The organism is Acinetobacter sp. WCHA39, from assembly GCF_002165385.1.
Taxonomy (GTDB): Bacteria; Pseudomonadota; Gammaproteobacteria; order Pseudomonadales; family Moraxellaceae; genus Acinetobacter.
Genome location: NZ_NHRP01000003.1, coordinates 1 through 57671, shown reverse-complemented (window position 1 = coordinate 57671; position 57671 = coordinate 1). Strand labels below are relative to the sequence as shown.

The following is a 57671-nucleotide window of genomic DNA, read 5'->3' as shown; positions in this document are numbered from 1 at the left end:
TTATGAGACTTTATGGCGGGCAGAGCCTGAACGGATGAAGCGTTTGGATGCAACACAAAATGCGGATGTTGTATTTGAAGATGCTTTGCAATATTTGAAATAGGTAAGTCCTCATGAATAAAGATCATGATAGCTTTTATCTTGATAAGGCAATTGATGCGATATCAAATCCTACTGAACTCGCTATTTTTATTAAGAAACTACGTCAGAATCTTATAGATAATCCAAACAGTTGGGAGAATATTAATCTGTCTGATTTTCTTGATGCTTTAGCTTCATGGACTGAAGATATGGATGGATATTATAAAAATACAGATCAGGTTGAGCGTTTAGATCAGCCTGATTGGAAAACCTTTGCAGAAATGCTCATGGCTGCTCGAATTTATGAATAATTTTAGTGGCTAAAGATAAAGAAGTATCTTTAGCCTTGATTTTATTACTGATTCACTAACGGCTGTTCCACTTTAAAATTCGGTGGTGTTAACACCGTTTTGCGAATTTCATTAGAAAGCTCAGGATAATCCAACGTGTAATGCAAACCACGTGATTCCTTACGTTCCATCGCACAACGTACAATCATTTCGGAAACTAAAACGAGGTTACGCAATTCGATCAGGTTTTTACTGACGCGGTAATCTTGGTAGTATTCATTGATTTCACGTTTTAACATTTCAATACGATGTAAAGCACGTTGCAAACGTTTAGTGGTGCGAACAATACCCACATAGTTCCACATGGTTGAACGCAATTCATCCCAGTTTTGTAAGATCACAACATCTTCATCGGCATCAGTCACTTGGGATTCATCCCAAGACGGTACATCTGGAAATTCAAAGCTAATATTATGTTTGCTTTGAATATCTTTCGCTGCACTCATGCCATAAACGAAACATTCAAGCAGTGAGTTACTTGCCATACGGTTAGCGCCGTGTAAACCAGTATATGAAGTTTCGCCAATCGCATATAAACCATCTAAGTCAGTTTGGCTATGCTCATCTACAACGACACCACCACAGGTATAGTGCGCTGCTGGAACAACAGGAATCATATCTTTGGTAATATCAATACCAAGTTCGAGCAAGCGTGCGTAAAGCGTAGGGAAGTGCTCAGTGATAAATTCAGGTGATTTATGCGTAATGTCCAACCAAACGTGACGAATACCTAGTCGTTTGATTTCATAATCAATCGCACGTGCAACAATATCGCGTGGCGCAAGTTCAGCACGTTCGTCAAGACGCAACATAAAACGTTCACCATCAGGCAAACGTAAATAAGCACCTTCACCACGCATGGCTTCAGTAATAAGGAAAGAACGCGCTTTCGGGTGATACAAACACGTTGGATGGAATTGGTTAAATTCCATATTGGCAACACGACAACCAGCTCGATAAGCCATCGCGATACCATCACCTGTTGCAATGTCTGGGTTAGAGGTATAGAGATAAGCTTTCATTGCGCCACCACAAGCCAAAGCTGTGAAAGGGGCTAAGAATGTATGAACTTGTTCTGTTTTTTCATTTAATGCATATAAACCAATCGCACGATTATTTTTGTCTTGATGACCAAGTTTATGTAATGTGATGAGGTCAATCGCAATATAATTTTCAAAAATTGTAATATTTTTACGTTCTTTAGCACGTTCAACAAGCGTGGTCGAAATTGCCTTACCTGTCGCATCAGCAGAATGAATGATACGGCGTTGTGAATGGCCACCTTCACGAGTGAGGTGTAATTGCTCATCATCATCTAAAGTGAATTGAACACCTTGCTTCAATAAGAAATCAACAGAAGGCTTGCCACCTTCGACTGTATGTTTCACGGCGTCCAACTCACAAAGATGTCCGCCTGCAATCATAGTGTCATTAATATGTTGTTGAATTGAATCAGTCTCGTCTAAGACCGCAGCAACACCACCTTGAGCATAAAAAGTACTGGCTTCTGTGAGCTCAGCTTTTGCTAAAATGGCAATGTTGTAATGACTCGGTAAAGAGAGTGCAAGACTTAAACCTGCACCGCCACTGCCCACAATTATCACGTCGAAATGGTGAATTGTTTTTAAATCAGGCATGTCGATCTGCTTCAGTTTTAAACGTTCACTAATGACAACGCTTTTTAACAAAAAAGGCAAGTGCCAATCTGCCTAGAATTGAACGATTTTTTAGCGAATGTAAACAATTTTTACTGATATGAATTGTCAATCACCTTAAAGTCTAATAAGGATAATTATTCAATACATCATTTTAATCTAATATTAAGCTGCCCACGATAAAAAGTTAATAAGCTTATAAATCATGGAGACTTTCTCCATAATTTATTCACATTTCAATATGCTACATCGTTGTATGCATTGAAAATATCAACATATTTTTACGAAAATTACAGTTGGGTTATGATACAAACATAATCTTAATATTCTATAGATCATTAGTACGTAGGTTCTCACTTCATGAAAAGTCGCTATTTACAACAAGGAATGTATGCTGCGGTATTTACGGTTGCTGCAGTACAGGTTAATGCTGCTTCACCAGTAGATTTTTCAAACCTCGTTGAGCAGGTGAGTCCTGCAGTTGTCAGTGTTAATGTTGTAAAAAAGATGACTCAGGAAGAGTTGTTACAGCAACAAGTGCCTGAAATTTTACGACGTTTTTTTGGGAATCAAGTCATTATACCTCAGCAACAAGGGCCACAAGAAAAAACGGCATACGGTAGTGCGTTTTTTATTAGTAAAGATGGTTATCTCGTTACAAACCACCATGTGGTTGAAAATGCGTCTCGTATCAGTATTACTTTAAACGATCGACGTGAACTTGATGCAACTTTGGTGGGGAGTGATGAGCGCACTGATGTTGCTGTGCTTAAAGTAAATGGTGCAAATTTCCCAGAATTAAAAATTGGTAATGTAAACCAGTTAAAAGTTGGTGAGCCTGTTTTAGCAATTGGTTCACCTTTTGGCTTTGACTATTCTGCTTCAGCAGGGATTGTGAGTGCTAAATCTCGAAATATGAGTGGTGAAACGTCAGTTCCATTCATTCAAACAGATGCTGCATTAAACCCTGGTAACTCTGGTGGTCCGTTATTTAACCAACATGGTGAGGTGGTTGGTGTTAACTCGCGTATCTTTAGTGGTACTGGCGGTTATATGGGTTTGTCATTCTCCATTCCTATTGATGTCGCGATGGATGTAGTTCAACAGCTTAAAACCAATGGTAAAGTAACTCGTTCATACCTTGGCGTGATGTTGCAAGATATTGATCGTAACCTTGCAGAAGCATACAAATTACCAAAACCAGAAGGCTCGTTGATTAATCAAGTTACACCGAAGTCACCGGCTGAAAAAGCAGGTTTAAAGTCTGGGGATGTGATTTTAAAAATTAATGGTTCTTCTATTTCCCGTACTAGCGATTTGTTAAATGTATTAAATCGCGTAGCACCTAGTCAGACTGTTCAATTAGAAGTATTACGTGACGATAAAGTCCGCACTATTTCAGCAACTTTAGGTACTGCACCAGATGATACGCCAGCCGCTGAGGATAAAAACAATCCAACCAGTGGTCTTGGAATGAGCATTCGTAATTTAACGCCTGAAGAGCAAGCAAAATTGGATGTCCGTGGTGGGATATTGGTGCAGGATGTTAAACGCGGTAGCTTAGCATCATTGTCAAATATTGTTGCAGGTGATGTTATCCTTCAAGTGAATGGTACACCTATTTTAAATAGTCAAATGTTTGTAAAAACAATGGCGGCTCTACCAAAAAATAGTGTTGCTCGAGTAGCTATTATTCGCCAAGGTCAGCGTGCAATTTTAGGTTTACGTTTGCCTTAAGCTATTGTTAGTTTTTTTAAAACCACCCTGAAATAGGGTGGTTTTTATTTTGTAATGTATAAGTGTTTAGATTAGTGTATGCGACTGAGCTTGGATTGACGAAATAAGTAAGTTTATGAGTACTATTTTTGATTTGAGAATAACTGTACAGCCTGAACATATTGATGTTTTAGGTCATGTCAATAACGTCATGTATATTCAGTGGATGCAAGATGTCGCAGCAGCGCATATTGAAAAATTAGGTTTAGGTCTAGCTCAATATTTAGAACTCAAACATGCAATGGTGGCGGTAGAGCATCATGTTCAATATCGGAAAGCAGCACTTGAAGGTGAAGAAATCATCTTACGGACATGGTTAGATGATATTAATGCGCTCTATTCCTTTCGTCAGTACGCATTTTACCGTCCAAAGGATCAAAGTATTTTATTCGTAGGGAATACCAAATGGGCGTGTATTGAAATTACAACAGGTCGGCCAAAGCGTATGTCACCGAGTTTTACTCATGCCTACCAACCGATTGGGTTGGATTTAAATCCGATGGATTTTTCAACTTTATATGAGTAAATCGAAGGACTGAAATCACCATCTAGAGACTTTGATGGGATAATTATTTTGAATACTTTGAAATGCTGTTCTGCTATAATCCCCGACAATTTTGTTAAACCGCTTTGGCTCATGACTTGTTATAAGTTTAGAGCATTCTATTTTGTTAAGGTAACCCATGGCGCAAGCTAAAAAATCCGTAGATATCAAAAATATACGTAATTTCTCGATTATTGCTCACATTGACCATGGTAAATCAACCTTGGCAGATCGATTCATTCAAATGTGTGGTGGTTTACAAGATCGCGAGATGCAAGCTCAAGTATTAGACTCTATGGAGCTTGAGCGTGAGCGTGGGATTACCATTAAGGCTGCATCGGTAACCTTGTATTACACCCATCCAAATGGTCAAGAGTATCAATTAAACTTTATTGATACACCAGGGCACGTCGACTTTTCTTATGAAGTGTCACGCTCTTTGGCCGCATGTGAAGGTGCGCTTTTAGTCGTCGATGCTGCGCAAGGTGTTGAGGCACAGTCAGTAGCAAACTGCTATACGGCAATTGAGCAAGGGTTAGAAGTTTTACCCATCTTAAATAAGATTGATTTACCTCAAGCTGAACCTGAGCGTGTCATTCACGAAATTGAAGAAATTATCGGGATTGAAGCAACAGATGCACCGACGTGTTCAGCAAAAACTGGTTTGGGGGTTGAAGGTGTTTTAGAGCGCCTAGTTGATGTGATTCCAGCACCACAAGGTGATCGCGATGCACCTTTACAAGCATTAATTATCGACTCATGGTTTGATAACTATTTAGGAGTTGTTTCTCTCGTTCGAATCAAACAAGGTCGTATCCGCAAGGGCGACAAAATGTTGGTGAAATCAACGGGGCAAACTCATCCAGTTACATCTGTTGGCGTATTCAATCCTAAACATACTGAAACAGATATTCTCGAAGCGGGTGAAGTTGGCTTCGTGATCGCTGGTATTAAAGATATTTTTGGTGCGCCTGTGGGCGATACAATTACTTTGTCGAACACACCAGATGTTGCTATTTTACCAGGTTTTAAAAAGGTTAAACCGCAGGTCTATGCGGGTCTTTTCCCAATTGATGCTAGTGACTTTGAACCATTCCGTGAAGCGCTACAAAAATTACAAATTAATGACTCAGCGCTGTTCTTTGAACCAGAAAGTTCAGATGCTTTAGGTTTTGGTTTCCGTTGTGGCTTCCTAGGCATGCTTCATATGGAAATTGTACAAGAGCGTTTAGAGCGTGAATACGATCTTGATCTAATCAGTTCTGCGCCGACAGTAATTTATGAAGCATTGACTAAAAAAGGCGATATTATTTATATCGACAGCCCATCAAAAATGCCTGATGGTTCAACAGTTGAAGATTTGCGTGAGCCGATCGCAGAGTGTCATATTCTTGTGCCACAAGAATATTTAGGTAATGTCATGACCTTGTGTATTGAACGTCGCGGTGTTCAAAAAGATATGAAATTCTTAGGTAATCAAGTTTCAATCACTTTTGAAATTCCTATGGCAGAAGTGGTCATGGATTTCTTTGATAAGTTGAAATCTTGTTCACGTGGTTTTGCATCTTTAGATTACAACTTCGTGCGTTTTGAGAGTTCAGCTTTAGTTAAGGTTGACGTGTTAATTAATAGCGAAAAGGTGGATGCTCTGGCAATGATTTGCCACCGTCAAGATGCGCGTCATCGCGGTATTGCGTTGGTTGAGAAGATGAAAGATTTGATTCCACGCCAAATGTATGATGTTGCAATTCAAGCGGCAATTGGTGCACAAATCATTGCACGCTCTACCGTAAAAGCCATGCGTAAGAATGTATTGGCAAAATGTTATGGTGGTGACGTTTCACGTAAGAAGAAACTTCTTGCGAAACAAAAGGAAGGTAAGAAACGTATGAAACAAGTAGGAAGTGTTGAAATTCCTCAAGAAGCGTTCTTAGCCGTATTGAAAGTGGATAGATAAAGAAAAGATGAGCGAGGTGGTTTTTCAAACCTCGCTACAAGACGAGCAGCTGTGCTGTGAGAGAGGGTGTGTGGATTTTGATTTTAATTTGATTCTGGTACCAGTTACACTAATTTTTTTTCTAGTGTGGCTACTCGATAAATTTGTACTAAAGCAGCGTGCAAATAAAGGGCGTGATCAGGAAAATTTTGTTATAACGTGGGCGTATGATTTTTGGCCCGTGTTAGCAGTAGTCTTAATCCTTCGTTCTTTCTTATATGAACCATTTAATATCCCATCTGATTCTATGGTGCCTACCTTAGAAACAGGTGATTTTATTTTAGTAAATAAATTTGATTATGGTGTGCGTTTACCGATTGTAAATGCAAAAGTAATTGATGTAGGTGAGCCAAAACGTGGTGAAGTCATCGTATTTCGTTATCCACCACAACCAACCATTAGCTATATTAAGCGTGTGGTGGGTTTGCCAGGCGACCATATTCAGTTTAAAGCTGGACAATTAATTATTAACGGAAAGCAAATTGCTAAAGTCGCAACTGAATTTAAACGTGATAAAGATCAATTAGAAACTCCTACAGTTTATTACTTTAAAGAAACATTAGGTGAACACCAGCATTTAATTCGTTATTTAGATGGTCGTAATCCTTTAGCAGAACAATTTCAATTTGCAAAGTTACGTGGAGCTGACGCACTCGTTCCATTTGTTGCCAAAGAAAATAATGTTTTTATTCAAAGTAATGGGCAGGATTGGGAAGTAACTGTGCCGAAAGGACAGTATTTTGCAATGGGTGATAATAGAGATCAAAGCGCTGATAGCCGTTTTTGGGGTTTTGTGCCAGAAGCAAACTTAACAGGCCGTGCTTTTTATGTATGGATGCATAAAGAACCTGGTTTCAATCTTCCAAGTTTCGGCCGAAATGGTAAGATTGACTAATAAATAAAACGTATAGGACATACTAAAGATGCGTAAATCTCAGCAAGGGGCTTCGTATATTGCAATTTTATTTGGAGTGGTTTTATTTGCGATTGCTGTAAAGGCATCGATCGCAATCTGGCCAGCATATTGGGATGATCGAATTATAGATTCTCAAATTGAAGGTCTATTAAAGGATAGTCCTGAGAATACTACACCAACTAAGTTCGCAGCTCAGATGGATCAGCGTCTGGAGATGAATGGGGTTCGGGATCTTCATTTCAAGGATGTTGCACAGGTTACTTATAAAGATGATTTAATTGTTAAGAAAAAGTATGAAGTGCGTAAGCCTTTTATGCTGAATATTAGTTTAGTGATGAATTTTGAGAAAACCTTTGACCAAAAATCTGCCAAACAAGCTCAATGATACCCGTTTACAGGGGCGAATTGGTCACCAGTTTAAACAGCTTGATTTGTTGAAACTGGCATTGACCCATCGTTCTGTGAGTCAAAAGCACAATTATGAACGCCTAGAATTTCTAGGCGATTCATTATTAGGGATGATTGTTGCCAATTATCTTTACCATACCTACCCACTTGAAAATGAAGGGCGTTTAACGCGTATGCGTGCGACCTTGGTTCGTCAGGAAGCATTGGGGAAAATTGCAAATGACTTACAATTGAGTCGGTCATTAATTTTAAGCACAGGCGAGTTAAAATCGGGTGGACATCACCGAGAGTCAATTCTGGCGGATACCGTTGAAGCAATCATTGGTGCTATTTATTTAGACAGTAATGATCTCAACTTGCTCGAACGCATTGTGTTAAAATGGTATGAACCATATCTTGATCATATCGAACCGACCGATCAGCTGAAAGACCCTAAATCACGTTTGCAAGAGTATTTACAAGCACGTAAAAAACCTCTCCCAGTTTACGAGGTTGTAGATATTCAGGGTGATGCCCCGAATCAACATTTCAAAGTGGAATGTGATGTAGCGGGATTGCCAAAAATTATAGGCGAGGGCTCAAGTCGTCGTTTTGCCGAACAAACGGCAGCGGCAGAGATTTTAAAATTATTGGAGCAATAACCTGATGTCTCATTCAGAAGAAAATAAGCCAGAAGCAACTGAACAGCAAGATGGCAATAATCTAGTTGATCAATTTTTTAGTTCTCAAGGAACGACCATTCCTTCAGATTTCAAAAGCGGTTTTGTTGCAATCGTTGGGCGTCCAAACGTGGGCAAGTCAACTTTGATGAACCATATCTTGGGTCAAAAACTATCTATTACTTCACGTAAGCCACAAACCACACGCCATAAGATTGTGGGTATTGACTCGCGTGAGAAATCACAGGCTGTATTCGTAGATACGCCTGGGATGCATAAGAAAGAAGTACGTGCCATCAATAAGATGATGAACCGCGCTGCACATTCAGCATTGCGTGATGTGAACTTGGTTTTATTTGTAGTTGATGCACAAAAGTGGACGCAAAACGATGAATTAGTTTTGGAAAAACTTAAAAATGCCGATATGCCAGTGATCCTCGTGATCAATAAGCTCGATACATTTGAAAATAAAAATGAGGCTTTACCGCTGATTCGAGAGCGTGCCAAGCTCATGAATTTTGCTGAAATTGTTCCGGTTTCAGCATTGCGTGGTGCAAATCTAGATCATTTGCGTGACACGATTGAAAAATATTTGCCTTATCAACCACCATTGTATTCATTAGATCAAATTACTGATCGTTCTGAGCGTTTCCTTGCGAGTGAGATCATTCGCGAGAAAATCATGCGTCAGCTGGGTGAAGAGCTTCCATATGATTTGACTGTACAAATCGAATCATTTAAAACTGAGGAAGCAGCAGTAAATGAAAAAACAGGTCGTTTAAAGCCACCTTGTACGTATATTGATGCGACCATTTTTGTGGAACGCCAAGGCCAAAAAGCTATTGTGATTGGTGATAAAGGTGCGAAGCTGAAAAGCATCGGCATGGATGCACGTGCAGACATGGAAAAAATGTTTGAGCAAAAAATTATGCTAACGCTTTGGGTAAAAGTTAAAGGTGGTTGGTCTGATGATGAGCGTGCGTTAAAAAGCTTGGGTTATAGCGATATTTAACAGGTTTTAAGACAATGGAAACAGGTGTGAAAACAACAATTCGTATACTCGCGATTGTGACATGTGTATTCATGTTGCAAGGCTGTGTTCATAAGCTTGTGACCGTACCTGTTAAAGTTGCTTATAAGACCACTAAAGGTGTTGTTAAAGGAACTGGTGCGGTTGTTGGCGCAGTGATTCCCGATGGCGATGATGAAGAAAAGGATGAGAAAAAGAAGGACTAGTCTCGTACTATGATGCGCAATGAAGTCCTACATGGTTATTTGATTCATCATCGTAAATATCGTGAAAAAAGTCATATTGTGCATTTATTTACACAAGAATATGGTCGGGTGGATGGGATTCTAAGACAGACCCCACCGCCGCAATATCAGCCTATTCGTCTGCAAGCCACGGGCAAATCTGAACTAAAAAACTTCACAAAACTGGAAATTCTGAATCAACCTGTATTCTTTTATGGTGATGCATTTTTTGCTGGTTTTTATTTAAATGAAATTCTATTGCGACTATGCCCCTTAGAAGAGATGATGCCGCAAACATTTGAACAATATCAGTTAATTTTAGTGTTGTTACAGCAATTGGCGACACACGAACAAGCTGCTGTATTTCTTAGGCAGATTTTGCGTCAATTTGAGCATGTACTATTGGTGGAGCTTGGCTACGCCATTGATTTCTCAATAGATGCGAGTCAACAAGACATTCAGGTCAACCAGCATTATCAATTTCAACTCAATGATGGTTTTTTACCAGTTTCACAAGCCTCGCGTTCAACACTTGATGGTGCATTGATTACATCCATGCAAAGTTATGAAGATGGGCAGGATTTTTCTCACGAACAATTGCAATTATTGGGTAAACTATACCGTCAAATGATTAGCGCCTTGTTGGGTGATCGACCGCTGAAAAGCCGTCAACTTTGGATTCAAAGTACACAAACTTGATATTCCTGATGTATTGAAAATAATGATTCAGGGCTAAACCGATAGGATAATTTTTATGGCTGCAATCTTAGGTGTAAACATTGATCATGTTGCGACATTAAGACAAGCACGTGGTACAACTTACCCTGATCCAGTTCAGGCTGCTTTGTTGTGTGAACAGGCTGGTGCGGAGGGGATTACTTTACATTTGCGTGAAGATCGCCGTCATATACAAGATGATGATGTACGTCGTATGCGTCCATTATTAAAAACACGTATGAATTTGGAATTGGCGGTAACTGATGAAATGGTTGCGTTTGCCAAAGAGATTCAACCCCAGCATGTGTGTTTCGTGCCTGAACGCCGTCAAGAAGTGACCACCGAAGGTGGATTGGACGTGGTTGGGCATTTTGAAAAAGTGAAGGCGGCAACTGAAGCACTGAAAGCGATTGGCAGTGATGTGTCTTTGTTTATCGATGCAGATTTTGCACAAATTGACGCAGCTGTCGCATGTGGTGCACCAACCATTGAAATCCATACGGGTGCTTATGCTGATGCCGAGACAGATGAGCAGCAACAAGCTGAATTAGCTCGTATTATCAAAGGTGCTGAATATGCAGCAGCTAAAGGTTTAGTTGTGAATGCCGGGCATGGTTTGAATTTGGATAATGTGGTAGCAATTGCAGCAATTCCACAAATTTATGAACTCAACATTGGTCATTCGATTATTGCCGATAGTGTATTCGTTGGTTTGACTCAAGCAGTAACAGATATGAAAGCAGCGATTCAGGCTGCTGCGAGATAAGTTGATGAGTAGTGTAAATTATGATGAGTTAATGCAACCTGTCATTGCATTTTTAGGTTGTACCACTCCTCAGGCGTGGCTAGATGAAGCGGTGAATAACCTTGACATCTTAATACAAGATCATGCTAACTGTGAGAAAAAAGCGGCCAGTACAGCGATGAACCTGATGTTCCGCTATAGCTTTTTTACAGATCTGCAAGTGAAATTGGCGCAATTGGTACGTGAAGAAATGCTGCATTATGAGCAGGTTTTGGAGTTCATGAACAAACGTGGTCAAGAGTGGAAGGGTTTGAGTGCAGGGCGCTATGCGGGTGGATTACGTAAAGAGATCCGTACTTATGAACCTGAAGCATTGATTGATGTGATGATTATTGGCGCATTTGTGGAAGCACGCTCGTGTGAACGTTTTTATGCGCTGGCACCTGTTGTAGACGATGAACTTGGACGTTACTATCGTTACTTGCTTAAATCGGAATCTCGTCATTTTGAGGATTATCTGGCACTGGCCTTGGATGTTGCAAAAACTGCCAAACTTAAAGATCCAGAAGAAAATATTCAGCAGCGGATTGAACATATCCGTGAAGTGGAAAAGAATCTAATTTTAACGCCAGATGATACGTTCCGTTTCCATAGCGGTGTGCCTAGTCGCTAAACACACCATTTTTGCATAAATCAATTAAACACGAGGTGTTGTAGACTACTTAGGGTTCTGATCAGCATTTAAAAATTTATAAATATTTTCAAATGGAATGTGGTCGCTAGCATCAGAACCGTAATATGTTTCAATAATATAACCTTGCTCATCAATTAAAAAATCTGCTGGCATAATATCACTTGGATTTTGTAGATTCTTTTTTAAACCCTCAGCCCCAATTATTTTGATGCCTAAAACCCATGAGACGAAATGTCGAAAAACGCTATAAGCAGAGCGTGCCATTGATCGTTCAATACCATAAGCTTTATAGGCGATATTTTCAGGATCGGCGACGATCGTAAAAGGGCGAGGGCGTTTTCTTACAAATTCATTGACTTCTTCATGTGTTGATGAAAAAAATGCAATGATTTCTAAGCCTTCATCCGAAAGTTTTTTATAATGTTGTGTTAATTGGAAAATTCTAAAATTACAAAAAGGACAGTTTGTATCACGAAAAAATGCAAGTAAAGTGCGTTTACCTGAGTCTAGTCGAACTACTTTGCCATGGCTATCTATAAGTTGAAATTTTGGTGCAGTTTCTGGCGATATAAGACGCATTATGATAAGACCATATATTTTTAAAGGTATGCATTGTACTTAATATAAAAAAAGCCCCGATTATTGATCAGGGCTTTTGAGAATTTTGGCTCTCCCACCTGGGCTCGAACCAGGGACCTGCGGATTAACAGTCCGTCGCTCTACCGACTGAGCTATGGAAGAATGGTAGATTGGCTCTCCAACCTGGGCTCGAACCAGGGACCTGCGGATTAACAGTCCGTCGCTCTACCGACTGAGCTATTGGAGAATCTGATGCGCATTTTAGGGATGAATTTCAGATGCGTCAATAAGAATAATAAATAAAATGAATCGTTTGCTTGATAAATATGCTTTTTAATTTTTAATTATAAAAAAACTGCCCGAAGTGGGCAGTTTTTATTCAAGAAATAAAAATTATTTCTCAACACCTGCTGGTTGACCAGCAAGTTTTGCATTTGCATAGTCCCAGTTCACTAGGCTTTCTAGGAAAGTTGCGATGTATTTTGGACGTAAGTTACGGAAGTCGATGTAGTAAGCATGTTCCCAAACGTCGATTGTTAATACTGCGATTTGACCGTGAGCAAGTGGAGTATCTGCATTTGCAGTTTTAGTAATTGATAATTTACCATTTACTTCGTCAGCAACTAACCAAGCCCAACCTGAACCGAATTGAGTCGTTGCAGCAGCAGTGAATTCTTCTGCAAATTTTTCATAGCTACCAAAAGCTTCTTCGATTTTAGCTGCGATTGCGCCAGTTGGTTTACCACCACCGTTTGGCTTCATGCTGTTCCAGTAGAATGTGTGGTTCCATACTTGTGCAGCATTGTTAAAGATACCTGCTTTAGAAGCGTCACCAGCAGATGCTTTGATGATTTCTTCTAAAGTTTTACCTTCAAGGTCAGTACCTTTGATTAGGTTGTTTAAGTTAACAACATAAGTATTGTGATGTTTATCGTGATGGTATTCTAAAGTTTCGCGAGTAATGTGCGGAGCTAAGTCATCATAGCCATATGGAAGTGCAGGTAAAGTAATGGTTGTCATGTTCCAATCCTTGCAATTGCTGGGTTTTAAGTTAAGTGGCTCTATTGTAAATGATTCCAAACATAATAGGGCAGTCTTTTAAAGAACGATATACAATAAAGGTTCAATTAAAAACGATAAATAAAATCGGATTCGTCAATTCTATTAAATTGGATTATTTAGTTCAAAATAGATCGTTTCTACAGCAAACTGATTTTTAATTGCTTGAGCAAGACGTTGTACGCCATATCGTTCAGTTGCATGATGACCACAGGCAAAATAATGAACCCCTATTTCTTTAGCTTCATAAAAAGTACGCTCACTGACTTCGCCAGAAATATAAGCATCACAATCTTTTTCTGCTGCTTTATTAATAAAATCTTGAGCGCCGCCTGTACAAAATCCTACTTTTTGGATTTGAGTTTTCTCGCTCGGCAAATGAATCACATTAAAATCAAAAATAGCCTGTAAATTTGTTTTAAATTGCTCTGGGCTTAATGGACTTTCCAAATAGCCTATATTTCCAATCGGATGCTTTTCGAATGGATCTAAAGCTTCTAGTTTTTGTAAACCGATTAAATCTGCAATTGCGGCATTATTGCCAAGTGTGGGATGTGAGTCTAAAGGCAAATGGTAGGCGATCAAAGAGATGTTGTTCTGAATTAATTTTTTGATTCGATTACCACGCATACCTGTAATAGGGTAGGCTTCACCTTTCCAAAAGTAACCATGATGGACAAGTAAGGCATCTGCTTGCTGCACAATAGCTGCATTAATTGCATCTTCTGAGGCTGTAACAGCACAGACTATTTTATTTACATCAGGCGTGCCTTCAATTTGTAAGCCATTGGGTGCGTAATCTTTAAACTCACTAACTTTTAAAGTTTGATTACACCATTGCACAATATCATGCAAATTTGCCATGCGATTCCTCAACTGAATGACATTTATAGATTCAGCTTAATAAAAGCATATTTTTAAATGTAACTAAAGCTAGACAAAACTTTTTTAACTTTTGCAGTGATTTTAGGTAATTTACTTTACAATAGTGGAAAATTCCTGTTCTTCAATATATTAACTCCATTGTTCGCCTAGAGGATAATAAACGTGCGCCGTGCATTTACATGGTTACCTTGGGTATTACTCATTCTTGTTATCATTAGTTTCCTAAGCTGGCAAAAATTGCATCAGCCGAAGCCAACAGTCGCTGCCGATGGCGTTAAAATGCCTGCTGAAAAGGTTGAGCCTCTGATTGATACAACTCGAACAGGTGGTGTTGTTTCGTATAGTGCTGCCGTAAAAGTTGCTGCGCCTGCTGTGGTGAATATCTTTACCACTCAGAAAGTGAAACAGATGAATCATCCTTTATTGAATGATCCTGTATTTCGTGAGTTTTTTGGTAATCAAGCCCCTCAACAGCCTCAAAATGAAAATAGTTTAGGTTCAGGTGTTATCGTTCGTGCAGATGGTTATATTCTAACGAATAATCATGTGATAGCTCAGGCAGAGCATATTGTGGTGGCATTGCATGATGGTCGTCGTGCTGAAGCGAAAGTCATTGGTACAGATCCTGATACTGATTTAGCTGTGATTAAAATTGAGTTAGACAAACTTCCTGTCCTACCGTTTAAACTCAGTGGCAATGAAGTTGGCGATGTTGTACTTGCAATCGGTAATCCATTTGGCGTGGGACAAACAGTTACGCAAGGGATTATTTCGGCGACAGGTCGTTCAGATTTAGGTATCAATACCTATGAAGACTTTATTCAAACTGATGCGGCGATCAATCCAGGTAATTCAGGTGGTGCATTAATTGACGTTGCGGGGAATTTAATCGGCGTAAACACTGCGATTTTCTCTCAATCAGGCGGTTCGTTAGGGATTGGTTTTGCAATTCCAGCGAAAATTTGTCAGCAAGTATTAAATTCAATTTTGAAAGATGGTCGTGTTGTTCGTGGTTGGTTAGGTATTAGCTTAATTCCTAATACCATGGATGAGGACGTATTGGCTGCGAAACCTGTTGGAGTCGTTGTTGCTGATGTCTTGCGTGATGGTCCAGCAGATGCTGCAGGTGTAAAACGCGGCGATAAAATTATTCAAGTCAATAATGAGCAAATTACTTCAGCTTCACATTTAATCAACTATGTTGCATTGCAAGCCCCTGCAAGTGTGATTGATGTGGTGGTTGAACGTGATGGCAAGCAGCAAACCTTGCAGGTCAAAGTAGGCGAGCGTAAAGTGCAGCAAAATGCCCAGTCGCAATATATCCCATTGCCTAAGCCTCAAGACTAATATGATCTTATGATTTAATTTGAATATGAAAGGCTACTGAGGTAGCCTTTTTATTTATGAAAAGAAAAAAGCTTGCTGATAAAGGTCGATCAGCAAGCTTTTTGCAAATTTTGGAGTTTTTTATTTTTTATTACACCATCGAAATTTGATGATTTGATGACAGTTTTTTTATAATTAGATTACAACGACTCAATATCAGTATTTATAATCCATTTGCAACCATAACTTTTGAGTATCTACAGAAAACTCTTCCGCTTGATAATCTGAGAGTTTTGCTAGGGCAGACAAACCTTTAATAGGCAAAGCATGAGAATAAGAAATAGAGAATTCTTGACCATAATCCATATTTTTTTCATCACTACGATATTGATGTAGTTCAGTGCCTAATTTACCTTTACTAAATACATTAAAACTTGATGAAATGTACAAGTCAGTTAAACCATTCACGGGCGTTGTCAAGAATAAGTCAGCCCATCCGTTAAACTTATGTTTAGTCGCCAATGGGGTTTGAAATGCAATTTTTCCATCATCACTACCAAGCACTTCATAGCCAAGTGTGATTTCACCCAGTGCTGAACCTTTATCCGTGATGCTATAACCTAATTCTAATGCATAATAATCAGCATCATAATTTATAGGTTGCTCAGCATATTCACTTTGTTTGGCATATTCAGCAACGTATCTAAAATTGTTTTTCTTACCTGTTAAGCGTAAGCCATAGGTTTGATTTGACCAAGCACTTAAATCCTCGAAATCCATCAAATACCCATATAATGTTGCGTTCAACAATGGGTTGTAATTCATTTTAGCTTGAATTAAGTGAATTTGACTGTTTTGTTTACCATCTTGGGCTGCTACAAATTTAGGTTTTACATCTTCACTACCAAAAATAGTATTGACTTGATCAATATAGGCATAATACAAACCAAACTCTTTGCAAGGTTTAATATTTAAACTAATCGCATCAAAGGTTTGATCATTTTGACGCCAAGCTACGGAGCCTACAAAGCGCTGATTATCTAAATTAATAGCTTGACGACCAATACTTAAATCAAACTTTGGACTATAAGCATATTTTAAATAAGCTTGATTCAATTGTAGGTTTTTAGGATCAGGGACTGTACTGTAGTTTGTTTCAGCATTACGTGTGCTATTGAAATGATCATTAATTTCGACAGTTCCTTCTCCTTGCACAAATGCGCTTAAGCCATGCCAAGAGCCAGTTTCCAGTGAAGGGCGTAGTCTCAAAGTCCAAGCATCAGCATTTTTTAGTTGGTTATCTTGGTCAACTAATTCGTAACGTAGGCGACTATCGAGAGAAAATTGAGTTTGACTTAAAAAGTTATCTGCGGCAAACGTCGTAGTTGTTAAAACACTGAGCATAGCAAAGCTAAGAAGATTCAATTTCATATTGAGACCCCTGAGAGATTATAATTTCTGGATTTAATTTTGATTGTGCAGGGGAAAGGTAAGTTTCCCCGCACTAAGTGAATGATGATTAAGAGGTGATAGAGTTGCGTTCAAGCATAGCTTGGTCAAACAGTTGTTGTTCTTTCGTTTTATGTTCTACAGAGAAGCGGATGAGAATGACACCGAAAGCGGCCACAGTTACAAGACCACCTAAAATCATGAGGCAAGTTTGAACATCTAGTAAGCCTTTAAGTAGGAAGCCTGCTGCAACCGCACCAACATTACCACCAGCCCCAATAATGCCCGCCACACCACCAAGTGCATTACGGTCAATGAAAGGAACTAAAGCATAAGTTGCTCCACAAGACATATGCGTGAATAGCGCGAAGACAGTCATGCTAATAATAGCAAGAGCTACAGTATTCATTTGTGAGAAGAGAATCAGGAACAAGCCTTCACATAAGATAAGAATAAATAATACTTTTGTACGACCATCTAAACCTTTTGAAATCGCAACTTTATCTGAAACAATTCCACCTAAAGCACGAGCGAATAAGGCAAGTAGACCAAAGATACCCGCAGTTAAACCTGCTTCTTTTAAACCCATGTTGAAGTGGTCAACATAGTACATTGCGGCAATGTTATGAATGAAGATTTCGATACCGAAACATGCTGCGTAAGAAACAAATAGAATCCAAACACGATAGTTACGAGCAGCTTGCATTAAGATAGCAACACCACCTTTTTTACCGCTACCAACTTCAACACCGTTTGCACGTAATTCTTTAAAGTCACCTTGTGGACAGTCTTGTGTAAGTTTCCAATAAAGTACACCAACAATTACCATCATAATGCCAGGTACAAGCAACGCAATTCTCCAACCCATTGCTTGTTCAACGCCAAACATCACAATTGCACCTAGAATTAATGGCATGATTGCTTGTGTTGCACCTCCACCCGCATTTCCCCAACCTGCAGAAGCCGCATTGGCTGTGCCAACAACATTAGGTGCAAACATGACACTAGTATGATACTGGGTGATGACGAAGCTCGCACCAATTGCACCAATCAAGAGACGGAAAAACAAGAACGATTCATAAGTATTTGCTGCTGCAACACCGAAAACAGGGATACTGCCAACAATGAGAAGAGCAGTATAGGTTTTGCGTGGTCCATACTTGTCACAGAGTGGGCCAACAATGAGTCGGATCAGAATTGTGATTGCAACCGCAGCGATATTGATGTTTGCGATTTGGTCTTTGGTTAGATTAAATTCACCTTTGATGACTGGCATTAAGGGTGCACAAGCAAACCAAGCGAAAAAACATACAAAGAATGCGAGCCAAGTCATATGAAAAGCACGCATGGCAGGCGTTGAAAAGCTAAATAATTTTATTTCAGTTGCTTTTTTAGCATTTAGATTCATTTTTGAAGACATAACCTTCCCCTGAACTGAACGAAATATATTTTTGCTATGCAATATTTCTGCATACACAAACCGAACAGAACGGACTTCATTGGCCGTCAGCAAATTTTTTATGAATCATCGTTGATTCATGATGCTTGTTACTAAGCAAGGGGTGTGCCAAAAAACAAATTTGATCAAAATTTAAAATTAACTATATGATTTTAAATATATAATTATATTTATAATATTATTTGTATTGATGAATGTTATTTATCAATGAATCTCATATGCTTTATTGGTATTTATGTTTCTTCATTATTTCGAAAATGATTGCAATTGGTGCATGTTTTTTATGAATGATGATTTAAAAGGTGGCGATAAATAAAAAAACAGCCGAAGCTGTTTTTTAAAGTTTTGTCTAAAAACGATAGCCAACGCCTAAATAAGTAATGAGTGGGTCTATATCAATTTTAGTATTTGCTTGGATCAACTCTTTACCTGTATTGCGGTCAGTCACATAAATTTTTGCTTCATTATTCATTTTTGAATAAGAAACTGATCCAACGGCAAACCAATTGGGATTGAAATCATAAGTTGCGCCTACTGTGACAATCGGAGCAAAAGTATCAGTCGCTTTCAATTTGACAATAGGATCTGCTGATGATGTCTTACCATCTAAGGCAGCTCCTGCTTTGCCGTCATGGATATTTTGGATCATGTGACCAGCTTTTACTAAATCAGATTCTATGCCCGAGTTCATTTTAAGATCATTAAAATAAGCATACATCACACCTGCTCCAACGTAAGGTCGAAATTTATTCACGCCTGATTTACCAAACTGGTAATGGAGTTCTACCGCAGGTAGCCAAGCACGTGCAGTTGCTGCTTTGCCTCCTTGGGTCAGATCTGTGATATGAAGATCCTGTTTTAAGTCAATATCACCTAAAATAGTACTTGCTGATCCACTTAATGGCGCGTATATGTCGCCTTTCCCTTTAATATCAACTTTTGGAGGAATTCCTGCCTTAATCTCTAGAGATAAATTATCAGTAAAGTGATAATTTGCCATAATACCAACGGTATCTACATTGTCTGCTTCTAAACCTGTTCCTTGGCTTTGCCAGTTAGATAATCCTTTAATGGTAGCTGTACCTGTTGCAAGACCCGATACAGTATCGGTCGGCCATAAATTAATGGCACCGTAAACGATAGGATTGGAATCTTTGACTGCTGCATCTAGTACGGCTTGTTTAGACACATCACCTACTTTAGATTGTGTTCCCTCAGCTACAGTCGTATTGATATTAATAGGATTTGCAGAACCTTGTGGCATGGCATGTAACCAACCAGCTGAAAGAGAGAAACGTTTGAAACCATCTCCATCTTTTAAACTAAAATAAGGTGACTCCGCAAAGCTCATAGTGGGTAGGGTTGCAGCAATTCCTACTGCAATGCATAGCATACGTTTTTTCATAGTGAGGACTCCATGTCCGATTTATAAGGAACTTTTTATTCTGATAAAAATAACGTTTTTTACTAAATGGTTTGTTTAGTTAAAATTTATAATTGTTATGCTTATAAAGACTTTTGTTTGATTTAGATGAATTAATGAAGAAATTATGAATATGAAAAAAAGCTACCGAAGTAGCTTTTCTTTAACGAAATAAATTACATAAAACGAGATAAATCTTCGTCAGGGCGAGCAGTAAGTACTTCGATGCCTGTTTCTGTTACCAAAATGGTATGTTCATATTGAGCTGAAAGCTTGTGGTCTTTAGTAACCACAGTCCATTTGTCACCTAAAAGTTTTGTTTGCCAAACCCCTGCATTGACCATTGGCTCAATCGTAAACGTCATGCCTGCTTCTAAGCGCATACCCGTACCTTTCTGACCATAGTGTAAAACTTGTGGTTCATCATGGAAAACATTGCCAATACCATGACCACAATATTCACGCACAACACTAAAACGTTCAGACTCAACATATTGTTGGATTGCATGTCCAATATCGCCAAGATAAGAGCCGTGTTTAACCGTAGCCATACCACGATACATGGCTTCTTGTGCAACTTGGCAGAGACGATTTGCAAGAATAGAAGTCTCTCCACCAACGATATACATCATGTTGGTATCGCCGTGATAACCATCTTTAATGACCGTTACATCAATATTGAGAATATCACCATTTTTTAAAACTTTACTTTCAGAGGGAATACCATGACAAACGACATGGTTAACCGAAGTACAAATCGAATGTTGAAATGCTGGGCGACCAGGTGCAGCGCCATAGCCAACACATGCTGGAATTGCTTGTTGTACATTTTCAATGTGATTACGACAGATTGTATCAAGTTCTAGGGTATTTACGCCTGCTTTAATATACGGCTTAATCATGTCTAAAATTTCAGCCGCCAGTTTTCCTGCAACACGCATCTTTTCAATTTCTTCGGGCGTTTTGATTAATCGACGAGGAGCTGTGTAAGTCGTGTTCATGATCTCTAAAAACTTTTGGTAATTTACAAGCGTCTATGGTATAAATAGCCGCCTATTTTATCAAATGCTTTTCGTTACAATTTTGCTTATACAAGTTGTGCGAAAAACTGATGAATAGTTATCAAAAATCCGCACATATATCGACACATTACTCTGGGTGCCTAGCAATAGGTGGAGAATGCGGATATATGGAGGCCTAACCCAAACTTTAAGGTAAAGAAAATGGCAGATTACAACGTAAGCATGCGCGACCTTCTTCAAGCAGGCGCACACTTTGGTCACCAAACTCGTTTTTGGAATCCAAAAATGCGTCAATATATTTTCGGTGCGCGTAACAAAATTCACATCATCAACCTTGAGCACACTGTTCCTGCGTTAAATGATGCTTTGAACTTTGTTAACAATCTTGCAAGCAAAAAGAACAAAGTATTGTTCGTTGGTACTAAACGTGCTGCTTCTAACATCATCCGTGAACAAGCTCAACGTGCTGGTCAACCTTATGTAGATCACCGTTGGTTAGGTGGTATGTTGACGAACTGGAAAACACTTCGCCAATCTATCAACCGTTTAAAAGATCTTCAAACTCAATCTCAAGATGGTACTTTTGCTAAGCTTACTAAACGTGAAGCTTTAGAGCGTACTCGTGAGATGGAAAAACTTGAACGTGCTTTAGGCGGCGTTAAAAACATGGGTGGTTTACCTGACGCATTATTTGTAATCGACGTTGATCACGAAGCGATTGCAATCAAAGAAGCGAAAAACTTAGGTATTCCTGTAATCGGTATCGTTGATACAAACTCTAACCCAGATAACGTTGATTATGTTATTCCTGGTAATGACGATGCGATCCGTGCAGTAACTTTATATGCATCAGCTATGGCAAATGCAATTCTTGCTGGTAAAGAATATGCTCAATCACAAGCGAATGCACAAGCTAAAGGCGATGACGCTGCAAAAGACGCTTCTGAGGCTTAATGCGGTTTGACGCAAGCTTGTCATTTTTGCGACATGTAATGGTGGCAAATTAAGCGTCGAGATTGCAAACGGTCCAGAGTTTCTTTGGGCCGTTTTTGTTGAACAGATTTATTTTCTACCGATTTTAGGAGATCAACATGACTGCAATTACTGCAAGCATGGTAAAAGAATTACGTGACCGTACTGGTCTTGCAATGATGGAATGCAAAAAAGCATTAACAGAGGCAGGCGGTGACATTGAACTTGCGATTGATAACCTTCGTAAATCAGGTCAAGCAAAAGCTGCTAAAAAAGCAGGTAACATTGCTGCTGATGGTGCGATCACTATCATCCAAAACGGTAATAAAGCAATTCTTGTTGAAGTTAACTGTCAAACTGACTTCGTTGCTAAAGACGAAAACTTCAAAAACTTCTCTGATAAAGTTGCTGCTGCTGCACTTGCTGCAAATGAAACTGATGCTGCAAAAATTGCTGAACTTAAGCTTGAAGATGGCGCAACTGTAGAAGAAGCTCGTGTTGCACTGGTTCAAAAAATTGGTGAAAACATTCAAGTTCGTCGTGCTCAAATCGTTGAAGGCGAAAACTTGGCTGTTTATAAGCACGGTTTAAAAATCGGTGTTGTTGTTTCTTACACAGGTGATGCTGACACTGGTAAAGGTATTGCAATGCACGTTGCTGCGTTCAACCCAGTTGCTGTAAATGCAGAAGCTGTTCCAGCTGACTTGATCGCTAAAGAGAAAGAAATTGCTGAAGCGAAAGCGTTGGAATCTGGTAAGCCAGCGAACATCGTTGAGAAGATGGTAAGTGGTTCAGTTGAGAAATACTTGAACGAAGTTGCACTTGACCGTCAAATGTATGTAATCGACAACGACAAGAAAGTTGCTGATGTATTGAAAGCAACTGGTACAGTTGTAGCTCAATTCGTTCGTTTCGAAGTGGGTGAAGGTATTGAGAAGAAAGCTGAAATGAGCTTTGCAGAAGAAGTTGCTGCTGCTCAGGCTGAAGCTGCGAAGTAATTCGTATCTTTTCAAAAAACCCAGCCTTGTGGCTGGGTTCTTTATTGGTTCTTTTTTACATCCCCAAACTATGACTCATCGTGTTGCTGTTTGAATTGTGCCAATGCCTCAATTCGATACTGAATGAGCATTTCGCCAATTTCTGCACCTTGAACATGTTCTGGTAAATCCTGTGCCCGAATATTCCGAACAATCTCCATGGCATCCAAAATATACTGTGCTTGTGGGTAGGGGCGATCTTCTAAACCTAATCGACCTTTAGCATCGCATTCACAAGCCTGCACAAAAGCAATAACTTTTTCTGGTTTTCGTAAAACATCCAAGCGCTGTAGTAAACGCCATACAGTACCAGGTTTCAAATTTTTGATTTGATGGCATTTCAGATGTTCTTTGCAAACAATTAAAGCTAAATTTTTCAGATGTGTGGGAACTTTCAAGCGTTCACATACGTTTGTAACGGGTTCTAATCCACGTTCCTCATGCATGATATGCCGTGGTAATTCCTCAGTTGGAGTAAGTGCTTTCCCTAAATCATGCACCAAGACAGCAAAACGTACATCTAGTCCATAGTTGGCCTGACAAGCTTGTTTTAGTGCCATTAAGGTGTGTACACCACAATCTATTTCGGGGTGGTACTCTGGGCGTTGAGGAATACCAAATAATGCATCTATCTCAGGAAACAGTACTTTTAGCGCATCACAATCTCTTAATGTTTGAAAATAGATATCGGCATGATCTTCCATTAATGCACGAGAAGTCTCTTTCCATACACGTTCAGGTGTTAAAGCATTCAGTTCCCCTGAATTGGCAATCCTTTTCATTAATTGCAAAGTTTCTTCTGCAATTTCAAATCCATAACTAGCATAACGAGCAGCGAAGCGAGCAACACGTAGCACACGTAAGGGATCTTCTGTAAATGCATCTGAAACATGGCGTAGGATTTTCTGATCAAGATCTTTTTGACCACCATATGGATCATAAACTTGTCCAGTTTCATCCATTGCCATTGCATTAATTGTTAGGTCACGGCGAATTAAATCTTCTTCTAATTTAACAGTGGTATCAGTAAAAAATTGGAATCCGTGATAGCCAATGCCTGATTTTCTTTCAGTACGTGCTAGTGCATATTCTTCTTTTGTTTTTGGATGAAGAAATACAGGAAAATCCTTTCCAACGGGTTGGTAGCCTTGAGATAATAATTGTTCAGGTGTTGCTCCAACCACAACATAATCTTTTTCGTGATAGGGGCGACCGAGTAAATGATCTCGAACAGCACCGCCTACTAAATAAACTTGCATAAAAAACCTCTATTCTTCACACAATCATGCTACAGAATAGAGGTTTTCTCAAGCATTAAGCATAGCTTTTAATGTTAAAAGCTATGCTTAAACTGTATCAGTTTTGGCTTTGCTGAATTTCAGCAACAGTTAAAGCTGTCATATTCACTAGACGACGGGTAGTTGCTGTCGGTGTTAAAATATGAACTGGCTTTGCTGCGCCTAACAAGATTGGACCAATCGTTACATTATTACCAGATGTTGCTTTTAACAAGTTGAATGAAATATTTGCAGAATCTAAATTCGGCATAATCAACAAGTTTGCTGAACCTTTAAAGCGTGAATTTGGAAATGCAAAATGACGAATATTATCATCTAATGCAGCATCACCATGCATTTCACCTTCAACTTCAAGTTCAGGAGCTTGCTCAGAAAGTAAACGATAAACTTCACGCATTTTATGAGCACTTGGATCAACTTGATCGCTACCGAAACTTGAGTGAGAAAGTAAGGCGACACGAGGGGTCATACCAAAACGACGCACTTCTTCGGCTGCTAAAATAGTCATCTCTGCAAGTTGTTCAGCAGTTGGATTGGTATTTACATAGGTATCGGCAATAAACAAGTTACGATCTTCAAGCATTAATGCATTGAGTGTAAAGAATGTACTACGGCCTTGTTTTAAACCGATCACGTTTTTAACGAAATCTAAATGGATATCGTAGCTCGCATAAGTACCACATAGCATACCATCAGCTTTACCGAACTTAACTAGCAATGCGGCGATTAAGGTTGAACGACGACGTGCTTCACGTTGCGCATATTCAACAGTTACGCCTTTACGTTGCATTGTATTGTAGTAGTCTTTCCAGAAATCATCATATAAAGGATTGTTTTCTTGATCGACGATTTCAATATTGACACCGTGCTGTAAGCGTAAACCGAGTTTTCTGATATTGTCTTCAATAACGGCTGTACGACCAACAAGAATTGGTTTAGCCAGACCTTCATCTACAACAATTTGAACCGCACGTAATACACGTTGATCTTCACCCTCGGCATATGCAATACGCTTAGGGTCAGTTTTCGCTTGTGAGAAAATCGGTTTCATTAAGAATGCTGAGTTATATACAAACTCAGAAAGTCTTTGACGATATGCAGAGAAATCTTCAATTGGACGTGTCGCAACACCAGAATCGATTGCAGCTTTAGCAACCGCAGGTGCGATTTCTAAAATCAAGCGTTGGTCTAGAGGGCGAGGGATCAAGTAATCACGACCGAATGATGCAGATTTTTCACCGTAAGTCGCAGCATCTGCTTCAATATGTGCCATACGTGCAATCGCATGCACACAAGCAATTTTCATATCTTCGTTGATCGTTGTAGCACCGACATCGAGTGCACCACGGAAAATATATGGGAAACAAAGTGCATTGTTTACTTGGTTTGGATAGTCTGAACGACCAGTTGCCATAATCACATCTGGGCGAACTTCGTGCGCATGTTCAGGTAAGATTTCTGGATCTGGGTTTGCCAATGCAAAAATAATTGGGTTTTCAGCCATTTCCTTAACCATTTCTTTGGTTAAGATTCCTGCCGCAGAAAGACCCAAGAACATATCTGTGTCAGCGATTACTTCATGTAATTGAGTCGCAGAAATATCTTGAACGTAACGTTTTTTCGACTCGTCCAGCCCTTCACGTGAAGTTGTTAAAAGGCCACGAGAATCAGCTACAATAATATTCGATTTATTTACGCCTAATGCACAAAGTAAATCTAAACATGACAATGCGGCAGCACCAGCACCTGATGCAACGATTTTAATTTCATCAATTTTCTTGTTCACGATCTGTAAGGCATTCAACAATGCTGAGCCTACAATAATACTGGTACCATGTTGATCATCATGGAACACAGGAATCTTCATGCGTTCACGAAGTTTTTTCTCGATATAGAAACATTCAGGTGCCTTGATATCTTCCAGGTTGATACCACCAAACGTTGGTTCCAATGCGGCAACGATATCCACGATCTTGTCTGGATCATTTTCCGCAATTTCAATATCAAATACATCAACACCAGCAAACTTCTTGAATAGAACGCCTTTACCTTCCATAACAGGCTTAGAAGCAAGAGGACCAATGTTTCCTAAACCAAGCACGGCTGTACCATTACTCACGACGGCAACCAAATTTCCACGTGCTGTATATTTTGCAGCAGCAGAAGGGTCACGTTCAATTTCTAGACATGGAGCAGCAACACCAGGAGAATATGCAAGCGCTAAGTCTCGTTGGTTTACGAGTTGCTTGCTCGGTGTCACGCTGATTTTTCCAGGCGTAGGAAATTCATGGTAATATAAAGCGGCTTCTTTTAAAGATTGATCGTCCATCTGAGTCTCGATTGTTCCGATAATAATCAGGCATATACATGGCTGATGATTATATTAAGATAAGTGCACAAGAATATAGCACTAGTTCATGTTTTCGCCCAGTCAAAAAAGCTTATTTTCACTGAACGTATAGGCTTATTGACAATTTATATTGGGTGTAAATTAAACTGCCAAAAGCTCAAAATATGGTTTTAACTGGAATATCTTGCAATTGCTAGACGCATATGTTGCTGTAAGTATTCAGTTGCATGTACGGCAGTTAAGGGTTTGGCAAATAAGTAACCCTGTAATATGTCACAGTTTTGTCGTTTCAAATATTCACATTGCTGTTCTGTTTCAACGCCTTCAGCGACAACTTTTAAGCCAATTGTTTTACCCATGGCAATCATAGCATTAACAATCGCATCTTGTTTTGCATTACCAATTTTCGAGATAAATGCACGATCAATCTTTAAAATATCAATTGGATATTCAGTTAAATAAGCCAGAGAAGAATAGCCTGTGCCAAAGTCATCCAGTGCAATTGAAATATTACGTTCTTTCAATGCACACAAAATTGTTTTAACACTTTCAGTATTTTCTAAAAATGCTGACTCGGTAATTTCTAACTCTAAATTTTCACCTGTAATAGAGTATTCATCGAGTACAGCATCAATATCATGCAATAACTGACCACGTAAAATTTGTTGAGCAACAATGTTTACAGCAATGTGGATGTTCGTAAAACCTAGTTTTTGCCATTCTTGTAACTGTTTTGCTGCCTCATACAAGACGAATCGTCCAATATCAGAAATTAGACTGGTACTTTCTGCTAAAGGAATGAAAATATCGGGCATGATTAAACCTTTCGTTGGATGTTTCCAACGAATGAGTGCTTCAAATCCATTAATTTGACAATTCTGAGCAGTGATCTTTGGCTGATAATATACAACGAGTTCATTGTTTTGAATCGCCTTTCTCAAGTCAAGCTCTAAATCAGTATGATTAACGACGAAGTTAGTTCGCTCACTAGAATAATAGCGGATTGTATTTCCACCTAAACGTTTGGCTTCTGTTAAGGCTTGCTCTGCATGGGTATTTAAGTTGTCAACTTGACGACCGTGTTCAGGGTAAATCGCAACTCCAATCGAAATACTGACCACATACTCTTGATTAGCGATATAAAAGGGTTTGCTAAAGGCTTCAACAATATTACTGCATAACTGATGAATTGGCGGATGTAACGGTGACATTTCATAAATGATTACAAAATCGTCTGCACTTAAATGTGAGACTAAAAGTGCATCAATATTACTGATACGCAAACGTTGTGCAACTTGCTTCAAAAGCTCATTACCCGCTTGATTGCTGAGTAATTCATTCAAGGCACGGAAACGGTCAATATTGATTCGGATAACTGCTAAATTCTGTATCGAAGCCTCATTAACCAAATATTGATGCAGTTGCTGGTGATAATAGAAGCGATTAGGTAGATCGGTCAGGGGATCATAATTGGTTAAATATGATAAACGTTGCTCTTGATGTTTACGCTCAGTTTGGTCAGAGACAATCCCGATATAATTAATCACACGATCTAATTCATCTTTTACAGCGTTCATATGGATCCAAAGGAAACATGATTTTTCAGAAAGATAAGTTTCCTGAAACTCACCTTCGTACTCATGTTCTTCGTGCAAAGTAGCAAGGATAGAAAGATGAAAATTATGATGATGCTGTTTATTTTGTTTAGTAATCTCAAAAAGTTGTTTTCCCAATATGAACTGTTTATCTAAACCCGTTAATTGTTCATATTTAGGATTAACTTCAAGATAGTGGAAGCTATCATCCAGAACAAAGATACCTTCTGAAGCCTGTTCGAATACACTCGCTGCTAATTTTAGCCGTTCTTGGTCTTTCTTTTCTTGGTTAATATCACGATGAATACCGACCATGCGTAGAGGGGTCTCATCTTTAGGATTTCTTAAAATGACTTGGCCAACATCATGAATCCAAACCCATTCACCACTCGGTCGTTTAATGCGGAAAGTTTCTTCGTAACGTTTAGTTTGGCCACATAGATGTTTATAAAGTGTATTTTTAACACGTTCAAGATCATCAGGATGTACAATTTTATGCAGCAACGAATAGTGATTCTCAGAATCACGCGTAACTTCTTTACGATGAGAATTGGTAATCCCAACAGTGTTATTTTCTAAATTCCATTCCCAAGGTCGAATACCCGCAGTTTCATGTGCAAAAGCCAAATTTTGACGATGTTCCTGTAAACTATTATTTATTTCTGTTAAATCAAAAGTACGCTCGCGAACTTTTTGTTCTAATAAATGATTGTTAAATTGTAATTGAGCTTCAATATCTTTCGATTTATTCACTTCACGTTGTAATTGTTGGCAAAGTTCTTCGGTCCATTGATTGTGTTGTTCCGCCACATCAATCAGTTGCTTGTTTTTATCCAGAACCTGAGACAGGCGCTGGTGAATATTAAAGGTGGCCTGAGCACAAAGCAGGGTGGCAAAAAAGGACAGGTAATAGGCAATATAAAATAGGGTATGTTCCTGATCTCTATTTATAATTTGGGAAATCACCAGAGGGCTGATGCTTGGAATGAAGAACAGGAAGAAGTAACGGATATGCTGGGTTAAAAAAGTCAGCGCAATAATATGTGAAGAGGTGAGCAGCAAGGCGGTCAGGATCAGGATATGTGAGGCTGAAAGATTCGGGACATCCCTGATCAATAGGTAATTGATCACAATGGTGCTGATTCCCAGCAACAAACCCGTGAAAAAACAAATGGCCTGAAAGGTAATATTGGTTTTTCCAGCAAAGCGACTTGATGAATAATATCTTAATGAAAAGTGACAAACTGCGTAAAAAATGAGTAATAGTGTAAGAGTAAGGGTCATCCATGTGGTAAAGACATTCGCACTAAAGGAATAGAAAGAAGCAAATAACAGATAATCCAGAAGCGCAATCAAAAATACACTTAAAACGAATAGGCGTACGTGGTTAGGATAGTTGATCTGATCCGTATAAATAAACTGCGGAATTTTTTTTTCATGAACCCCGAGCATACAAAGAATAGTCCTTTTCATTATTTATCTATGCGTACAATCATTATTTTTTTGTAAGCACGATATAGTTTTATTTTAAATTACCCTTAAACCAGATCGAAAGCAATACAAATACTTTATTTGGTTGAAAAGTGATAATTTAAAATTGATAAAGCTACAACTGGAGCGGTTTCAGTCCTTAAAACACGATCTCCAATACACCAGCTTTGAAAATGATTTTGGTTAGCAGCATCAATTTCTGCTTCACTTAAACCGCCTTCTGGACCAATCAATAGGGCTAAATCAGGCTGGCTATTTAGTACTACGTTTTCTTGGTCTTTGTTTGGCGCTAACACAAAACGTGATTGTGGTAGCTGTTCCGATTTTACCCAATCGGTTAAACTTATTGGTGTTAGAACATTTGGAACTTTGTTCATTCCACATTGTTCACACGCAGCAATCGCAATTGACTGCCAATGATCTAATTTCTTTTGATCACGTTCATATCTTAACCGCATTTCGCAACGTTCACTAGTCAATAATTGAATAGTTGTGACACCAAGTTCAGTGGCTTTTTGAATCGCATAATCCATACGATCGCCTTTGCTCATGACTTGGCCTAAAATTACTTTAGCAGGCGCTGTTCGATCTATAGGGTTGAATTGATCAATAGAAACAAAAGCATTTTTCTTATTAATTTCAGTAAGTGTTACGATATATTCACCACCTTTTCCATTGAAAAAGATGGCTTGATCTAGCTCTTTTGCACGAAGCACCCGTACCCAGTGATGAAATACCGATTCTGTTAATTCAATCGAATTGCCGGTATTTAATTCTGTTTCGATATAAAAACGGTTCATGCTGGGTAAGGCTCGTACAAATTAGTTTAAACCAAGATCAACAACGAGTTGTCGAGTTGGCTCTGTTTGGTTCATTGAATAAAAATGGAGTGTTGGCGCACCACCAACGATCAAACGTTCGCAAAGTTTAACAATCACTTCATGGCCGAAGGCTTTAATACTTTCGCTATCATCACCATAAGCAGCAAGTTGTTTGCGAATCCAACGCGGAATTTCTGCACCAGTTCCATCCGCAAAGCGAATTAAATTACTTGCATTGGTAATTGGCATGATGCCTGGTGCAACGGGAATATCCACACCAGCTTTAGCAATACGTTCGATGAAATAGAAATAAGCATCTGGATTGAAGAAAAATTGGGTAATACCTGCGTTCGCGCCTGCATTCACTTTTTCAACAAAACGTTGAATGTCACCATCAAAGCTATCAGCTTGCGGATGCATTTCAGGGTACGCAGCAACTTCAATATGGAAATGATCACCTGAATGTTCACGGATAAAGCGAACAAGATCTTGAGCATAAGGTAATTCGCCAAGACCAACTTGACCTGAAGGTAAATCACCACGCAATGCTACGATGCGGTCAATCCCTTGTGATTTATATAAATCTAAGAGCTCAGCAATACGAGCTTTATCATCGCCAATACAAGAAAGGTGAGGGGCGACGGGCGTACCTTTGCCATTAAAATCATTAATGGCTGCTAAAGTGCGTTCACGAGTAGAACCACCAGCACCATAAGTAATGGAGAAAAACTCTGGGTTTAATCGCTGTAGTTCTTGGTGAACGATACGTAACTTTTCAGCGCCAGCATCAGTTTTCGGCGGGAAAAATTCAAAAGAAATAGGAACACGTTTCGTCATTTCAAATCCTTTTTTAATCGCTTAGAGATTATTTTAGAAAAAAGGGCAGTCCTTAAACGTCTGCCCTGATTTTCTTAGTATTTATAAGCGTCAGATTTGAATGGACCTTCCACAGCAACGCCGAGGTAATCTGCTTGTACTTGCGTTAACTGGGTGAGTACACCACCAAAGCCAAGCACCATTGCAGCAGCAACTTCTTCATCTAATTTCTTAGGAATCAGTTCTACACGGATTTTCGCAGCTTTTTGATCTTCAGGAAGATCGGCAAATTTCTCAGCGAACAAGTGCATTTGACCTAACACTTGGTTAGCAAAAGAACCATCCATAATACGTGATGGGTGACCTGTTGCATTCCCAAGATTCACTAAACGCCCTTCAGAAAGAAGGATTAAGTAATCATTTTCATTTTCTGAACGATACACTTGGTGAACTTGAGGCTTAACTTCAACCCACTTGTAACCACGTAAGTATGCAGTGTCGATCTCTGTATCAAAGTGACCGATGTTACACACTACAGCACCTGCTTTTAAGCTATCTAACATTGCAGAATCACAAACGTGGTAGTTACCTGTTGTCGTTACGATAAGGTCAGTATTTTGAAGAAGATCAAGGTTGATGTCTTCTTTATTGCCTGTTTGAACACCATTTTTGTATGGAGATACAACTTCGTAACCGTCCATACATGCTTGCATTGCACAGATTGGGTCAATTTCAGTGACACGTACAATCATACCTTCTTGACGAAGTGATTGTGCAGAACCTTTACCTACGTCACCGTAACCGATTACAAGTGCACGACGACCAGATAACAACATATCTGTACCACGTTTGATTGCATCATTTAGAGAATGGCGGCAACCATATTTGTTGTCGTTTTTAGATTTCGTTACGGAATCATTTACGTTGATTGCAGGAACTTTTAACGTACCATCACGTAACATTTCATACAGACGTTGAACACCTGTTGTTGTTTCTTCTGTTACACCATGGATTTTTGCAATCACTTCAGGATATTTTTCGTGAACAAGTAGCGTTAAATCACCACCATCATCAAGAATCATGTTGGCATCCCAAGGTGTGCCATTTACATTGATTTGTTGTTCAAGACACCACATGTATTCTTCTTCAGTTTCGCCTTTCCAAGCAAACACAGGAATACCCGCAGCAGCGATAGCAGCAGCAGCGTGATCTTGAGTAGAGAAGATATTGCAAGAGGTCCAACGAACTTCTGCACCGAGTTCAACCAATGTTTCGATCAGTACAGCCGTTTGGATTGTCATATGAATACAACCCAAAATTTTTGCGCCAGCAAGTGGTTTAGTTGCTGAATAACGCTTACGTAAACCAATTAAAGCTGGCATTTCTGCTTCAGCAAGTTTGATTTCTTTACGGCCGTAGTCAGCAAGAGAAATATCAGCGACTTTATAATCTGTAAATGAAGCAGTAACCGCGTTCATCAGGATCTCCTAGAAAAATAGTATGGATCATTCTGTTCGCGGATGCCGTTGTTGGTTAGCACGAGCGTCTAACCGATCGTCGAGCCTGGCAAATTGATTTTTAGTGCTAATCAATCGTCGCAGCATCCCTCGACTGGGCATTATAATACTTGGAAATGACTTTAGTTCCAATGTTATTTTGTTTGAGATGGCTATAAAATGAAGAATTAGATTGGGATAAATGATTAAATTTTTGGAATGAACGAACAAGGATTCCAAATCCCTTTGAAATCCTTATGTATGCACAAAAGAATCGCATTAAGCTTTTAAATGATCTTCAAATTCTTCGCCAAGCTGCATGGCTAAGGCATTTCCAGATAAGTCACACGTGACCAAACCGTATTCTTTTTTAAAACTAAAGGTAAAACCTTTATTGTCGGCTAAACTTTTTACTGAATATCCTAATTTTTCTAACCAAATACGAAAAGCCAATAAATTTTTTGCTTTCACAACTCTGTTTTTCATTCCAGAACTCCTTTTAACCTGTATTTATTAATAAGGGTGACCTAAAAATTTTTAAAGGGGGATTGCATATATTTATTTTTCTTCATGTAACTAATGTAAAATTAGATTGATTGAAACTGAAATTAAACTTAAATTTTATCTGATAAAATTATTTAAATAATTGATTTAATTTACTTGTATTGTTTTTTCTCGCATTGGGTTTTGATCCAAAATAAATGTAAAAAATCATTTCACTTTCTACTTTTTAAAAACTAAAGTTTAGCCTTTAAAAAGTAGAACTTTAAAATTAGAACTTATCTTTAAGCGCTCTGATCCTTGCGAAATCTTCGACACTTTCTGTGCGCAAGAACGGATTTGTTTTAAGCTCTAATTCAATTGTACTTGGCAGAGTAATTTGTTCAGCATCTCTCAATGTTTTGACTTCCTTTATGCGTTCTTGTAAGGCAACATTCTGAGGTTCAATTGTTAATGCAAACTCTGCATTTGCAAGCGTATATTCATGTGTACAATAAACTTTGGTTTGTATTGGCAACGCAGCTAAGCGATTTAATGAGTGGTACATTTGTTCAGCAGAACCCTCAAATAGGCGCCCACAGCCCATTGCAAATAATGTGTCACCAGAGAAAAGCGTGTCTATTTCTTCAATAAAATAAACAATATGACCTAGTGTATGCCCTGGTGTTGCAATAATTTCAACTTTTAAATCATTAAAGTGAAAATGGTCATTATGTTGCAGTGGATTCGATATAAACGAAATTTTGCTGAGTTCATCACGTGGACCGAAAACGGGTGAATTTTGCTCAGTCAATAGACCTTGTACACCATCAGTATGATCTCGATGCCAATGTGTTAACCAGATTTGTTTCAACTCAAGTTGATGTTGTTCGCAAAAATCGGTAACAAGTGCTGCTTCTGTAGGGTCAACTGCTACGACTTCTTGCGTACGAGTATCTTCTAATAACCAAATATAGTTTTTTAAGGCATTTTTTACGTCAATTGCATGAATTTTATAATGCATGGCCGAATCCTAAATCTCTGATTTATGTGGTTATTGATGATTAGAGTATTTGAATAATCAAATCACAGTTAGTTTAAGTGTAAATGTATAAGAGTGCAAAAGCTTACGTAAGAATTGATACAGAATGTTGACTTTTTAGGACATATTATGACGGCTTCAATCATCAGGTATTTTTCAGGTTGACAAGTTATACTTTTTCTATAAATATTATAAAAATTTTGATAAATTAATGGTTTATATTCATCTTTGGTGGTGTGAAAGTACTTAATTAAAGCTAACATAGTTTAAAAATTAGATTTAACAATATTTAACGAAGTAACACATTTAAAGATGAAATGAAAAATAAATCATAAGAATACAGTGAGAGCATTATGACTGATTTGGTAGATCATGAGATTGTCGTTATCTTCAAAAAATATTTATATCCTTTGTCTTCCAAACTCACAGAAATGTTGAATGAGCATTTTAGCCATCAAACAGAACGTCGCGGTTGTGGTTATACTCAAGCCACTCGTGTGATTGCTGAATTTGTTTCACAGCCACGTGATATGTTGGGATTCCAAGATTTTCGTATTTTTGAAGACTACGAGGTTAAAGGATTGAAAAACATTTTAAATCAAAGTTCTTCATATGGTTTAGTGTTGGAAACTTGGCGTAATTTGGATATTAATATTAATGTGCAACAATATTTAGAACGTTCTAATTCACAAGATACATTTACTCAGAATTTGCAACAAGAAGTTGATTTTCAAGCGAAGCTTAGAAAAATCCATCAATATGCAGAGCTTGAAGAAAGCATTTTAATTTGCCAATTACTTGCAGATATTATTCTTCCACAAACAATTGATCAAATTGAAATGATTGAGTGTCATTCTCTAGAGGAAAAGCCCAAAGTTGGCTCATGTCCGATGGCAGAAAAATTTTTCTTGCGAATTGCGCATCATCGTTTATTGCGACAAGGTGAAATTAATATTTTTGTGGATGATAAAGGTTTACCCATCATGATGGAGAAACTGAATATGGGGGATAATCACTCTTGTATCAGTCTGGTTCCATTGATGATGAATGGGGTGCGTTTACCCGCAGGTAGCCTGTTTTCTGCAAACTATGACATTGAGCAAATGGAAAAACATAAAAATAAACAATATAAAGGTTATGTGATTCCAATTGCTCAAATGAATGGTTTTTGGTTTTTACGATTAACGACACTGGTTGTTTCGCCAAAAAACCGTGCGCGTGCGTTTGGGTATCATTTTAAACAACAGGTTGATAATGGATTATTTAGACCTGATACCACGGAACTAAGTCAACTGATTGAGATTGCAAAAGATCAAATTTATGTAGGGCATCCATGCTAAAAGCTTGTTACTCACCACGCTATTTTGCAAGAACACATACCAACAGTATGGAAAAACTGACAGCCGTCGCTGATGTGCTGCGAACTCATCAAATGGTTGATTTAATTGATCCAGGTTTAATTGATACTGAGATATTAAAAAAACTACATAACCCAGAATATGTGGAAGCCTTTTTATCGGGAGAATCTGCATTTGCTACTATCCAGGGTTTTAAACCGTGGAATCAGCAATTAAGGGACGCAATCCTATCAGTACAGGCAGGGCAGTTGCTTGGCGCTGATATTGCCTTTAAAGAGGGGATTGCGGCCAATATCGCACAGGGTTTTCATCATGCCAGTTATGAGTCTGGTGCGGCATATTGTACCTTTAATGGTTTGGCTCTGGTTGCTAAACAAAATCCTGAAAAACGTATCTTTGTGCTGGACTGTGATCAGCATGGCGGAGATGGAACGGCAATATTTACCAATAGACTCAGCAATCTGGTCAATTTCGGAATTTTTGGGATTCGTTTTGGTTGCAAGGCAGGGGAGCGTAGCCTGACCCGTTATATTCATCCCAAGCAGGGCAACTTTGATTTATATCGCGAAGCAATTTTTGAAGCGTTTCAATATGCCTCACATTGGGAAGCAGATCTAATCATCTATCAAGCTGGTATGGACTGCCACCAACTAGATAAATATGGCTCAAAATGGTTTACCACTGAGCTGTTATATGAGCGAGATCGCTTAGTTTTTGAAATGGCAAAAAAAATGAAAATTCCATTATTGTTTGTATTGGCGGGTGGGTATCAAGAACTGGATGATTTAGTGCCTTTACATGTTAATACATTCAAAGCTGCAAATGAAATTTACTTTCCTTAAAATAGAAAGGTACAAAAAAAGCCCTCAAAATGAGAGCTTTGTCTGTTGCTGTGATTAGCGTAATTTTGCTAACCAATCACCAAATGATTGAACCAGTTGAACTAAAATTAGCAGTACAATCACGGTTAAAATAACAACACTGGTATCAAAACGTTGATAACCATAGGAAATAGCTAAATCACCGATACCTCCTGCACCAACTGCGCCAGCCATTGCAGTTGCACCAATTAAGGAAATCGTCCCTGTGGTCAGGTTCAAAATTAATGAGCTACGTGCTTCAGGGATAATAAATTTAAAAATGATCTGCCAAGGTGAGGCACCCATAGCTTGAGCTGATTCAATAATACCCTCATTCACTTCAAGTAATGAAGTTTCAATCAATCGCCCTAAATACGGACCTACATAAATGGTGAGGGGAACAATCGCAGCCCAAGTACCAATCGAAGTTCCAACTAATAATTTAGTTAATGGAATCACTGCAATCAGTAAGATGATAAATGGTAAAGAACGTAGTGCATTTACAATTGGATTGAGAAAATAATAGATCGCTCGGTTTTGTAAGATACCACCTGTGCGAGTGACAACTAAAGTTACACCTTGAATCAATCCCCAAATACAACCAAAAAGCAATGAGAAAAAAACCATTTGAAAGGTTTCTTGTAATGCCGTGACGAATTGATCAATTGAAAGGGAACTGTACCAAAACGGCGCGGAAGCTTCAGTAAGCCATTGTACGATTAAATCTCTCATTGGCTTACTCCTGATTGTTCAACTTTCACGCCTTGTTGCTCAAGAAACTTAATAGCGTCTTGAATAGTCGCTGAATCACCCAAAAGTTGAATAAACATCTGTCCAATCACAGTGCCATTGATTTCAGTCATGTTGGCAAAAAGAATATTTAGGCTCAAATCAAATTGCTTAATCACGGCTTGAATGACGGTTTCTTGAGCAGATGTCCCCAGGAATTGCAGACTATAAATACTATTGTGATGCTTATGTTCAAGGTTATTGAGGATATTAATTGGTAACTGTTGTTGCAAAACTGTTTGAATGAAGGTCTTTGTAGTCGAATGCTGGGGTTGACTAAAAATATTGAGGGTGGGGCCTGTTTCAATCACATGACCTGCTTCCATGACTGCAACATAGTCACAGACTGACTCAATTACATCCATTTCATGGGTGACCATCACAATGGTAATCTTTTGTTCTTTATTAATCTTTTTTAATAGCGCTAAAACGGATTGTGTGGTCTGAGGGTCAAGTGCAGAGGTTGCTTCATCACACAGTAAAATTTTGGGATGGTTTGCAAGCGCGCGGGCGATACCTACACGTTGTTTTTGTCCTCCTGAAAGTTCATCAGGATAGGCATCTTTCTTGTGCTTGAGATCGATGAAATCTAATAGTTCTGCTAGGCGCTTTTCACGATCAGCTTTGTTATGCCCCAATAATTTGAGTGGCATTTCAATATTTTCAGATACTGTTTTAGTTTGCAGTAAATTGAAATGTTGAAAGATCATGCCGATATTTGCACGTTCTTGACGAAGCGTACGCGCATCCATTGCAGTAAAGTCTTTCTGATTGATAATTACCTGTCCCTGCGTTGGGCGTTCAAGCAAATTAATCAAACGAATCAACGTACTTTTCCCTGCACCACTATAACCAATAATGCCGAAGATGCTGCCTTCTGGGATCTCTAAATTAATTTGATCCAGTGCGTTGATCGTTTGACCTTTTAGCTGGTAATGCTTTGAAATATTCTTAAATTGGATCATATCGTCAATACTAAGCAAAAATGAAAAAAACAGGCAAAGTGATTTGCCTGTTTCCTATACAGATTATATTACGAATTTGTTTCTGTGAGATAACTAATAGGTTTATTCACGTCAACTTTCGTACCAGCAAAATGTTCTTGAACATATTTTTTCACCGCTTCAGTGTGATAAAGAGTTCCTAGCTTTTGTAATACAGGATCATTTTTTCTTGAATCAGCTACAGCTAAAATGTTGACATTCAGCTTCGTGCTTTGGTCAATTGGTTCATAAAAGATAGAATCTTTTAGAACATTTAAACCACCTTCCATTGCAAGGGTATTCCCCAATACAATCGCATCAACTTCATCTTTAACGCGTACAGCAGTTGCCATTTGAATTGGTTTAATATCGAGTTTTTTCGTATTTTCGATAATATCGCTTGGTGTGCCTTTTGCTGGATCAAAGTCAGCTTTTAATTTGATCAAACCAGCACTTTGTAATAACAATAACGCACGAGCTTCGTTTGCAGCATCGTTTGGAATTGCGATTGAAGCACCTTCAGCAAACTCTTCAACTTTTTTGACTTTGCTTGAATAGATGCCCATAGGTTCTAAGTACGTCGTTGAAACTGGTGCAATCTTATCTTGATTTGAAGCATTAAAAGCAACAAGGTAAGCATATGATTGGAATGCATTCACATCGACTTCTTTATTTGCTACAGCTGTATTCATAGCTACATAGTCTGTAAAGTTTTTCACTTCAAGCTTGATACCAGCAGCTTTAGTTTCTGGCAAGGTCGCAATAAAACGCCAAATATCTGCATCTGAACCTGTTGATGCCATTACAACGGTTTGTAATCCACCCGCTTCATTTTTTTGTTCTGCTTTGGTGTCAGGTTGTTTACTGCACGCTGCAAGTAATAACACAGACACACTTAAAAAAAGACTAATTAGCTTTTTCATGTGTAAATCCTAATCGGAATAATGCTTAGTAAATAATCCGCTAATGCATTACTAAAGAGCTATAGGGTTCTTGTTACAAAGAGGTGAGTCGGTTCAAAATTTAGTGTTATGAACAGGCGACTGATCGGATTATTTGCAACAACAGAAAATCAAGAACGTTGATCTTAAGGATTTGACTTAAGCATACTGGTTCAATAATTTTCATATCAAATCGAGATTAGCTGATACTTTTCTAGTTAAATTTCATATTCTTATTCATATATAAAAGAATATGTATAAAACTAAAAGTACTCGCCGAAAATTTTGGCAATCATAACAATAATTTGGGTTCTGTTATAGTGTTCTATTTTGTACTTGTGGGTATAAATATATGATTATTAGAAAAATAGTTTAATTTTGGTAAAAGTAAATAAATGATACTTTTGTAGTTTTTTCTAATGGTGGAAATGTCAGATTTTATTGAATTAGTGATATATATTTTTCTGAATTTAATATTTAAATAATGAATAAGGAAATGATTTTTATGCTAATTAAAGAATAAAAAAGCCTTCCGAAGAAGGCTTTAGTTAATTAACCAAAGCTTATTCTGCTTTTTCACGTGCAATTGCGCGATAACCAATATCACTACGATACTGCATACCTGTAAATGTCACTTGACCACATACTTCTAGTGCATTGATTTGAGCTTCTAGAACGGTGTCTCCAAGTGCGGTCACGCAAAGCACGCGACCGCCTGCAGTAATCACATGACCATCTTCAGTCGTTGCAGTACCTGCATGGAAAATTTTTGTATCTTCTGGAGATTGACCAATACCTGATATCACATCACCTTTGCGTACAGTTTCAGGATATCCTTCAGCTGCTAGTACAATACCGATTGATTTGCGATCATCCCACTCAGCTTCTTTTGGAAGATTGCCAGCAATACCCGCTTCAACCAAATCTACTAAAGATGATTTTAAGCGCATCATAATCGGTTGAGTTTCTGGATCACCGAAACGACAGTTAAATTCAATAACGCGTGGTTGACCTTGTTCATCAATCATTAAACCAGCATATAAGAAACCAGTGTAAACATGACCATCTGCTGCCATACCATCAACTGTAGGGCGCATGACTTCATTCATTACACGTTCAAATACTTCTGGTGTAACAACTGGAGCAGGAGAGTAAGCCCCCATACCACCCGTATTTGGACCTTGGTCGCCTTCAAAAATACGCTTATGGTCTTGTGAAGTTGCCATCGGTAAAATGTTGTTGCCATCGATCATACAAATGAAACTGGCTTCTTCACCTGCAAGAAATTGCTCAATGACAACACGTGAACCAGCGTCACCGAATTTGTTGCCTGCAAGCATATCATCTATCGCAGCAAAAGCTTCTTCGTTGGTCATTGCAACGATTACACCTTTACCTGCCGCTAAGCCATCCGCTTTGATCACGATTGGTGCGCCATGCTGTTCGATATAAGCTTTTGCAGCATCAACCTCAGTAAATACATCATAAAATGCTGTAGGGATGTTATGACGTTTTAAAAAATGTTTAGCGAATGCTTTAGAACCTTCAAGCTGTGCAGCGTACTGGGTCGGTCCCCAGATTTTTAAGTCTGCAGCACGGCAGGCATCAACCACACCATTAACCAAAGGTGCTTCAGGACCAACAATCACCAATGCAACATCATTTGCCTTTGCAAATTCGATAATGGCAGGATTATTTAAAATATCGATGTCAACGTTTTCACACTTATCTTCGGTTGCTGTGCCTGCATTACCTGGCGCAACAAAAACTTGTGTTACTTTTGAATCTTGTGCGATTTTCCATGCAAGTGCATGTTCACGGCCACCGCTACCCAAAACTAAAATATTCATTATTAAGTTATTTCCTTTTTCCGTATTTAAGAATATACCTGTTCAGAATAAAAAAGTCCCCCTAGGATGCGATTTAGATGTCGCAAGAAAGAGGGACTTAGGGGGTATTAATGACGGAAGTGACGCATACCCGTGAATACCATTGCGATACCAGCCTCATCAGCGGCTGCAATTGTTTCTTCATCGCGCATAGAACCACCCGGTTGGATAATACATTTAATGCCAGCTTTAGCCGCATTATCAATACCATCACGGAATGGGAAGAATGCATCAGATGCCATGACCGCACCTTCAACCACTAAGCCAGCATGTTCAGCTTTGATTGCAGCAATACGAGCAGAATTTACTCGGCTCATTTGACCTGCACCTACACCAATCGTTTGACGATTTTTAGCATAAACAATCGCATTTGATTTCACATATTTTGCTACTTTCCAAGCAAAGATAAGATCATCAATTTCTTGTTCAGTTGGTGCGCGTTTAGTTACCACTTTAAGATCATCTTTGGTGATCATACCTAAATCTTGATCTTGAACTAACAAACCACCATTCACGCGTTTATAGTCAAGTTGAGCGGTACGTGCATCGATTGCAGGAAGTTCACCACAGACTAATACGCGTACATTCTTTTTCGCGCCAGTAACTTCAAGTACGCCTTCAGCAATACTTGGTGCAATAATCACTTCAACAAATTGGCGATCCACAATGGCCTGTGCAGTTGCAACGTCTAATTCACGGTTGAATGCAATGATGCCACCAAATGCAGATTCAGGATCAGTTGCATAAGCAAGATCATAAGCCGCTTTAATACCGTCTAATGAAACTGCAACACCACATGGGTTTGCATGTTTAACGATGACACAAGCAGGTTTTGCAAATGATTTAACACACTCAAGTGCTGCATCTGTATCTGCAATATTGTTATAAGACAATTCTTTGCCTTGTAATTGTTTCGCAGTTGAAACTGATGCTTCTTTAGCATTTGCTTCAACATAGAATGCTGCATTTTGATGAGGATTCTCACCATAACGCAAATCTTGAGCTTTATTAAGTTGGGTATTGAACGTGCGAGGGAATAAATCTGCTTCACCCTCAGCTTTGCCAACACGAGCACCAAGATAAGATGCAATCATGCCATCATATTGTGCTGTGTGCTCAAACGCTTTTACCGCTAAGTCGAAACGAGTCTCGTAAGAAAGTGCACCATGATCTTTTAATTCAGCAACAACTAAATCATAGTCAGAAGCATTTACAATAATACCCACAGAAGCATGGTTCTTTGCTGCTGCACGCACCATTGTTGGACCACCAATGTCGATGTTCTCAATAGCATCTGCAAGTGAGCAATTTGGTTTAGCAACTGTTGCAGCAAATGGATAAAGGTTTACTACCACAAGATCAATTGCATCGATATTGTGTTCTTGCATTACAGCTTCGTCCAGACCACGACGAGCTAAAATACCACCATGAATTTTTGGATGTAGTGTCTTAACACGACCATCCATCATTTCAGGAAAACCTGTATGTTCAGAAACTTCTACTACAGCGATATTGTTGTCTTTAAGCAACTTATATGTACCGCCCGTAGATAAAATTTCTACCCCTAGAGCTGCAAGATTTTGAGCAAATTCAACGATTCCAGTTTTATCGGAAACAGAGATTAAAGCACGTTTGATAGTCATGATTTTAGTCAACAGTTTGAAGTCTACAGATTAAAAATAAAAGGCAAAAAAAATGCCCACGAGAACGTGAGCATTTTATCAATTATTCACTCATTAAACCGTGAGCTTTTAACTTTTTACGTAAAGTTCCGCGGTTAAGGCCTAAAATCTCAGCAGCGCGCGTTTGATTGCCACGAGTGTATTCTAAGACCACAGATAAAAGAGGTTTCTCCATTTCTGCTAAAACCATGTCATAAACTTGAGATGGTTGCTCACCTTGCAATTGTGCAAAATAATGACGAACTGCGCGATCTACATGGATGCGAAGAGCGACATCAGATTGAGCCGTAAAAATAGGAGATTTGCTATTCATGCGTGTTAATCCGAAAAATCAAAATACCACTTGGATAAAGTGATATATAAATGTGGTCTAAATTACTGAGTCCTGTTTTAGATCCTAAAACAGTGACTCTAAAACAAAGGGACTATTAGCTTGCCACAAATCCTCGATTTGTGTAAAAAATAAGCGTAACAATAGTTAAATATTTGTTACAGCCTACTTTCAAAAACAAAAAAAACCAACAATGCGCTTATGTGTTAGAAGCACAGTTCGTTTAACGATTTTATTGTCTATAAATAACGAGGAGTAAGTGGGTTAAGCATTCGTGGCGCGTATCATACCACTGTCTGCGAAAAAGTGAGCAAATTAACTGCACTTTTTTTTATTTTTTTGTCATTTTTCTACGCTTTTAAGGCTGTACAATTTCTAAACTATAATCATCGAAGCTATTTTTACTCTTTGGCACTATAAATTCGAATCTAAAAGGGCTATTCGTTGGGATTCTTTGGATGCTTTTTAAACTATCCACTAAATAATCCTGTGGCTTTAGCGTGATATCGGTGATGATTTCTCCATTTTCTTTTAGAATCACTTTAATAGAGGGGATCACAAGACTATCTTTGTGACGGTTTACTAATACACCCGTGAAGCTTGTTTCATCTTTTCCTACACGTTTAATTTTTACTTTTTCAAAACTAAGAAATTTATACTGTTCATTCTTTATTTTGCACGTTACTACACTGCAAGCATAGTTAAAGATTTGATTCAATGCTGGACTATCATGCATGAGTTTTGGATTGAACCATAAAATCTGAAAAGCAAAAACTAAAATTAATGCAATATTGCCTAATCCCCACAATGTGTAATAAAGCCAGCCATGTTGTTTATGATTTTGTTCATGGAGGATTAATAAGTTATCTTCTGATAAGTTCAAATTAGGCAATGCCGTAACAGGTTCAGTATTAAAGTAATTTAAATTATTTAAATAAGTCAATAAATCAATATTTGAGTTTTCAATTTTCTGATCAAAAATACTCAAAATTTGCATTTGCTTCTCAGCAAAAGAACTATCGGGTTGAATCGAAGAAAATAATGAACGATTTGGTGGTGTTAAGGTCGTGTCAGCGGTTTCAGAATCTATTAGATTCGTTAAAGCATTAAAATTAATGATACATTTTGGGCAACAAACCATGCCCTGTGCAACGCTAAGTTGTGAAAGGCTTACTTTATACACGGTTGAGCATTTAGGGCAGCGGGTTTGTTTTTCACTCATAAGGAACAAATTTCTCAAATTGTTGTTTTACGTTTTCCTGAGATGCGACACCAGTTCTCTTCACGTTTTTCGATTTGTAATATATCAAAAAATTCAGAATAAACACTAGAAACATCAGCAACTTGCTCTTCGATTACACCAGCAAGTGCGAATTCACCCTCATTTTTCAATAAAGTTGAGAATTCAGGCGCAAGTGCCATGAGCGGTGCCGCTAAAATATTCGCGACAAGTATATCCGCTTGTTGTTGTTTGAATTCTTGCTCAAACTCTTCAGGTAATCCTACATAAAGACGCTCAAGTACACCATTTAATTCTGCATTTTGTTTTGTAGCCAATACTGCTTGAGGATCGATATCAGTGGCATAAACTTTTTTAGCACCAAGCAATAAAGCTGCAACGCCTAAAATGCCCGAACCACAGCCATAGTCAATGACGATTTTATCTTTTACGTCGGTTTTACCCAACCACTGTAGGCACAAGAAAGTGCTTGCATGGTTACCTGTACCAAAAGCAAGACCTGGATCAAGTTTAATATTTGTTGCATCAGCTTCAGGTGGTTCTAACCACTCAGGTACGATCCAGTATTTCTCGCCAATTTGGATTGGTTCGTAATAGTCCATCCATGCGCGTTCCCATACTTGATTTTCTAAATATTCATGACGCATCGGAACGTTAGGAAGCTGCGCCTTGAGGAAAGCTTCTAAGGTATCAACATCGATAGGATCATCTTCTTCTTGTTGATAAATTCCAGTAACAATAACTTTATTCCATAGTGGCGTTTCACCCGGTAATGGTTCAAGAAGTGCCTGATCTTCAGCATCATCCAAAGTCACACTCACAGCACCTAGAGAGAGAAGCAGTGTTTCAGTAAGCTCAACTTGATCTTGATCAACGGTAATATGAATTTGTAGCCAGTTCACAGGAAAACCTAAGTAAATGTATTTGGGGTTATTGTAATAGATTCAGCTAGTCTAAAGGGATTATAAAATAGGCAGATTACAATTTTAAGATCTTTTTTTTGAATTTAGTGTGTTGATCACATCAAATAGGATAAAAGAATGTGCTTAGGTCACATTCTTTTATCATTTTAAATATTTATAATTTTCCTATTTGATAAGTCTATGGTGTTTGGACTGAACTTACTGGACGAGGTGCGGACTGAGTTTCTGAAATTTTGCTTTGAGTTTCAGGTGTCGCGTTGTTAGCAGGCATCGGTGGCTGGAATGCTAGTTTTCCAGATTCATTCGGTTCACATGTACCGTTATAAACAACACCTTTATAAGCAAAAGAAACCATATCACCTTGTTTTTTGCTTTTACAAACTTGTTGATACTTTTGAGTTTGAGCATCAACAGTCGATTTAGCATTTACCTGTGCAGTTACAGCTAAACATAGGCTACAAAGAAACGATGAAATTAAAAGCTTTTTGTTCATATCATTTTCCTAAAGTATTTTATGCATTAACTAGAATAAGAAATTCATTCACTAAAACAGTGGTGATCAGGTTAATGATTGTGTGGCGCTTTGTTAACCATTGGAGAAAAATGCAACAGAAGGTTTCTTTTTGTGTGTTTTGTATACAAACCATTGATTTCTAGTGAATAAGAATATTGACGGTTTTTGTCAACTTAATATGAAAAATCCTGTATAATACTCTGTCATTTTTTGAATACACATTTACCACTATGCACTATCCTAAAGTTTACGACGTTATCGTAATTGGTGGCGGTCACGCTGGTACGGAAGCGGCGCTTGCTGCTGCTCGTATGGGAAGACAAACATTATTGTTGACGCATAATATTGAAACTTTGGGGCAGATGAGCTGTAACCCTGCAATCGGTGGTATTGGTAAATCACACCTTGTCCGCGAGATTGATGCACTCGGTGGTGCAATGGCACTTGCTGCGGATAAAGGTGGTATTCAGTTCCGTATTCTCAATTCACGTAAAGGTGCGGCTGTTCGTGCAACACGTGCACAGGCTGACCGTGTTCGTTATAAAGCTGCAATTCGTGATACTTTAGAAAATCAAGCGAATCTAGATATTTTCCAACAAGCTGCGGATGATTTGATTGTTGAAGGCGATACCGTTAAAGGCGTTGTAACCCAAATGGGCATCCGTTTTGATACCAAAACTGTGGTATTGACGACAGGTACTTTCTTGGGCGGTGTGATCCACGTTGGTCTACAAAACTCAAGTGGTGGTCGTGCGGGCGATCCACCGTCAATTGCATTAGCTCATCGTTTGCGTGAACTTAAATTGCCAGTAGGCCGTTTAAAAACAGGTACACCACCGCGTATTGATGCCCGTACAGTTGATTTCTCTGTTATGACGCCGCAGCCAGGTGATTTCCCATCGCCTGTAATGTCATTTATGGGTGATGCATCTATGCATCCTGAACAGGTGAATTGCTATATTACCCACACCAGTGAAAAAACCCATGAAATTATTCGTGGTGGTCTAGATCGTTCACCTATGTATACGGGTGTAATTGAAGGCGTAGGCCCACGTTATTGTCCATCAATTGAAGATAAAATTCACCGTTTTGCTGATAAAGATTCACATCAAGTGTTCTTGGAGCCAGAAGGCTTGGATACCCATGAACTTTATCCAAACGGAATTTCGACTTCTTTACCATTTGACGTACAGTTCAATTTAGTTCGTTCGATCCGTGGTATGGAAAATGCGCATATCTTGCGTCCGGGCTATGCGATTGAATATGACTATTTCAATCCACAAGCATTGAAATTTACACTTGAAACCAAAGCGATTCAAAATCTGTACTTTGCGGGTCAAATCAACGGTACGACAGGTTATGAAGAAGCGGGTGCACAGGGCTTGCTTGCAGGCTTAAACGCTGCACGCCGTGCGTGGGAACAAGAAGAGTGGACACCAAAACGTGATCAAGCTTATATGGGCGTATTGGTTGATGACCTGATTACATTGGGAACCAAAGAACCGTACCGTATGTTTACTTCTCGTGCTGAATATCGTTTGATGTTGCGTGAGGATAATGCCGATCAGCGTTTAACCTCTATTGGTCGTGAGCTTGGCTTAGTGGATGATGAGCGTTGGGCTGCATATAGCGAAAAAATGGAAGCAGTTGAGCGCGAAACTTCTCGTTTACAACATTTATGGGCTGCGCCAAACAATCCAATGGGTAAAAAATTCGTTGAAATGACGGGTGCTGATCTTAGTAAAGAATGTAGTGCGATTGATTTATTGAAACGTCCAAATATCAATTTCAGTCAAATTGCAGAATTAACGGGTTCTGAAGTTTCAGAGCAAGTGGGTGAGCAAATCGAAATTGCGGTGAAATACGAAGGTTATATCAACCGTCAACATGAAGATGTTGCACAATTGAAACGTCTAGAAGAAACCCGAATTCCTGCTGATTTTGAATATGAGGGGATTTCAGGTTTGTCACGTGAAATCACCTTGAAGTTAAAAACAGTTCGTCCAGAAACTTTGGCACAAGCGAGTCGTATCCCAGGTGTGACTCCCGCAGCAGTACAATTATTGATGATCACCATTCGTAAAAACAATATGGCGAAGAAATCAGCATAATTCTTGTATAAAGTTACGTGTTAAAAATACCCTCTTTTTATAAGAGGGTATTTTTTTTTAATTTTGTGCTTAACCATTTATCTATGGGAAATTGAATGAAGAATTGGCTCATTTTATTTATCGCAATTGTTGCTGAAGTGATTGCTACTTCTGCTTTAAAAAGTAGTGAAGGGTTTACAAAGCCGATGGCATCTATTGTTGTTGTACTCGGTTATATGATTGCATTTTATTGTTTATCTCTCACATTGAAAACAATTCCCGTTGGTATTGCTTATGCGGTATGGTCGGGTGTCGGGATTGTCCTCATTACGACTGTAGCTTGGATTGTATTTGACCAGAAACTGGATGTCTGGGGAATTGTTGGCATTGCATTGATTATGAGTGGTGTGCTGATCTTAAACTTATTGTCGAAAAGTAGTTCACATTAATTTGCGGCAATAAAAAACCGAATGCAAATCTCGTTCGGTTTTATTCTTAAAGCGCCACTTCAATCCCTTGTTTTACATTCTGCTGATCTAGTAGTATTCGCATCAATTTTTGCATAGGCTTTAGGTAATGCACGGCGAGCAAGACGATTCACTTTTTTTCTAACCATAATGGGATTTTGATGGCTAGAGGGTTAGTTTCCGTATGCGATACATCAGTTAAAACACGCGTTCCCATAATATAATCGAACCAAGGTTTAGTGACACACCAATTCGCATTTTGGTTGCTGGTCATGTGATGGCGAATTCAAACATGAGGTGCGACAGTTTCAAAAGCCTTATGATAATCAATAAGCTAAGAACGAGTTTTAAAACAATATACGCTGTTCTTTTCAAGATAGAAATGCATTGAGTTTAAATCTAAAAGGGAAGATACTTAAACTCGTTCTTACAGTCTGAGAAAATCTCAAACCTAGTTAATGGTGTCTAGGATTTTACCCCATAAAAGCAATTTAAGTATCTGTTTTTATTTTATAATGCATCTTAGAGGGATGTTGAATGAGCAAATTATTAAACTATTTAGCAATGTCTAAATTTGTGGTTTTTATTGCTTGGATCGTTTTGTTAGTGCCTGCTTTGGTTGGAACTATTTATGGAGATCCTTTCTTCCTATCACTATTTTATTTTTTTAGCTTGGCTCTTTACTTAAGAAAAGTTCGTAATCACTTATTTTTACCAACGATCATTTATATTATTTTTATGTTGTTCCCGCCTTATTTTTATTTTATTCGTTGGTTTATTCCATTTTTGAATGGGGAAATTTCTTTCAATGAGTATAGAGCACAAGAGTATGCTTTGTTTGAATGGAGAGCAGCTAATTTTAGGCTGTCAAATATATTTTATGTATTATTGATGCCACTATCCATTTACCTGATTAACATTAGAAAGGAGTTGGCTTTAAATAGGTCTAGCATGAGCTTTTGACTAAACAAGTTAAACACTAAACGTAGGCTGGGTATTTTTTCATTCCATATAGTATTCACCCGAATTGCTATTGTACGGTGAAATGTTAAATTGGTTAATCTTATATTTCGTAAAAACCTCGATCAATTCTTTATCCATCAGTAATTGGTTTTTTATTTTGTCCAAGTAAAAAAAGAATGACAGTCCATTGCTTATGATGAAACCCACTATTTATTCGAAGGGTAAGATTGAGGGAATATTTTTAGAAATGGCTGCTTAAAACAGCCATTTCCAAGATAGATTTTAATTATTCAGTCACTTCTACAGTAACACTATACGTGTATGTTTGAGCAACAGGTGGTTTGGTATTGTCACTATTCGCTTCTGGATAAGTCGCGGTAATTAAATAAATGCCTGCTTCGCTAAATTTAATCTCGACTTCACCTTTTGCATTGGTTTTCACGTGCGGTTGTTCACGTTTAGCATTGGGTTGATAGCTGCTCGCACCTTTAAAGACATCAACTTCTAAGTTAGGAACAGCTTTGCCATCCATTAAAACTTGTGCTTTAAGTGATTCACCAGCAAATAATTCATTTGGGTGTGTTAAAAACTTAAATTCAAAACCTTTATTTTCAACTTGTGGAATTGGGCTTGGTTTGCCTTTTGTCACAAAGCTTTCAGTAAGATAATAGTTTGTTGTTTGAAGTATTTTTGCATTAGCCGGGATTTGATCTTCTGTCACAAAACGTGGTGGTTGGCTTGCTTGCTGAGGTGCTTTTTGTTCAGCATTTGCTTGAGGTTGCATAGGTGCAGCATTTGCAGGTCGTGATGGACGAACACGTAACCAACGCCCGTCAACTTGAGCATATTTAGTTGGATTACCAGTCGCTTCTTTTGTGCGAATGCGATAGGTACCATCATTGGTTAAATTGAATTCAGCGATATTAAACTTTTTGAGTTCAGCTGCTGCATTGAAAGATTCAGTTTTACCTTCAGGCGTTGTGACTTGATAGCTGGTTTTAAAATTTCTACTTGCGACAAAGAATTTTTCTACTGTAATACCACTTTGAAAGCTCACACTGTCAGATTTGCTATCGAAGACTTCAGGCAGTAAAAATGGGCTGGCAGTATGAGCAAAACTCAAGGTTGGTAACAGCGCGAGTAATCCAGTCGTAATCAAATGACGCATGAAAAATTCCTTAAAAGAGAAATATACAAAAATGCAAAAGATTTGCCACAATCTACTTGATAACGAGTATCAATTGCAATATTATTTCGATAAATTTTTAATCGTCATGTTCAAAAACTAAGTTGATGATTAAAAAGTTATTCCTTTCTTTTAACTTAAGTTTTTATGCAGATTAATATTATTGATTTTATTGAAAAATTTGATCAAATTATATCGTAGTCTAAGTTAAGTATTGAGATAGAAGAAGAGCATTACTTTAATTGAGCGACCAGTAGATTTTAAGTAAATCTTGGAAAATGGAATCCCCGTATGTCATCAACTCAACAAATTTTTCGTCCAATACAGATAATTTTTCGTTTATCTCCGTTGATGGCTGCGTTAACAGTTTTGATGTCCCCATTTACGGCGACTCAAGCAGATGAACTAAGTATAAATATAAAAGATGCACATCAATTATCCGCGCCAATCCAATTACCAAGTTATCGTTTTCATCAAGATCATGTGTTAGGCACATCTTTAGATGTTGTAGTCACTACATCTCAGCAACAAGATGCAGAAAAAGCTTTACAAGCAATTCAAATAGAAATTGCGAGGCTTGATCAGATTCTTTCTGTTTGGCGTGATGATAGTGAAATCAGCCAATTAAATCGTGAGCAGCAAATTTTTGCTTCATCTGAGCTTTATGATGTTATCGCAGCTTGTGAACAGTGGCGCAGTGCAACGTGTGGCGGTTTTGATGCACGTTTGGGGCAATTGATCCAATTATGGGAAAATAGCAATCAAGTCCAACGCTTGGATGACAATACTCAAGAATCTTTATTGCGACAGTTACAGACGCAAAGTATTGAACTGAATCCTGTAACCAAACAAATTAAAACGGCATCAGCTATTAAAATCGCCCCTGATGCTTACGCTAAAGGCTATGTGATTGACCGTGCTTTGTTAGCAGCTAAACAAGCAGTGCCACATTTACAAGGTATTCTGATCGATATTGGTGGCGATATGCGTGTATGGGGGCAATCACCTCAACAAGCGGGTTGGAAAGTTGGTGTACAAGACCCAAATGAACGTTTTGATAATGTTGCACCAACTCAGGTACTCAAACTGAAAGATCAAGCTGTAGCTTTTAGTGGTCAAGGCTATCGTGGGTTCGCAGATCAATCACATTTGTTAAATCCACATACAGGACAACCGATTCAAAACGTTGAACAATGTGTTGTGGTTGGACAATGTGCTGCTGATTCAGATGCTTTAGCAACAGCATTAACCGCAATGCCTGCGCATGAAGGGATGCAACTGATTGAACAACTCGTCGGTTATGAAGCTCAACTTGTTGCAACTGACGGCACACGTTATCAAAGTTCAGGCTGGTCATCATTATTAGATGCCAATCAACCTGCTCTAATGCGTCATGTTGCGGCGAATGGCGCAGCAACAGCTTGGCCAAAAGGCTACCAAGCTCAGTTAGAAGTGAATATTCCAAAAATCGCAGTAGATAACTACCGTGCACCTTATGTGTCAGTTTGGGTTACAGATAGCGATAAAAAGATTGTGCGTACACTGGCTGTCTGGGGTAAAGATGAGAAGTGGATTAACTCTAACTATGTTTGGTGGCGTCGATATGGTCGTCAAATGCCAAACTTAGATGCTGTTGCAAAACCTTCACGTCAACCAGGACAGTATAAGTTGGCTTGGGATGGTAAAGACGAAGCGGGTAAAATAGTGAATGCAGGTAAATATATTATCCATATTGAAACCTCGCGTGAGCATGGTGATCATTCTTATCAAACTATTGAATTGAATGTCACACCAAAAGCTGCAACACAAACGCTGCCTGCTCAAGCAGAAATTGGTACAGTTAAATTGAATTTCCAACGTGGTGCTTAATTTCTAGCATCACTCCATTTATGAGGCTAGTCCCTTGTATCAACGCCGTGATTTTTACCGCCATGCACGCTATGTGCATGGTTGGCTTTCTGCCTTTGCCTTTATCGTTTTGATCTTCTTTGCTGCTACAGGTTTATTTCTCAATAATCCTGATTGGTTTAAATCAAAAAATGAAGAGCAAACCACCACATTCACTTTACCGCCAACACTGGTTGAGTCTCTGCAAAAACAAGAGAATCCAAGTCAAAGTATTATTGAATATGTTCGTACAAAACAGCCTTTAATTGGTCGTTATAAAAGTAGCGAAGTGATGGATGGTGAAGTCATGATTCGTCTTGAAAGCCCAGCAGGTTCAACAGACTTATGGGTGTTGCTCGACAATGGTGATGTTGAGATGACACAGAAACCAGCCACTACGGTTTCACTATTGAATGATCTGCATCGTGGGAAAAATGTTGGAGCGGCTTGGCATTGGTTAATTGATATCAGTGCAATCATCATTATTTTATTATCGTTGGCTGGTTATATTCTGTTTCTGACCATTAAAACCCGTCTAGTGACACATCTGCTTTTAACGGCATGTAGTTTATCGGCAATTATTTTGCTCATTTGGTCTGCCATTTAAGGGTGAAAGGATGACTCAAGCTGTACTGACGATTATTGTGATATTGGCAATATTATTGAGTCTACATCTTTTTATAATTGTTTGGTTGGTATGGCAACAAGGTCATGCGAAGCAAAAAACGAATCAAGATCATCCTGCTTATTTAGTGGTGTATGCCAGTCAATCGGGGCATGCTGAATCTTGGGCAAATCACACCGCTGAACAATTGCGTTTAATTGATCATCGCACTGCAATTCGAAATATTCAAGAACTGAGTATTACTGATTTAACGCAACATCAACTTATTTTATGGGTGGTGAGTACCTATGGAGAAGGGGATGCACCTGATGCAGCCCAGTCATTTGTCCATAAAATTCTGTCCCAATCTTTAGATTTATCGCATTTGTCATTTTCAGTGCTTGCATTGGGTGATCAACGTTACTCGAATTTTTGTCAGTTTGGGAAAACACTAGAACAATGGTTATTGAAGCAACAAGCTCAAGCTCTATTTCCAATAGTTTGTGTGGATCAGCTCAATAGTCGTGATTTAGAGCAATGGTTGCTTGGCTTGGAGCAGTTAACCAGCACTCAATTTTCAGCGCTATCTATTGAAAAAGAGCATGTAGAATTAAAGTTTGCTCATCGCCAATGCTTGAATAGAGGCAGTATTGGGGAAGCAATTTATAAAATCCAATTAATTCCTGAACAAGATTTGGTTTGGTCATCTGGCGATATTTTAGAAATTCAATGTGAAAATAACACGATTGATATTCAGAATTTTTTAGTAGCACAACAGCAAGAAGATGCAGTGGATTTCATACCTCAACTGCGCCGCTTAAATTTAAGAAAATTACCACCTCGCGCATCACTTTCATTTGCTGAATGGATTACACAATTTGAATCCTTAGCTCAGCGGGAGTATTCGATTGCAAGCTTACCTGAGAATGGTTTAATTGAATTGGTGGTGAGACAGCAACAGACTGAATCAGGTTTAGGGCTAGGCTCAGGTTGGTTGACAGTGGGGTTGGAGCAAGGCCAATCGCTGCAAGCCAACATACGTCATAATCCAAGTTTTCACTTAGTTCATGATGATCGACCACTGATTTTAATTGGCAATGGTACGGGAATCGCAGGTCTAGTTGCACATTTACGCCAACGTGAGCATTGGGGATATAGACGGAATTGGTTGATTTTTGGTGAAAGACAGCAGCAGTTTGATCATTTGTACCACACAGAGATTCGCTATTGGCAGCAGCATGGTTTTCTGGAGTATGTGGATTATGCTTTTTCACGTGATCAAGCTGAAAAAATCTATATTCAAGATTGTCTAAGAAAACAATCGGTTCAATTACAAGCATGGATTGCACAAGGCGCAGCGATATATGTCTGTGGTAGTTTACAAGGTATGGCGAGCGGTGTTGATCAAGTTCTAAAAGAGATTCTAGGGCATGAACAGGTAGAACAGCTTAAGCAGCAACAGCGTTATCAACGCGATGTGTATTAAGACGTTTGATTAATCGGGTTGGGCTAAGACTAGTGCTTTGATCTTGTCAGCTTTTTCAAAATGATCAAGTCGATGTTCAATGATCCACCAATGGGGCAGCTTCCATTAAGTGTTCAGGATCACCATTTTTATTGGCAAAAAAGCATAGAAAGAAAGTCTGACGTTACTGCCTTTTTTTGCAATTTTTTCATCGCAGACCTGTAGGATTTTGGCTTTGAGTTCGGTTCTCATATTATCCTCTAAGCACTGATGAAAGTAGGATGAAGATCATAGTATTCCCAATATCGAAAATTTTCATAGTTAGATTTTTAATATCTATTTTGAAATCTAAAAAACCAGCTATTTTCATAACTGGCTTTTGTTAATGATGAATCAATTTAGCCTAGGCAGTAAAGTTAGAACTTTTTCTCAACAGAGAATTGGAAACTCGCCATACCTTGATTTGTTCTTGCTTGATATAAACTACCGTCAGATTGATTGGTCAGTCGTTCTTGATAATCTGTACTGAGTAGATTGTTGAGATTTAAACTTGCCGCCCAGCCACCAGTGAAACGCTTGGTTGCACTGAGGTCTAATCCAAAACGTTGATTGGTGGTTCGATCATAAGGTTGACCATCTAAACCACGCGTAAACTCAGGCGTATAGCTCACATTGATACTGGTAGAAAGCTGCCAAGGCTTAAAGTTATAAGATAACCCTGCACTTGCATTATATGGGGCAACATCGCTGACTAAACGCTCATTGTGCTGTTCATCTTCAACTTTTGCACGAATCGTTGATATTTGCCCATTCAGCATAAATGAATGACCTGCATCCGTTTGTTTCAGTGCATAACGTCCAGAAAGTTCAACACCATAGGTCGTTGCTTGATTTTGGTTTTGTGGACGTTCAACATAACGTGACCCTTCAAGCGCAATCACCTTTTCGATGTAATCTTTAATTTCGCGATGATATGCAGTTAAACTCATACCACCATTCGCTGAGTCATATGCCAGAGTTGATTCTACAGCGCTTGTTTTCTCTGGTTTTAAGTCAGGATTACCGCCGCGATCAGGATTATTCAATGAACCAGCATCGCTATCTGTAGAAACAGTGACATTCGGAATGAGACGATCAGTTTTTGGACTGTTAAATGCTTGGCTTAGGTTGGTTTGAATCGACCATTGTTCGGTTAGATCAAAACGATAAGCAAGTACAGGGCTAATATGTTGGTCCTGATAATCAACTAGACCAGAGCGATTTAACCATTCTTGGCGCGCGCCCAACGTAATGGTTTGTCGATCTGTAAAACGCCAGTTTCCCTCGGCATATAAAGCATAACGTTGCTCATCTAAACGATTGCTCACATTACTGTCTAAATTACTACTCCGTGTATCAACACCAAATTTGATTTGACGAGTCGGATCTAATTTACGCATCCCATCATAAGCGAGGCCATATTCATGAATGGTTTCATCGGTATAAATGGTATTTTGTGGTGAGCTTGTGAGTTGAGTTTCAGTTTGACGTTCAACGGATAGCCGAATCTTATCGCTTAAGTCTTTGTCTTTTCGTTCATAACGTGTATTTAGACGAATGCTATCATTTTTATCATCTTGCGTTTGATTGGCTGAATAACCATCCATTTTGATGTTGCGATAGAATAATTCGGCAATCAATTTTTGTTGATCATCGAGATCGTATTGCAAGCGAGGTGAAAACATTTGCATGCTTCGATTGACCGTGCGCGATTGTTCACGTGTACCCGCTGATGTTTCTGTTTTGGTTAGGGATGTGTTATCAACCCACATTTGATTTGCAGAAATACTATATGACCATTGATTTTCACGACCGTCAGCTTGTAGGCTGATTTTTTGTTCGCTCTTTGATTGTTTCTCAGAATCCTCATACTTACCATAACCTACTTTTATCGAGCCACTGATGCGACTATCGAGAGGTTCTTTCAAAATAATGTTGATAACAGCTGATGACGCAACAGACGCTTGAGCAACACTTGGCTGCTTCACGACTTCAATTCGTTCAATCATTTCAGGGGTAATCGTGTCAATAATAGACATCCCACCACGTGGTCCACCTTGCACAGGTTCACCATTGATAAGGAATGTTGGACCAGCTCCACCACGGAAACGCATTCCAGAAGCGCCGCCACCACCGCGTGGACCTTGTCCAGGTGTCGGAAGTTGAAATCCAGCAGCTCTGCGTAATGCATCCATCACGGATTGATCGCCGTACTGTAGCATTTCATCACGGGTGATAATGGTTTTAGGTACAGCACTTATATCATCATCTTTTGGTTTCTGTGGCTCTGCCGATGCTTTAAACGATAGGGTAGGTAAAACCTGCGTTGCTGGTTCTGTAGGTATTGTTATGTTGTTATCAGCGGCGAAAACTGAAGTGCTGATACTCAGTAATGCCGAGCTAAGTACACTCAATTTCCCAGAATAGAGTGGATATTTCATTCAAGTACCCCAAAAGAAAGATCAAATTATTTTGTGTGTAGCCTAATGTAAAATTGTGTAGAAAAATGGAATTTAGCTTAAATAAGCCTCAGATTTAAAAAATATTTTTTAATTATTTATGCGCTATTAAAGAGCATGATTTCGTAAAAATTGACTGCTTAATAAGCTGGGAGAAAGAAATTATGCAAAATATGGTAAAAATAATAATTATTTTCATTAATATTGTATTGTTTTTTATATTTTAAGTTTTTCTTAATATTTGTCTGATTTTTTGTTGGGAATTTTTATGACATCTCGATATGTTACGCTCTCTCACAAGCCTATTTTTAGATTTAGTGCATTAAGCTTAATGCTCTTACAAGCGCAGTACCTACTTGCCAACGAAAACAATATTCAGGCTGCGGTTATGCCAACGATTAAAATTGAAGCAATGAGTGAGCTTGATCCAATTAAAAGCTATATTGATTATGATCAAGCCAGCGTGACTCGAAATGGGCTAAAGAAAAAAGATATTGCTCAAACGATTGATACCATTGATGTTCAGAAATCTCTGTACACGACAAAAAAAGATAACTCATTGAAATAATGGCATAATACTTGTTTTCTGACGACGAATATGATGAC

Annotated in this window: 51 protein-coding genes, 2 tRNA genes and 3 pseudogenes (1 of these 56 running past the window's edge); 25 read left to right on the top strand and 31 right to left on the bottom strand. The window is 38.6% G+C overall.

Annotation, left to right across the window (positions count from 1 at the left end; genetic code table 11):
• Nucleotides 1–103 carry the end of a dTMP kinase gene (gene tmk, locus CDG56_RS02190; protein WP_087546810.1) on the top strand. The gene continues 497 nt to the left of window position 1, outside the view, so the window shows 103 of its 600 coding nt (coding positions 498–600); the start codon falls outside the window, past its left edge; its stop codon occupies nucleotides 101–103.
• 10 nt (nucleotides 104–113) lie between these two features.
• Complete coding sequence (locus CDG56_RS02185; protein WP_087546809.1) at nucleotides 114–392, top strand: hypothetical protein; 279 nt, start codon at nucleotides 114–116, stop codon at nucleotides 390–392.
• 44 nt (nucleotides 393–436) lie between these two features.
• Here the strand turns inward: CDG56_RS02185 and nadB are convergent, their stop codons facing one another.
• On the bottom strand, nucleotides 437–2074 hold the full coding sequence (nadB, locus tag CDG56_RS02180; protein ID WP_171295087.1) for an L-aspartate oxidase: 1638 nt from the start codon (nucleotides 2072–2074) through the stop codon (nucleotides 437–439).
• A gap of 372 nt (nucleotides 2075–2446) precedes the next feature.
• On the opposite strand from nadB, the gene CDG56_RS02175 reads away from it, so the two are divergent.
• The 11 genes from CDG56_RS02175 to CDG56_RS02125 all read left to right on the top strand — a co-directional run bounded on the left by CDG56_RS02175 (nucleotide 2447) and on the right by CDG56_RS02125 (nucleotide 11774).
• A complete protein-coding gene (locus CDG56_RS02175) occupies nucleotides 2447–3823 on the top strand; it encodes a Do family serine endopeptidase (RefSeq protein WP_087546808.1) in 1377 nt (458 codons plus the stop codon).
• Nucleotides 3824–3938: 115 nt separating this feature from the next.
• Nucleotides 3939–4388, top strand: a complete 450-nt coding sequence (locus tag CDG56_RS02170; protein WP_087544857.1) for an acyl-CoA thioesterase — start codon at nucleotides 3939–3941, stop codon at nucleotides 4386–4388.
• 157 nt (nucleotides 4389–4545) lie between these two features.
• Nucleotides 4546–6363 carry a translation elongation factor 4 gene (lepA, locus tag CDG56_RS02165; protein ID WP_087546807.1) on the top strand — a complete coding sequence of 606 codons (1818 nt, stop codon included), beginning with the start codon at nucleotides 4546–4548 and terminating at the stop codon, nucleotides 6361–6363.
• Nucleotides 6364–6433: 70 nt separating this feature from the next.
• Nucleotides 6434–7297 (top strand): signal peptidase I, encoded by an 864-nt coding sequence (lepB, locus tag CDG56_RS02160; protein ID WP_087546867.1) that lies wholly within the window; start codon nucleotides 6434–6436, stop codon nucleotides 7295–7297.
• Between the two features lie 28 nt (nucleotides 7298–7325).
• Nucleotides 7326–7703, top strand: coding sequence for a DUF4845 domain-containing protein (locus CDG56_RS02155; protein WP_087546806.1), 378 nt, complete (start codon nucleotides 7326–7328; stop codon nucleotides 7701–7703).
• The gene (rnc, locus tag CDG56_RS02150) at nucleotides 7672–8367 is read left to right on the top strand and encodes a ribonuclease III (RefSeq protein ID WP_005161122.1); all 696 of its coding nucleotides are present in this window, start codon (nucleotides 7672–7674) and stop codon (nucleotides 8365–8367) included. The genes CDG56_RS02155 and rnc overlap by 32 nt, the downstream gene beginning before the upstream one ends.
• A 4-nt stretch (nucleotides 8368–8371) precedes the next feature.
• Nucleotides 8372–9397: a GTPase Era gene (gene era, locus CDG56_RS02145; RefSeq protein ID WP_087546805.1), complete on the top strand. Its 1026-nt coding sequence runs from the start codon at nucleotides 8372–8374 to the stop codon at nucleotides 9395–9397.
• A gap of 26 nt (nucleotides 9398–9423) precedes the next feature.
• Nucleotides 9424–9621, top strand: a complete 198-nt coding sequence (locus tag CDG56_RS02140; protein WP_143225671.1) for an NF038104 family lipoprotein — start codon at nucleotides 9424–9426, stop codon at nucleotides 9619–9621.
• Between the two features lie 9 nt (nucleotides 9622–9630).
• A complete protein-coding gene (gene recO, locus CDG56_RS02135) occupies nucleotides 9631–10338 on the top strand; it encodes a DNA repair protein RecO (RefSeq protein ID WP_087546803.1) in 708 nt (235 codons plus the stop codon).
• Between the two features lie 55 nt (nucleotides 10339–10393).
• Nucleotides 10394–11122, top strand: coding sequence for a pyridoxine 5'-phosphate synthase (gene pdxJ, locus CDG56_RS02130; RefSeq protein ID WP_087546802.1), 729 nt, complete (start codon nucleotides 10394–10396; stop codon nucleotides 11120–11122).
• 4 nt (nucleotides 11123–11126) lie between these two features.
• Nucleotides 11127–11774 (top strand): tRNA-(ms[2]io[6]A)-hydroxylase, encoded by a 648-nt coding sequence (locus tag CDG56_RS02125; protein WP_087546801.1) that lies wholly within the window; start codon nucleotides 11127–11129, stop codon nucleotides 11772–11774.
• A 45-nt stretch (nucleotides 11775–11819) separates the two neighbouring features.
• On the opposite strand, the gene CDG56_RS02120 is transcribed toward CDG56_RS02125, so the two are convergent.
• From CDG56_RS02120 to CDG56_RS02100, 5 genes are all read right to left on the bottom strand, one after another.
• The gene (locus CDG56_RS02120) at nucleotides 11820–12374 is read right to left on the bottom strand and encodes a peroxiredoxin family protein (RefSeq protein WP_087546800.1); all 555 of its coding nucleotides are present in this window, start codon (nucleotides 12372–12374) and stop codon (nucleotides 11820–11822) included.
• A gap of 86 nt (nucleotides 12375–12460) precedes the next feature.
• Nucleotides 12461–12536: transfer RNA gene (locus CDG56_RS02115), tRNA-Asn, on the bottom strand.
• Between the two features lie 9 nt (nucleotides 12537–12545).
• Nucleotides 12546–12621: transfer RNA gene (locus CDG56_RS02110), tRNA-Asn, on the bottom strand.
• A gap of 146 nt (nucleotides 12622–12767) precedes the next feature.
• Complete coding sequence (locus CDG56_RS02105) at nucleotides 12768–13394, bottom strand: superoxide dismutase (protein ID WP_004670542.1); 627 nt, start codon at nucleotides 13392–13394, stop codon at nucleotides 12768–12770.
• Nucleotides 13395–13538: 144 nt separating this feature from the next.
• Nucleotides 13539–14297 (bottom strand): Nif3-like dinuclear metal center hexameric protein, encoded by a 759-nt coding sequence (locus CDG56_RS02100; RefSeq protein WP_087546799.1) that lies wholly within the window; start codon nucleotides 14295–14297, stop codon nucleotides 13539–13541.
• Between the two features lie 183 nt (nucleotides 14298–14480).
• On the opposite strand from CDG56_RS02100, the gene CDG56_RS02095 reads away from it, so the two are divergent.
• The gene (locus CDG56_RS02095) at nucleotides 14481–15665 is read left to right on the top strand and encodes a trypsin-like peptidase domain-containing protein (protein ID WP_087546798.1); all 1185 of its coding nucleotides are present in this window, start codon (nucleotides 14481–14483) and stop codon (nucleotides 15663–15665) included.
• Nucleotides 15666–15860: 195 nt separating this feature from the next.
• Here the strand turns inward: CDG56_RS02095 and CDG56_RS02090 are convergent, their stop codons facing one another.
• From CDG56_RS02090 to map, 4 genes are all read right to left on the bottom strand, one after another.
• Nucleotides 15861–17075, bottom strand: coding sequence for an alginate export family protein (locus CDG56_RS02090; protein WP_087546797.1), 1215 nt, complete (start codon nucleotides 17073–17075; stop codon nucleotides 15861–15863).
• Nucleotides 17076–17163: 88 nt separating this feature from the next.
• Nucleotides 17164–18513: an MFS transporter gene (locus CDG56_RS02085; protein ID WP_087544872.1), complete on the bottom strand. Its 1350-nt coding sequence runs from the start codon at nucleotides 18511–18513 to the stop codon at nucleotides 17164–17166.
• Between the two features lie 388 nt (nucleotides 18514–18901).
• Nucleotides 18902–19957, bottom strand: coding sequence for an OmpW/AlkL family protein (locus CDG56_RS02080; protein WP_087546796.1), 1056 nt, complete (start codon nucleotides 19955–19957; stop codon nucleotides 18902–18904).
• A gap of 194 nt (nucleotides 19958–20151) precedes the next feature.
• A complete protein-coding gene (gene map, locus CDG56_RS02075; protein ID WP_087546795.1) occupies nucleotides 20152–20976 on the bottom strand; it encodes a type I methionyl aminopeptidase in 825 nt (274 codons plus the stop codon).
• Nucleotides 20977–21198: 222 nt separating this feature from the next.
• On the opposite strand from map, the gene rpsB reads away from it, so the two are divergent.
• Together rpsB and tsf are read left to right on the top strand one after the other, a co-directional pair.
• Nucleotides 21199–21951, top strand: coding sequence for a 30S ribosomal protein S2 (rpsB, locus tag CDG56_RS02070; protein ID WP_004661273.1), 753 nt, complete (start codon nucleotides 21199–21201; stop codon nucleotides 21949–21951).
• A gap of 137 nt (nucleotides 21952–22088) precedes the next feature.
• A complete protein-coding gene (tsf, locus tag CDG56_RS02065) occupies nucleotides 22089–22967 on the top strand; it encodes a translation elongation factor Ts (RefSeq protein ID WP_087546794.1) in 879 nt (292 codons plus the stop codon).
• A 68-nt stretch (nucleotides 22968–23035) separates the two neighbouring features.
• On the opposite strand, the gene CDG56_RS02060 is transcribed toward tsf, so the two are convergent.
• From CDG56_RS02060 to gloB, 8 genes are all read right to left on the bottom strand, one after another.
• The gene (locus tag CDG56_RS02060) at nucleotides 23036–24265 is read right to left on the bottom strand and encodes a multifunctional CCA addition/repair protein (protein ID WP_087546793.1); all 1230 of its coding nucleotides are present in this window, start codon (nucleotides 24263–24265) and stop codon (nucleotides 23036–23038) included.
• Nucleotides 24266–24362: 97 nt separating this feature from the next.
• Nucleotides 24363–26633, bottom strand: a complete 2271-nt coding sequence (locus CDG56_RS02055) for an NADP-dependent malic enzyme (protein ID WP_087546792.1) — start codon at nucleotides 26631–26633, stop codon at nucleotides 24363–24365.
• A 191-nt stretch (nucleotides 26634–26824) separates the two neighbouring features.
• Nucleotides 26825–29701 (bottom strand): EAL domain-containing protein, encoded by a 2877-nt coding sequence (locus CDG56_RS02050; protein WP_087546791.1) that lies wholly within the window; start codon nucleotides 29699–29701, stop codon nucleotides 26825–26827.
• A gap of 116 nt (nucleotides 29702–29817) precedes the next feature.
• Nucleotides 29818–30540 carry a 16S rRNA (uracil(1498)-N(3))-methyltransferase gene (locus CDG56_RS02045; protein ID WP_087544882.1) on the bottom strand — a complete coding sequence of 241 codons (723 nt, stop codon included), beginning with the start codon at nucleotides 30538–30540 and terminating at the stop codon, nucleotides 29818–29820.
• A gap of 21 nt (nucleotides 30541–30561) precedes the next feature.
• Entirely contained in the window at nucleotides 30562–31398 is an 837-nt protein-coding gene (gene metF, locus CDG56_RS02040) for a methylenetetrahydrofolate reductase [NAD(P)H] (protein ID WP_087544884.1), read from the bottom strand.
• A 74-nt stretch (nucleotides 31399–31472) separates the two neighbouring features.
• Entirely contained in the window at nucleotides 31473–32855 is a 1383-nt protein-coding gene (gene ahcY / locus CDG56_RS02035) for an adenosylhomocysteinase (RefSeq protein WP_087544886.1), read from the bottom strand.
• Between the two features lie 297 nt (nucleotides 32856–33152).
• Complete coding sequence (locus tag CDG56_RS02030) at nucleotides 33153–33359, bottom strand: hypothetical protein (RefSeq protein ID WP_004661287.1); 207 nt, start codon at nucleotides 33357–33359, stop codon at nucleotides 33153–33155.
• Between the two features lie 286 nt (nucleotides 33360–33645).
• On the bottom strand, nucleotides 33646–34377 hold the full coding sequence (gene gloB / locus CDG56_RS02025; RefSeq protein ID WP_087546790.1) for a hydroxyacylglutathione hydrolase: 732 nt from the start codon (nucleotides 34375–34377) through the stop codon (nucleotides 33646–33648).
• Nucleotides 34378–34748: 371 nt separating this feature from the next.
• On the opposite strand from gloB, the gene CDG56_RS02020 reads away from it, so the two are divergent.
• Both CDG56_RS02020 and CDG56_RS02015 read left to right on the top strand, forming a co-directional pair.
• Nucleotides 34749–35735: a hypothetical protein gene (locus CDG56_RS02020; RefSeq protein ID WP_087546789.1), complete on the top strand. Its 987-nt coding sequence runs from the start codon at nucleotides 34749–34751 to the stop codon at nucleotides 35733–35735.
• Nucleotides 35729–36595: a histone deacetylase gene (locus CDG56_RS02015; RefSeq protein WP_087546788.1), complete on the top strand. Its 867-nt coding sequence runs from the start codon at nucleotides 35729–35731 to the stop codon at nucleotides 36593–36595. Before CDG56_RS02020 ends, CDG56_RS02015 begins: the two co-directional genes overlap by 7 nt.
• 54 nt (nucleotides 36596–36649) lie before the next feature.
• On the opposite strand, the gene CDG56_RS02010 is transcribed toward CDG56_RS02015, so the two are convergent.
• The 9 genes from CDG56_RS02010 to CDG56_RS01970 form a co-directional block, all read right to left on the bottom strand.
• Nucleotides 36650–37345, bottom strand: a complete 696-nt coding sequence (locus CDG56_RS02010; RefSeq protein ID WP_087546787.1) for a methionine ABC transporter permease — start codon at nucleotides 37343–37345, stop codon at nucleotides 36650–36652.
• On the bottom strand, nucleotides 37342–38367 hold the full coding sequence (locus CDG56_RS02005; protein WP_005161062.1) for a methionine ABC transporter ATP-binding protein: 1026 nt from the start codon (nucleotides 38365–38367) through the stop codon (nucleotides 37342–37344). Before CDG56_RS02005 ends, CDG56_RS02010 begins: the two co-directional genes overlap by 4 nt.
• A gap of 68 nt (nucleotides 38368–38435) precedes the next feature.
• A complete protein-coding gene (locus tag CDG56_RS02000; RefSeq protein ID WP_087536070.1) occupies nucleotides 38436–39308 on the bottom strand; it encodes a MetQ/NlpA family ABC transporter substrate-binding protein in 873 nt (290 codons plus the stop codon).
• A gap of 581 nt (nucleotides 39309–39889) precedes the next feature.
• Complete coding sequence (gene purD, locus CDG56_RS01995) at nucleotides 39890–41176, bottom strand: phosphoribosylamine--glycine ligase (protein WP_087546786.1); 1287 nt, start codon at nucleotides 41174–41176, stop codon at nucleotides 39890–39892.
• 107 nt (nucleotides 41177–41283) lie between these two features.
• Nucleotides 41284–42858 carry a bifunctional phosphoribosylaminoimidazolecarboxamide formyltransferase/IMP cyclohydrolase gene (gene purH, locus CDG56_RS01990; protein ID WP_087546785.1) on the bottom strand — a complete coding sequence of 525 codons (1575 nt, stop codon included), beginning with the start codon at nucleotides 42856–42858 and terminating at the stop codon, nucleotides 41284–41286.
• An 82-nt stretch (nucleotides 42859–42940) separates the two neighbouring features.
• Nucleotides 42941–43210, bottom strand: coding sequence for a DNA-binding transcriptional regulator Fis (gene fis / locus CDG56_RS01985; protein WP_001086304.1), 270 nt, complete (start codon nucleotides 43208–43210; stop codon nucleotides 42941–42943).
• Between the two features lie 376 nt (nucleotides 43211–43586).
• Nucleotides 43587–44450 carry a DUF3426 domain-containing protein gene (locus CDG56_RS01980; protein ID WP_087546784.1) on the bottom strand — a complete coding sequence of 288 codons (864 nt, stop codon included), beginning with the start codon at nucleotides 44448–44450 and terminating at the stop codon, nucleotides 43587–43589.
• 14 nt (nucleotides 44451–44464) lie between these two features.
• Nucleotides 44465–45370 (bottom strand): 50S ribosomal protein L11 methyltransferase, encoded by a 906-nt coding sequence (prmA, locus tag CDG56_RS01975; RefSeq protein WP_050041886.1) that lies wholly within the window; start codon nucleotides 45368–45370, stop codon nucleotides 44465–44467.
• Between the two features lie 199 nt (nucleotides 45371–45569).
• Entirely contained in the window at nucleotides 45570–45884 is a 315-nt protein-coding gene (locus CDG56_RS01970) for a hypothetical protein (protein ID WP_087546783.1), read from the bottom strand.
• A gap of 251 nt (nucleotides 45885–46135) precedes the next feature.
• Between CDG56_RS01970 and mnmG the strand changes: the two genes are divergently transcribed.
• Together mnmG and CDG56_RS01960 are read left to right on the top strand one after the other, a co-directional pair.
• Nucleotides 46136–48016 (top strand): tRNA uridine-5-carboxymethylaminomethyl(34) synthesis enzyme MnmG, encoded by a 1881-nt coding sequence (mnmG, locus tag CDG56_RS01965; RefSeq protein ID WP_087536076.1) that lies wholly within the window; start codon nucleotides 46136–46138, stop codon nucleotides 48014–48016.
• 95 nt (nucleotides 48017–48111) lie between these two features.
• Nucleotides 48112–48444 (top strand): DMT family transporter, encoded by a 333-nt coding sequence (locus CDG56_RS01960; protein ID WP_087546782.1) that lies wholly within the window; start codon nucleotides 48112–48114, stop codon nucleotides 48442–48444.
• 46 nt (nucleotides 48445–48490) lie between these two features.
• Here the strand turns inward: CDG56_RS01960 and CDG56_RS01955 are convergent.
• Nucleotides 48491–48742 (bottom strand): annotated as a pseudogene (locus tag CDG56_RS01955) (hypothetical protein); the annotation flags it as partial.
• Nucleotides 48743–48999: 257 nt separating this feature from the next.
• On the opposite strand from CDG56_RS01955, the gene CDG56_RS01950 reads away from it, so the two are divergent.
• Nucleotides 49000–49425, top strand: coding sequence for a hypothetical protein (locus tag CDG56_RS01950; protein ID WP_087546781.1), 426 nt, complete (start codon nucleotides 49000–49002; stop codon nucleotides 49423–49425).
• Nucleotides 49426–49711: 286 nt separating this feature from the next.
• On the opposite strand, the gene CDG56_RS01945 is transcribed toward CDG56_RS01950, so the two are convergent.
• A complete protein-coding gene (locus CDG56_RS01945) occupies nucleotides 49712–50593 on the bottom strand; it encodes a DUF4198 domain-containing protein (RefSeq protein WP_087546780.1) in 882 nt (293 codons plus the stop codon).
• A gap of 309 nt (nucleotides 50594–50902) precedes the next feature.
• Between CDG56_RS01945 and CDG56_RS01940 the strand changes: the two genes are divergently transcribed.
• From CDG56_RS01940 to CDG56_RS01930, 3 genes are read left to right on the top strand one after another with little or no spacing between them, the layout of a single operon-like run.
• On the top strand, nucleotides 50903–52480 hold the full coding sequence (locus CDG56_RS01940) for a DUF2271 domain-containing protein (protein ID WP_087544242.1): 1578 nt from the start codon (nucleotides 50903–50905) through the stop codon (nucleotides 52478–52480).
• A gap of 34 nt (nucleotides 52481–52514) precedes the next feature.
• On the top strand, nucleotides 52515–53105 hold the full coding sequence (locus tag CDG56_RS01935; RefSeq protein ID WP_087546779.1) for a PepSY-associated TM helix domain-containing protein: 591 nt from the start codon (nucleotides 52515–52517) through the stop codon (nucleotides 53103–53105).
• A gap of 10 nt (nucleotides 53106–53115) precedes the next feature.
• On the top strand, nucleotides 53116–54588 hold the full coding sequence (locus CDG56_RS01930) for a sulfite reductase subunit alpha (RefSeq protein ID WP_087546778.1): 1473 nt from the start codon (nucleotides 53116–53118) through the stop codon (nucleotides 54586–54588).
• Between the two features lie 9 nt (nucleotides 54589–54597).
• On the opposite strand, the pseudogene CDG56_RS17210 reads toward CDG56_RS01930, so the two are convergent.
• Nucleotides 54598–54819: pseudogene (locus CDG56_RS17210) on the bottom strand (DUF6500 family protein).
• A 164-nt stretch (nucleotides 54820–54983) separates the two neighbouring features.
• Nucleotides 54984–57047 carry a TonB-dependent receptor plug domain-containing protein gene (locus CDG56_RS01920; RefSeq protein ID WP_087546777.1) on the bottom strand — a complete coding sequence of 688 codons (2064 nt, stop codon included), beginning with the start codon at nucleotides 57045–57047 and terminating at the stop codon, nucleotides 54984–54986.
• A gap of 286 nt (nucleotides 57048–57333) precedes the next feature.
• Between CDG56_RS01920 and CDG56_RS01915 the strand changes: the two are divergent.
• Nucleotides 57334–57594 (top strand): annotated as a pseudogene (locus CDG56_RS01915) (TonB-dependent siderophore receptor); the annotation flags it as partial.
• Nucleotides 57595–57671 lie beyond the last annotated feature (77 nt).

What these genes read in the sequence shown, in the direction of transcription:
- CDG56_RS02015 (WP_087546788.1), top strand. Translation starts at nt 35,729, where the DNA reads ATGCTAAAAGCTTGTTACTCACCACGCTATTTTGCAAGAACACATACC.
- CDG56_RS02005 (WP_005161062.1), bottom strand. Translation starts at nt 38,367, where the DNA reads ATGATCCAATTTAAGAATATTTCAAAGCATTACCAGCTAAAAGGTCAA.
- CDG56_RS02010 (WP_087546787.1), bottom strand. Translation starts at nt 37,345, where the DNA reads ATGAGAGATTTAATCGTACAATGGCTTACTGAAGCTTCCGCGCCGTTT.
- gloB (WP_087546790.1), bottom strand. Translation starts at nt 34,377, where the DNA reads ATGCATTATAAAATTCATGCAATTGACGTAAAAAATGCCTTAAAAAAC.
- CDG56_RS01960 (WP_087546782.1), top strand. Translation starts at nt 48,112, where the DNA reads ATGAAGAATTGGCTCATTTTATTTATCGCAATTGTTGCTGAAGTGATT.
- CDG56_RS02085 (WP_087544872.1), bottom strand. Translation starts at nt 18,513, where the DNA reads ATGTCTTCAAAAATGAATCTAAATGCTAAAAAAGCAACTGAAATAAAA.
- CDG56_RS02045 (WP_087544882.1), bottom strand. Translation starts at nt 30,540, where the DNA reads ATGAACCGTTTTTATATCGAAACAGAATTAAATACCGGCAATTCGATT.
- ahcY (WP_087544886.1), bottom strand. Translation starts at nt 32,855, where the DNA reads ATGAACGCGGTTACTGCTTCATTTACAGATTATAAAGTCGCTGATATT.
- CDG56_RS02125 (WP_087546801.1), top strand. Translation starts at nt 11,127, where the DNA reads ATGAGTAGTGTAAATTATGATGAGTTAATGCAACCTGTCATTGCATTT.
- rpsB (WP_004661273.1), top strand. Translation starts at nt 21,199, where the DNA reads ATGGCAGATTACAACGTAAGCATGCGCGACCTTCTTCAAGCAGGCGCA.
- CDG56_RS02050 (WP_087546791.1), bottom strand. Translation starts at nt 29,701, where the DNA reads ATGCTCGGGGTTCATGAAAAAAAAATTCCGCAGTTTATTTATACGGAT.
- mnmG (WP_087536076.1), top strand. Translation starts at nt 46,136, where the DNA reads ATGCACTATCCTAAAGTTTACGACGTTATCGTAATTGGTGGCGGTCAC.
- CDG56_RS02170 (WP_087544857.1), top strand. Translation starts at nt 3,939, where the DNA reads ATGAGTACTATTTTTGATTTGAGAATAACTGTACAGCCTGAACATATT.
- pdxJ (WP_087546802.1), top strand. Translation starts at nt 10,394, where the DNA reads ATGGCTGCAATCTTAGGTGTAAACATTGATCATGTTGCGACATTAAGA.
- CDG56_RS02060 (WP_087546793.1), bottom strand. Translation starts at nt 24,265, where the DNA reads ATGCAAGTTTATTTAGTAGGCGGTGCTGTTCGAGATCATTTACTCGGT.
- CDG56_RS02155 (WP_087546806.1), top strand. Translation starts at nt 7,326, where the DNA reads ATGCGTAAATCTCAGCAAGGGGCTTCGTATATTGCAATTTTATTTGGA.
- CDG56_RS02030 (WP_004661287.1), bottom strand. Translation starts at nt 33,359, where the DNA reads ATGAAAAACAGAGTTGTGAAAGCAAAAAATTTATTGGCTTTTCGTATT.
- CDG56_RS02185 (WP_087546809.1), top strand. Translation starts at nt 114, where the DNA reads ATGAATAAAGATCATGATAGCTTTTATCTTGATAAGGCAATTGATGCG.
- fis (WP_001086304.1), bottom strand. Translation starts at nt 43,210, where the DNA reads ATGAATAGCAAATCTCCTATTTTTACGGCTCAATCTGATGTCGCTCTT.
- CDG56_RS01950 (WP_087546781.1), top strand. Translation starts at nt 49,000, where the DNA reads ATGAGCAAATTATTAAACTATTTAGCAATGTCTAAATTTGTGGTTTTT.
- CDG56_RS02055 (WP_087546792.1), bottom strand. Translation starts at nt 26,633, where the DNA reads ATGGACGATCAATCTTTAAAAGAAGCCGCTTTATATTACCATGAATTT.
- CDG56_RS02090 (WP_087546797.1), bottom strand. Translation starts at nt 17,075, where the DNA reads ATGAAATTGAATCTTCTTAGCTTTGCTATGCTCAGTGTTTTAACAACT.
- metF (WP_087544884.1), bottom strand. Translation starts at nt 31,398, where the DNA reads ATGACGAAACGTGTTCCTATTTCTTTTGAATTTTTCCCGCCGAAAACT.
- purD (WP_087546786.1), bottom strand. Translation starts at nt 41,176, where the DNA reads ATGAATATTTTAGTTTTGGGTAGCGGTGGCCGTGAACATGCACTTGCA.
- CDG56_RS01970 (WP_087546783.1), bottom strand. Translation starts at nt 45,884, where the DNA reads ATGAACAAAAAGCTTTTAATTTCATCGTTTCTTTGTAGCCTATGTTTA.
- recO (WP_087546803.1), top strand. Translation starts at nt 9,631, where the DNA reads ATGATGCGCAATGAAGTCCTACATGGTTATTTGATTCATCATCGTAAA.
- purH (WP_087546785.1), bottom strand. Translation starts at nt 42,858, where the DNA reads ATGACTATCAAACGTGCTTTAATCTCTGTTTCCGATAAAACTGGAATC.
- CDG56_RS02175 (WP_087546808.1), top strand. Translation starts at nt 2,447, where the DNA reads ATGAAAAGTCGCTATTTACAACAAGGAATGTATGCTGCGGTATTTACG.
- CDG56_RS01920 (WP_087546777.1), bottom strand. Translation starts at nt 57,047, where the DNA reads ATGAAATATCCACTCTATTCTGGGAAATTGAGTGTACTTAGCTCGGCA.
- CDG56_RS02000 (WP_087536070.1), bottom strand. Translation starts at nt 39,308, where the DNA reads ATGAAAAAGCTAATTAGTCTTTTTTTAAGTGTGTCTGTGTTATTACTT.
- CDG56_RS02120 (WP_087546800.1), bottom strand. Translation starts at nt 12,374, where the DNA reads ATGCGTCTTATATCGCCAGAAACTGCACCAAAATTTCAACTTATAGAT.
- CDG56_RS02080 (WP_087546796.1), bottom strand. Translation starts at nt 19,957, where the DNA reads ATGAAAAAACGTATGCTATGCATTGCAGTAGGAATTGCTGCAACCCTA.
- CDG56_RS01930 (WP_087546778.1), top strand. Translation starts at nt 53,116, where the DNA reads ATGACTCAAGCTGTACTGACGATTATTGTGATATTGGCAATATTATTG.
- map (WP_087546795.1), bottom strand. Translation starts at nt 20,976, where the DNA reads ATGAACACGACTTACACAGCTCCTCGTCGATTAATCAAAACGCCCGAA.
- CDG56_RS01980 (WP_087546784.1), bottom strand. Translation starts at nt 44,450, where the DNA reads ATGAGTGAAAAACAAACCCGCTGCCCTAAATGCTCAACCGTGTATAAA.
- CDG56_RS02020 (WP_087546789.1), top strand. Translation starts at nt 34,749, where the DNA reads ATGACTGATTTGGTAGATCATGAGATTGTCGTTATCTTCAAAAAATAT.
- CDG56_RS01940 (WP_087544242.1), top strand. Translation starts at nt 50,903, where the DNA reads ATGTCATCAACTCAACAAATTTTTCGTCCAATACAGATAATTTTTCGT.
- tsf (WP_087546794.1), top strand. Translation starts at nt 22,089, where the DNA reads ATGACTGCAATTACTGCAAGCATGGTAAAAGAATTACGTGACCGTACT.
- CDG56_RS02100 (WP_087546799.1), bottom strand. Translation starts at nt 14,297, where the DNA reads ATGGCAAATTTGCATGATATTGTGCAATGGTGTAATCAAACTTTAAAA.
- CDG56_RS02105 (WP_004670542.1), bottom strand. Translation starts at nt 13,394, where the DNA reads ATGACAACCATTACTTTACCTGCACTTCCATATGGCTATGATGACTTA.
- CDG56_RS01945 (WP_087546780.1), bottom strand. Translation starts at nt 50,593, where the DNA reads ATGCGTCATTTGATTACGACTGGATTACTCGCGCTGTTACCAACCTTG.
- era (WP_087546805.1), top strand. Translation starts at nt 8,372, where the DNA reads ATGTCTCATTCAGAAGAAAATAAGCCAGAAGCAACTGAACAGCAAGAT.
- lepA (WP_087546807.1), top strand. Translation starts at nt 4,546, where the DNA reads ATGGCGCAAGCTAAAAAATCCGTAGATATCAAAAATATACGTAATTTC.